General features: G+C 68.5%; 55 protein-coding genes, 2 tRNA genes and 1 pseudogene (2 of these 58 running past the window's edge). 33 read left to right on the top strand and 25 right to left on the bottom strand.

From position 1 onward, the window contains the following. Positions 1-1,171, top strand: partial view of a pyridoxal phosphate-dependent aminotransferase gene (locus ACSHXN_RS17805; protein WP_355140818.1) — the 3' portion only. 56 nt of this gene lie to the left of the window's left edge; 1,171 of the gene's 1,227 nt are visible here — the last part of the coding sequence; the start codon falls outside the window, past its left edge; its stop codon occupies positions 1,169-1,171. Positions 1,172-1,300: 129 nt separating this feature from the next. Beyond that, positions 1,301-2,344 carry an adenosine deaminase gene (locus ACSHXN_RS17810; protein ID WP_355142163.1) on the top strand — a complete coding sequence of 348 codons (1,044 nt, stop codon included), beginning with the start codon at positions 1,301-1,303 and terminating at the stop codon, positions 2,342-2,344. Positions 2,345-2,635: 291 nt separating this feature from the next. Here ACSHXN_RS17810 and ACSHXN_RS17815 read toward each other — a convergent pair whose 3' ends face one another. From ACSHXN_RS17815 to ACSHXN_RS17850, 8 genes are all read right to left on the bottom strand, one after another. Next, positions 2,636-3,691, bottom strand: coding sequence for a UDP-N-acetylmuramate dehydrogenase (locus tag ACSHXN_RS17815; protein ID WP_355142165.1), 1,056 nt, complete (start codon positions 3,689-3,691; stop codon positions 2,636-2,638). Positions 3,692-3,795: 104 nt separating this feature from the next. Continuing rightward, positions 3,796-5,232, bottom strand: coding sequence for a DHA2 family efflux MFS transporter permease subunit (locus ACSHXN_RS17820; RefSeq protein ID WP_355142167.1), 1,437 nt, complete (start codon positions 5,230-5,232; stop codon positions 3,796-3,798). 89 nt (positions 5,233-5,321) lie between these two features. Continuing rightward, the gene (locus ACSHXN_RS17825; RefSeq protein ID WP_355142169.1) at positions 5,322-5,894 is read right to left on the bottom strand and encodes a TetR/AcrR family transcriptional regulator; all 573 of its coding nucleotides are present in this window, start codon (positions 5,892-5,894) and stop codon (positions 5,322-5,324) included. 100 nt (positions 5,895-5,994) lie between these two features. Continuing rightward, positions 5,995-6,423 carry a MaoC family dehydratase gene (locus ACSHXN_RS17830; protein WP_355142171.1) on the bottom strand — a complete coding sequence of 143 codons (429 nt, stop codon included), beginning with the start codon at positions 6,421-6,423 and terminating at the stop codon, positions 5,995-5,997. Positions 6,424-6,428: 5 nt separating this feature from the next. Further along, entirely contained in the window at positions 6,429-6,884 is a 456-nt protein-coding gene (locus ACSHXN_RS17835) for a MaoC family dehydratase N-terminal domain-containing protein (protein WP_355142173.1), read from the bottom strand. A gap of 389 nt (positions 6,885-7,273) precedes the next feature. Further along, positions 7,274-7,438 carry a 50S ribosomal protein L33 gene (gene rpmG, locus ACSHXN_RS17840; protein WP_003948671.1) on the bottom strand — a complete coding sequence of 55 codons (165 nt, stop codon included), beginning with the start codon at positions 7,436-7,438 and terminating at the stop codon, positions 7,274-7,276. An 89-nt stretch (positions 7,439-7,527) separates the two neighbouring features. Then, a tRNA-Met gene (locus tag ACSHXN_RS17845) sits at positions 7,528-7,600 on the bottom strand. A 46-nt stretch (positions 7,601-7,646) separates the two neighbouring features. Continuing rightward, positions 7,647-7,719, bottom strand: a tRNA-Thr gene (locus ACSHXN_RS17850). A gap of 359 nt (positions 7,720-8,078) precedes the next feature. Here ACSHXN_RS17850 and ACSHXN_RS17855 point away from each other — a divergent pair. Continuing rightward, a complete protein-coding gene (locus ACSHXN_RS17855; protein WP_355801706.1) occupies positions 8,079-9,323 on the top strand; it encodes an amidohydrolase family protein in 1,245 nt (414 codons plus the stop codon). 110 nt (positions 9,324-9,433) lie between these two features. Continuing rightward, positions 9,434-10,090: an SDR family oxidoreductase gene (locus ACSHXN_RS17860; protein ID WP_355142177.1), complete on the top strand. Its 657-nt coding sequence runs from the start codon at positions 9,434-9,436 to the stop codon at positions 10,088-10,090. Positions 10,091-10,395: 305 nt separating this feature from the next. On the opposite strand, the gene ACSHXN_RS17865 is transcribed toward ACSHXN_RS17860, so the two are convergent. Both ACSHXN_RS17865 and ACSHXN_RS17870 read right to left on the bottom strand, forming a co-directional pair. After that, positions 10,396-10,608, bottom strand: coding sequence for a hypothetical protein (locus ACSHXN_RS17865; protein ID WP_355142179.1), 213 nt, complete (start codon positions 10,606-10,608; stop codon positions 10,396-10,398). 104 nt (positions 10,609-10,712) lie between these two features. Next, complete coding sequence (locus tag ACSHXN_RS17870) at positions 10,713-11,186, bottom strand: NUDIX domain-containing protein (protein ID WP_355142181.1); 474 nt, start codon at positions 11,184-11,186, stop codon at positions 10,713-10,715. A 620-nt stretch (positions 11,187-11,806) separates the two neighbouring features. Between ACSHXN_RS17870 and ACSHXN_RS17875 the strand changes: the two genes are divergently transcribed. Continuing rightward, a complete protein-coding gene (locus tag ACSHXN_RS17875; protein WP_355142183.1) occupies positions 11,807-12,280 on the top strand; it encodes a carboxymuconolactone decarboxylase family protein in 474 nt (157 codons plus the stop codon). A gap of 82 nt (positions 12,281-12,362) precedes the next feature. Here ACSHXN_RS17875 and ACSHXN_RS17880 read toward each other — a convergent pair whose 3' ends face one another. From ACSHXN_RS17880 to ACSHXN_RS17890, 3 genes are all read right to left on the bottom strand, one after another. After that, positions 12,363-12,740, bottom strand: a complete 378-nt coding sequence (locus tag ACSHXN_RS17880; protein WP_355142185.1) for a hypothetical protein — start codon at positions 12,738-12,740, stop codon at positions 12,363-12,365. After that, positions 12,737-14,476: an aa3-type cytochrome oxidase subunit I gene (ctaD, locus tag ACSHXN_RS17885; protein WP_355142187.1), complete on the bottom strand. Its 1,740-nt coding sequence runs from the start codon at positions 14,474-14,476 to the stop codon at positions 12,737-12,739. Before ctaD ends, ACSHXN_RS17880 begins: the two co-directional genes overlap by 4 nt. A 285-nt stretch (positions 14,477-14,761) precedes the next feature. Further along, positions 14,762-15,520: an alpha/beta fold hydrolase gene (locus ACSHXN_RS17890; RefSeq protein ID WP_438303334.1), complete on the bottom strand. Its 759-nt coding sequence runs from the start codon at positions 15,518-15,520 to the stop codon at positions 14,762-14,764. Between the two features lie 512 nt (positions 15,521-16,032). Here ACSHXN_RS17890 and ACSHXN_RS17895 point away from each other — a divergent pair. Further along, positions 16,033-16,497, top strand: coding sequence for a lamin tail domain-containing protein (locus ACSHXN_RS17895; RefSeq protein ID WP_438303335.1), 465 nt, complete (start codon positions 16,033-16,035; stop codon positions 16,495-16,497). Between the two features lie 442 nt (positions 16,498-16,939). Beyond that, complete coding sequence (locus ACSHXN_RS17900; RefSeq protein WP_356114338.1) at positions 16,940-18,082, top strand: acyltransferase family protein; 1,143 nt, start codon at positions 16,940-16,942, stop codon at positions 18,080-18,082. A gap of 196 nt (positions 18,083-18,278) precedes the next feature. Here ACSHXN_RS17900 and ACSHXN_RS17905 read toward each other — a convergent pair whose 3' ends face one another. After that, a complete protein-coding gene (locus tag ACSHXN_RS17905; RefSeq protein ID WP_403844572.1) occupies positions 18,279-19,064 on the bottom strand; it encodes an SDR family NAD(P)-dependent oxidoreductase in 786 nt (261 codons plus the stop codon). A gap of 255 nt (positions 19,065-19,319) precedes the next feature. Here ACSHXN_RS17905 and ACSHXN_RS17910 point away from each other — a divergent pair, with 255 nt between their 5' ends. After that, positions 19,320-20,315, top strand: a complete 996-nt coding sequence (locus tag ACSHXN_RS17910) for a LysR family transcriptional regulator (protein WP_356114337.1) — start codon at positions 19,320-19,322, stop codon at positions 20,313-20,315. A gap of 104 nt (positions 20,316-20,419) precedes the next feature. On the opposite strand, the gene ACSHXN_RS17915 is transcribed toward ACSHXN_RS17910, so the two are convergent. Together ACSHXN_RS17915 and ACSHXN_RS17920 are read right to left on the bottom strand one after the other, a co-directional pair. After that, the gene (locus tag ACSHXN_RS17915; RefSeq protein ID WP_438303336.1) at positions 20,420-22,051 is read right to left on the bottom strand and encodes a phytoene desaturase family protein; all 1,632 of its coding nucleotides are present in this window, start codon (positions 22,049-22,051) and stop codon (positions 20,420-20,422) included. A 496-nt stretch (positions 22,052-22,547) separates the two neighbouring features. Then, positions 22,548-23,516, bottom strand: coding sequence for a GlxA family transcriptional regulator (locus tag ACSHXN_RS17920; protein WP_383358177.1), 969 nt, complete (start codon positions 23,514-23,516; stop codon positions 22,548-22,550). A gap of 166 nt (positions 23,517-23,682) precedes the next feature. Between ACSHXN_RS17920 and ACSHXN_RS17925 the strand changes: the two genes are divergently transcribed. From ACSHXN_RS17925 to ACSHXN_RS17945, 5 genes and pseudogenes are all read left to right on the top strand, one after another. Then, positions 23,683-24,321 carry an HD domain-containing protein gene (locus tag ACSHXN_RS17925; protein WP_355136855.1) on the top strand — a complete coding sequence of 213 codons (639 nt, stop codon included), beginning with the start codon at positions 23,683-23,685 and terminating at the stop codon, positions 24,319-24,321. 147 nt (positions 24,322-24,468) lie between these two features. Then, positions 24,469-25,389 carry an NADP-dependent oxidoreductase gene (locus tag ACSHXN_RS17930; protein WP_356114335.1) on the top strand — a complete coding sequence of 307 codons (921 nt, stop codon included), beginning with the start codon at positions 24,469-24,471 and terminating at the stop codon, positions 25,387-25,389. A gap of 339 nt (positions 25,390-25,728) precedes the next feature. Then, positions 25,729-25,917 (top strand): hypothetical protein, encoded by a 189-nt coding sequence (locus ACSHXN_RS17935; RefSeq protein ID WP_355136859.1) that lies wholly within the window; start codon positions 25,729-25,731, stop codon positions 25,915-25,917. A 535-nt stretch (positions 25,918-26,452) separates the two neighbouring features. Then, positions 26,453-26,833: pseudogene (locus ACSHXN_RS17940) on the top strand (ATP-binding protein); the annotation flags it as partial. Between the two features lie 149 nt (positions 26,834-26,982). Beyond that, complete coding sequence (locus tag ACSHXN_RS17945) at positions 26,983-27,447, top strand: hypothetical protein (protein ID WP_438303337.1); 465 nt, start codon at positions 26,983-26,985, stop codon at positions 27,445-27,447. A gap of 99 nt (positions 27,448-27,546) precedes the next feature. Here ACSHXN_RS17945 and ACSHXN_RS17950 read toward each other — a convergent pair whose 3' ends face one another. Together ACSHXN_RS17950 and ACSHXN_RS17955 are read right to left on the bottom strand one after the other, a co-directional pair. Beyond that, a complete protein-coding gene (locus tag ACSHXN_RS17950; RefSeq protein ID WP_355136863.1) occupies positions 27,547-28,290 on the bottom strand; it encodes a DUF4328 domain-containing protein in 744 nt (247 codons plus the stop codon). Positions 28,291-28,457: 167 nt separating this feature from the next. Further along, a complete protein-coding gene (locus ACSHXN_RS17955) occupies positions 28,458-28,781 on the bottom strand; it encodes a hypothetical protein (RefSeq protein ID WP_356114333.1) in 324 nt (107 codons plus the stop codon). Positions 28,782-30,520: 1,739 nt separating this feature from the next. Between ACSHXN_RS17955 and ACSHXN_RS17960 the strand changes: the two genes are divergently transcribed. Together ACSHXN_RS17960 and ACSHXN_RS17965 are read left to right on the top strand one after the other, a co-directional pair. Next, on the top strand, positions 30,521-30,895 hold the full coding sequence (locus ACSHXN_RS17960; RefSeq protein ID WP_438303338.1) for a VOC family protein: 375 nt from the start codon (positions 30,521-30,523) through the stop codon (positions 30,893-30,895). 243 nt (positions 30,896-31,138) lie between these two features. Continuing rightward, positions 31,139-31,786 (top strand): hypothetical protein, encoded by a 648-nt coding sequence (locus tag ACSHXN_RS17965; RefSeq protein WP_438303339.1) that lies wholly within the window; start codon positions 31,139-31,141, stop codon positions 31,784-31,786. A gap of 293 nt (positions 31,787-32,079) precedes the next feature. On the opposite strand, the gene ACSHXN_RS17970 is transcribed toward ACSHXN_RS17965, so the two are convergent. Both ACSHXN_RS17970 and ACSHXN_RS17975 read right to left on the bottom strand, forming a co-directional pair. After that, on the bottom strand, positions 32,080-33,144 hold the full coding sequence (locus ACSHXN_RS17970; RefSeq protein ID WP_438303340.1) for a hypothetical protein: 1,065 nt from the start codon (positions 33,142-33,144) through the stop codon (positions 32,080-32,082). Positions 33,145-33,312: 168 nt separating this feature from the next. Beyond that, a complete protein-coding gene (locus tag ACSHXN_RS17975; protein ID WP_438303341.1) occupies positions 33,313-33,912 on the bottom strand; it encodes a hypothetical protein in 600 nt (199 codons plus the stop codon). Positions 33,913-34,173: 261 nt separating this feature from the next. Here ACSHXN_RS17975 and ACSHXN_RS17980 point away from each other — a divergent pair, with 261 nt between their 5' ends. Continuing rightward, positions 34,174-34,386 (top strand): hypothetical protein, encoded by a 213-nt coding sequence (locus tag ACSHXN_RS17980; RefSeq protein WP_438303342.1) that lies wholly within the window; start codon positions 34,174-34,176, stop codon positions 34,384-34,386. Position 34,387: 1 nt separating this feature from the next. On the opposite strand, the gene ACSHXN_RS17985 is transcribed toward ACSHXN_RS17980, so the two are convergent. Next, entirely contained in the window at positions 34,388-34,669 is a 282-nt protein-coding gene (locus tag ACSHXN_RS17985; protein WP_438303344.1) for a hypothetical protein, read from the bottom strand. A 655-nt stretch (positions 34,670-35,324) separates the two neighbouring features. Here ACSHXN_RS17985 and ACSHXN_RS17990 point away from each other — a divergent pair. The 4 genes from ACSHXN_RS17990 (at position 35,325) to ACSHXN_RS18005 (ending at position 39,733) form a co-directional block, all read left to right on the top strand. Next, positions 35,325-36,275 carry a DNA-processing protein DprA gene (locus ACSHXN_RS17990; RefSeq protein ID WP_438303346.1) on the top strand — a complete coding sequence of 317 codons (951 nt, stop codon included), beginning with the start codon at positions 35,325-35,327 and terminating at the stop codon, positions 36,273-36,275. A gap of 398 nt (positions 36,276-36,673) precedes the next feature. Beyond that, positions 36,674-37,171 carry a hypothetical protein gene (locus tag ACSHXN_RS17995; RefSeq protein WP_438303347.1) on the top strand — a complete coding sequence of 166 codons (498 nt, stop codon included), beginning with the start codon at positions 36,674-36,676 and terminating at the stop codon, positions 37,169-37,171. Positions 37,172-37,210: 39 nt separating this feature from the next. Further along, positions 37,211-38,878, top strand: coding sequence for a hypothetical protein (locus tag ACSHXN_RS18000; RefSeq protein ID WP_438303349.1), 1,668 nt, complete (start codon positions 37,211-37,213; stop codon positions 38,876-38,878). 210 nt (positions 38,879-39,088) lie between these two features. After that, positions 39,089-39,733, top strand: a complete 645-nt coding sequence (locus tag ACSHXN_RS18005; protein ID WP_438303350.1) for an HAD family hydrolase — start codon at positions 39,089-39,091, stop codon at positions 39,731-39,733. On the opposite strand, the gene ACSHXN_RS18010 is transcribed toward ACSHXN_RS18005, so the two are convergent. The 4 genes from ACSHXN_RS18010 to ACSHXN_RS18025 form a co-directional block, all read right to left on the bottom strand. Continuing rightward, positions 39,730-40,581, bottom strand: coding sequence for a DUF1932 domain-containing protein (locus ACSHXN_RS18010; RefSeq protein ID WP_438303351.1), 852 nt, complete (start codon positions 40,579-40,581; stop codon positions 39,730-39,732). The genes ACSHXN_RS18005 and ACSHXN_RS18010 overlap by 4 nt on opposite strands. Continuing rightward, positions 40,578-41,150: an AAA family ATPase gene (locus tag ACSHXN_RS18015; protein WP_438303352.1), complete on the bottom strand. Its 573-nt coding sequence runs from the start codon at positions 41,148-41,150 to the stop codon at positions 40,578-40,580. Before ACSHXN_RS18015 ends, ACSHXN_RS18010 begins: the two co-directional genes overlap by 4 nt. A gap of 11 nt (positions 41,151-41,161) precedes the next feature. Then, positions 41,162-42,184, bottom strand: coding sequence for an AAA family ATPase (locus ACSHXN_RS18020; protein WP_438303353.1), 1,023 nt, complete (start codon positions 42,182-42,184; stop codon positions 41,162-41,164). A gap of 231 nt (positions 42,185-42,415) precedes the next feature. Continuing rightward, positions 42,416-42,766: a GntR family transcriptional regulator gene (locus ACSHXN_RS18025; protein WP_402183775.1), complete on the bottom strand. Its 351-nt coding sequence runs from the start codon at positions 42,764-42,766 to the stop codon at positions 42,416-42,418. A 576-nt stretch (positions 42,767-43,342) separates the two neighbouring features. Between ACSHXN_RS18025 and ACSHXN_RS18030 the strand changes: the two genes are divergently transcribed. The 13 genes from ACSHXN_RS18030 to ACSHXN_RS18090 form a co-directional block, all read left to right on the top strand. Continuing rightward, a complete protein-coding gene (locus ACSHXN_RS18030) occupies positions 43,343-43,600 on the top strand; it encodes a DUF6284 family protein (protein ID WP_438303354.1) in 258 nt (85 codons plus the stop codon). Then, on the top strand, positions 43,597-44,706 hold the full coding sequence (locus ACSHXN_RS18035; RefSeq protein WP_438303355.1) for a hypothetical protein: 1,110 nt from the start codon (positions 43,597-43,599) through the stop codon (positions 44,704-44,706). The genes ACSHXN_RS18030 and ACSHXN_RS18035 overlap by 4 nt, the downstream gene beginning before the upstream one ends. Continuing rightward, positions 44,703-45,038 carry an RRQRL motif-containing zinc-binding protein gene (locus tag ACSHXN_RS18040; RefSeq protein WP_438303356.1) on the top strand — a complete coding sequence of 112 codons (336 nt, stop codon included), beginning with the start codon at positions 44,703-44,705 and terminating at the stop codon, positions 45,036-45,038. Before ACSHXN_RS18035 ends, ACSHXN_RS18040 begins: the two co-directional genes overlap by 4 nt. A 108-nt stretch (positions 45,039-45,146) precedes the next feature. Continuing rightward, positions 45,147-46,745, top strand: coding sequence for a hypothetical protein (locus ACSHXN_RS18045; protein ID WP_438303357.1), 1,599 nt, complete (start codon positions 45,147-45,149; stop codon positions 46,743-46,745). Position 46,746: 1 nt separating this feature from the next. Beyond that, entirely contained in the window at positions 46,747-48,861 is a 2,115-nt protein-coding gene (locus ACSHXN_RS18050; protein WP_438303358.1) for an FtsK/SpoIIIE domain-containing protein, read from the top strand. A 201-nt stretch (positions 48,862-49,062) separates the two neighbouring features. Continuing rightward, the gene (locus ACSHXN_RS18055) at positions 49,063-49,254 is read left to right on the top strand and encodes a hypothetical protein (RefSeq protein WP_359401934.1); all 192 of its coding nucleotides are present in this window, start codon (positions 49,063-49,065) and stop codon (positions 49,252-49,254) included. A 23-nt stretch (positions 49,255-49,277) separates the two neighbouring features. Beyond that, complete coding sequence (locus ACSHXN_RS18060) at positions 49,278-49,781, top strand: hypothetical protein (RefSeq protein WP_438303359.1); 504 nt, start codon at positions 49,278-49,280, stop codon at positions 49,779-49,781. Between the two features lie 12 nt (positions 49,782-49,793). After that, positions 49,794-50,303, top strand: coding sequence for a hypothetical protein (locus ACSHXN_RS18065; RefSeq protein ID WP_438303360.1), 510 nt, complete (start codon positions 49,794-49,796; stop codon positions 50,301-50,303). Between the two features lie 90 nt (positions 50,304-50,393). Further along, positions 50,394-51,119: a DNA methylase gene (locus ACSHXN_RS18070; RefSeq protein ID WP_438303361.1), complete on the top strand. Its 726-nt coding sequence runs from the start codon at positions 50,394-50,396 to the stop codon at positions 51,117-51,119. Next, on the top strand, positions 51,116-51,955 hold the full coding sequence (locus ACSHXN_RS18075) for a bifunctional DNA primase/polymerase (RefSeq protein ID WP_438303362.1): 840 nt from the start codon (positions 51,116-51,118) through the stop codon (positions 51,953-51,955). The genes ACSHXN_RS18070 and ACSHXN_RS18075 overlap by 4 nt, the downstream gene beginning before the upstream one ends. Before the next feature lie 2 nt (positions 51,956-51,957). Next, entirely contained in the window at positions 51,958-53,433 is a 1,476-nt protein-coding gene (locus ACSHXN_RS18080; RefSeq protein WP_438303363.1) for an ATP-binding protein, read from the top strand. A gap of 442 nt (positions 53,434-53,875) precedes the next feature. Next, on the top strand, positions 53,876-54,064 hold the full coding sequence (locus ACSHXN_RS18085) for a helix-turn-helix transcriptional regulator (RefSeq protein ID WP_438303364.1): 189 nt from the start codon (positions 53,876-53,878) through the stop codon (positions 54,062-54,064). Positions 54,065-54,133: 69 nt separating this feature from the next. Further along, positions 54,134-55,057, top strand: the 5' portion of a protein-coding gene (locus ACSHXN_RS18090) for a tyrosine-type recombinase/integrase (RefSeq protein WP_438303365.1). 444 nt of this gene lie beyond the right edge of the window; the window shows 924 of its 1,368 coding nt (coding positions 1-924); it begins with the start codon at positions 54,134-54,136; its stop codon lies beyond the right edge, outside the window.

Genomic DNA, 55,057 nt, shown 5'->3' on the forward strand with positions numbered 1-55,057 from the left:
CTCCGAGTCCGCCACCCTCGCCGTGGACGCCAAGGCCAAGGCCCTCAAGGCTGCCGGGCGGCCGGTGATCGGCTTCGGCGCCGGTGAGCCCGACTTCCCGACGCCGGACTACATCGTCGAGGCGGCCGTCGAGGCCTGCAAGAACCCGAAGTTCCACCGCTACACGCCGGCGGGCGGTCTGCCCGAGCTGAAGAACGCGATCGCCGCCAAGACGCTGCGCGACTCCGGCTACGAGGTGGACGCCTCCCAGATCCTGGTCACCAACGGCGGCAAGCAGGCCATCTACGAGGCCTTCGCCGCCATCCTCGACCCGGGTGACGAGGTGATCGTCCCGGCTCCGTACTGGACCACGTACCCGGAGTCGATCCGGCTGGCCGGCGGTGTGCCGGTGGAGGTCGTCGCGGACGAGACCACCGGCTACCGCGTGTCCGTCGAGCAGCTCGAGGCCGCCCGCACGAAGAAGACGAAGGTCGTCCTCTTCGTGTCCCCGTCCAACCCGACGGGCGCGGTGTACTCCGAGTCGGAGACCGAGGCCATCGGCCGGTGGGCCGTGGAGCACGGGCTGTGGGTGCTGACGGACGAGATCTACGAGCACCTGGTCTACGGTGACGCCGCCTCCGTGTCGCTGCCGGCGCTGCTGCCCGAGCTGCGCGACAAGTGCATCGTGGTCAACGGCGTGGCGAAGACGTACGCGATGACGGGGTGGCGTGTCGGCTGGGTCATCGGCCCGAAGGACGTGGTGAAGGCCGCGACGAACCTCCAGTCGCACGCCACCTCGAACGTGTCGAATGTCGCTCAGGTGGCCGCCCTGGCCGCCGTCTCCGGCGACCTGGAGGCGGTCGCGACGATGCGCGAGGCCTTCGACCGGCGCCGCAAGACCATCGTGCGGATGCTGAACGAGATCGACGGCGTGGTCTGCCCCGAGCCCGAGGGCGCGTTCTACGCGTACCCGTCGGTGAAGGCGCTGATCGGCAAGGAGATCCGCGGCAGGCGCCCCGAGGACACGGTCGAGCTGGCCGCGCTGATCCTCGAGGAGGCCGAGGTCGCGGTCGTCCCGGGCGAGGCCTTCGGCACCCCGGGGTACCTGCGGCTGTCGTACGCCCTCGGTGACGAGGACCTGGTCGAGGGCGTGAGCCGGATCCAGAAGCTGCTGGCGGAGGCGCGGGACTGACGTCCCGCTCCGCGCTTCCGGGCGATCACCCGCCGGCCGGCGGGTGATCGCCCCGTTCTTTTGTGCGAGCAAGACCACTAAAGAGGAAAGCGCTACCGCAGCAGCGGGGACGTGCGGCAGGATCCTGGAATGGAGCATGTACGTGATGTCTCTGCGCTGCCGAAGGCCCATCTGCATCTGCACTTCACCGGATCCATGCGGCCCGCCACCCTCCTGGAGCTGGCCGACAAATACGGCGTCCGGCTGCCGGAGACTTTGACCGAGGCCCTGACCAGCGGGGAGCCGCCGAAACTGCGGGCGACGGACGAGCGGGGCTGGTTCCGGTTCCAGCGGATGTACGACGCGGCGCGCTCGTGTCTCAGAGAGCCGGAGGACATCCGGCGGCTGGTGCGGGAGGCCGCGGAGGAGGACGTCAAGGACGGCTCGGGCTGGCTGGAGATCCAGGTCGACCCGACGTCGTACGCGCCGCGCCTGGGCGGTCTGATCCCGGCGCTGGAGATCATCCTGGACGCGGTCGACGGCGCGATGCGGGAGACGGGTCTGGGGATGCGCGTCCTGGTCGCCGCGAACCGGATGAAGCACCCCTTGGACGCCCGCACCCTGGCCCGGCTGGCCGTGCGCTACCAGGACCGCGGCGTGGTGGGCTTCGGCCTCTCGAACGACGAGCGCCGCGGCATGGCCCGGGACTTCGACCGCGCCTTCGCCATCGCCCGTGACGGAGGCCTTCTCTCGGCCCCGCACGGCGGCGAACTGACCGGGCCCTCGTCGGTGCGCGACTGCCTGGACGACCTGCACGCGCACCGGGTGGGCCACGGGGTGCGGGCGGCGGAGGACCCGCGTCTGCTGAAGCGGCTGGCGGAGCGCGGGGTGACGTGCGAGGTGTGCCCCACGTCGAATGTCGCCCTGGGCGTCTACGCGAAGCCCGAGGACGTGCCCCTGCGCACCCTGTACGACGCGGGTGTCCCCATGGCGCTGGGCGCCGACGACCCGCTGCTGTTCGGCTCCCGCCTGGCGGCGCAGTACGAGCTCGCCCGCCACCACCACGGCTTCACCGACGAGGAACTGGCGGAACTGGCCCGGCAGTCGGTGCGCGGTTCGGCGGCACCGGCGACGACCAAGGCGGAGCTCCTCGCGGGGGTGGACGCCTGGCTGGGCGGCCCGGTGGCCCGATGAAGGGGTGACGGGCGGGCGCACGCACGGCGGGGGCCGCCCGCACCGTCGGTGGACCGGAGCGGGGCGTACCCGCTCCCTGCCGCACGGTCAGGAGGCGTCCTCGGCGGCCGGGACGCCGCCGAGCAGGGTGCGCGCCAGGCGGCGCGCGAAGTCCTCCACGGGGGGCGACTGCCCGTCTCCGTCGCGTCGTGGGCGAACGCGATGCCGGCGATGACCCACCACCCCGCGACGGTGAAGCAGGGGGTGGGGGTCGCCCACTGGGTCCGGCTGCGGCTCCCGTCGGGGCGTGGCCTAGAGGCTGACGCCCACCGTGACCGGCTCGTTGACCAGTGTGACCCCGAAGGCCTCGTGGACCCCGGCCACGACCTCGCGGGCCAGCGCGAGCAGGTCCTCGGTGGTCGCGCCGCCGCGGTTGGTCAGGGCCAGGGTGTGCTTGGTGGAGATGCGGGCGGGTCCGGTGCCGTACCCCTTGGTGAAGCCGGCCCTGTCGATGAGCCAGGCCGCGGACGTCTTGGTGTGGCCCTCGCCCGCCGCGTACGCGGGGGGTTCGGCCCCCTCGCCCAGCCGCTCGCTCACCCGCGCCCGGAACGCGGCGAACTCCTCGTCCGCGAGGATCGGATTGGTGAAGAACGAGCCCGCCGACCAGGTGTCGTGATCCTCCGGGTCCAGCACCATGCCCTTGCCCGCGCGCAGCTTCAGCACGGTCTCGCGGGCGGCGGCCAGCGGCACCCGGTCGCCGGGCTCGACACCGAGGGCGCGAGCCGTCTCGGCGTACTTGACCGGGCCCGAGAGCCCCTGCGCGTCCTCCAGCCGGAAGCGCACGCGCAGCACCACATAGCGTTCGGGATCGGCCTTGAAGCGGCTGTGCCGGTACGAGAACCCGCACTCGGCGTTCGAAAGAGTGACCGTTTCCTGCGTCCGGCGGTCGTAGGCGATCACTTCGCTGATCGTCGACGAGACTTCCTGGCCGTACGCCCCCACGTTCTGGATCGGGGTCGCGCCCGCGGAGCCGGGGATGCCCGCGAGGCACTCGACACCGGCGAGACCGGCCTCGGCGGTGCGGGCGACGGCATCGGTCCACACCTCTCCGGCGGCCAGCTCCAGCTCCGTACCGTCCAGGCGGAAGCCGTCGGTCGCGATCCGCAGGGCGGTGCCCTCGAAGCCCTTGTCGCCGATGACCAGGTTGGATCCGCCGCCGATCAGCAGCAGCGGCGTACCGGCTCCGTCGGCCTCGCGGACGGCGGCGATCACCTCCGCGTCGGTGGTGGCGGTGATCAGACGGGTCGCGGGGCCGCCCAGCCGGAAGGTGGTCAGCGGGGCGAGCGGGGCGTCGTGGAGTTCCTGCACGCGCCAAGACTACGAGACGGCCCCGGCGGCCCGGCATCGCACGGGTACGGCCCCGCCGGGGACCGGCGGGGCCGTCGAGGGGTGCCGCGTCCGCGGGATCCTGCTCAGGAAGCGGCCGTCTCCAGGGCCGGGGACGGCTGTGCGGTGGCCGCGGTCCGCGCCGTGCGCCGCCGGGTGGGGATCAGCAGGGCCGCGACGCCCGCCAGGGTCACCGCCGCGGAGCCCACCACGAGCGCCGGCCGCAGCCCGTCCACGAAGAGCTGTGCGCTGCCGTAGCCGCCCCGGGCCGTGAAGATCGAGGACATCACGGCGATACCGAGCGCGCCGCCGACCTCGCGCAGGGCGTTGTTGGCGCCGGAGGCGATGCCCTGTTCCCGGGGCAGCACGCTGGACATGACGAGGTTGGAGGCGGGTGCGAAGAACAGGGCCATGCCGATGCCGCTGATGATCAGGCCGGGCAGCTGAACGGAGTACGCGACGTCCGTCGTGACCACCCGGGCCAGGTAGCCGAGACCCGCGGCCTGCAGGAAGAGACCGGCGGCGACGACCGGGCGGCCGCCGATGCGGTCGGAGAGGATTCCGGCGATCGGCGCGACGAGCATGGGCATGCCCGTCCAGGGCAGCATCCGCAGACCGGCCTGGGTCGGGGAGTACCCGAGCACCCCCTGCATGTACTGGCTGAGCAGGAAGATCGAGCCGAACATCCCGAGGAACATCAGCAGGCTCGCGGCATTGATCCCGGAGAACGCCCGGGAGCGGAAGAGCCGCATGGGGAGCATGGGGTTGCGGCCCCGGACGCCGTGGAGGACGAAGCCGGCGAGCAGCGCGGCACCCCCGAACAGGCCGGTCAGCACGACGGGGTCGGCCCAGCCGTCGGCCGGACCGCGCACCAGCCCGTACACGATCCCGAAGAGACCGCCGCTGACGAGCAGGGTGCCCGGGACGTCGAGCGCAGCGCCGGTGCCGAAGGACTCGGCGAGGCGGAAGCGGGCCAGGGGCAGGAGAAGAAGGCCCAGCGGGACGTTCAGCCAGAAGATCCAGTGCCAGGACACGTGTTCGGTCAGACTGCCGCCGATGAGGGGTCCTGACGCCACGGCGAGTCCGTTGACGGCCCCCCAGATGCCGTACGCCATTCCGCGCCGTGCGGCGGGGACCGCGGCGGTCAGCAGGGTCAGGGTGAGCGGCATCATGATGGCCGCCCCGACACCCTGGACGGCACGGGCCGCGATCAGGGAGTCGATGCCGGGCGCGAGGGCCGCGGCGGCGGACGCGCCGGTGAAGACGGTCAGCCCGGCGAGGAAGAGCCGCCTGCGGCCGAACCGGTCGCCGAGCGCCGCGCCGAACATGAGCAGGACCGCGAAGGTGAGCGTGTACGCGCTCACGGTCCATTCCAGGTCGTCCAGCGCTCCCCCGAGGTCCTTGCGGATGGAGGGCAGGGCGGTGGTGACGACGAGGTTGTCGAGGGCCGCCATGAATCCGGCGACACTGGTGATGACGAGGGCCCAGACCGCTCCCCCGCGAGGTGCCTTCTCTTGTGACATCGCTCCCCCAGAGCATGATCGCTATGGTGATTAGTTATTGATTACTAACTTTTGCGGCCATGAAAAGGCGGACCCGCCCTCCCTGTCCGTTACCTCTTCTTCGGCCGGCCCTCACGGTCCTCGGCCGGGTAGAGCCCTTCCCAGATCCGGTGCCCGGGCGGAAAGCCCATGGACACCAGGCAGTTGATGAGCATCCCCTGCGCCATGAAGGTGGTGGTCTCGTCGACGTCGGCCCCGAGCGCCAGATGCACGACGTCCCACAGCCGCATCCAGCCGGCCCGCACCGCCTCCCCGAACTCGCGGTCACCCGCCTGCTCGGCCGCGGCCACCGCGATGTACATCTGCAGCTGCATCATCAGCCGTTCCGGCTGCTCTGCGATGACCTCGGTGTACGCCTTCCCCATGGAGTGCAGGGCGTCCTCCCCGTGGAGCCCTTCGGCAGCCTCCTCGAAGGTGCGGATGGTGTCCTCCACACACCGCTCGGCCGCCGCCAGGAAGATGGCCTTCTTGCCGGGGAAGAGCCGGAAGAGATACGGCTGCGACACACCGACACGCTTGGCGATCGCCTCGGTGGACGTGCCGTGGTAGCCGCCGCGGGCGAACTCGCTCGTCGCCGCACGGATGACGCTCTCGCGCCTCTCTTCTGCGCTCATCCTGACCATGCGGCTAAGTTAGTGGTTAATAACTAACTTAGTCAAGGGGCTTCCCGCGACGCGGTCGAGGGGCGCCGCACACGGCGCACGCCCCTCACCGGCCCCCTGGTCAGGCCAGCCTCACGACCGCCCGTGACATGCCCAGCACCTTCTGGCCGGCGCTGGTCGCCGTGAGGTCGACGCGGACCGTGCCGTCGTCGAGCTTGGCCGCCACCTTGCCGCTGACCTCGATGAGGGCGCCCTCTTCGTCGTTCGGGACGACGACCGGCTTGGTGAAACGGACGCCGTACTCGACGACCGCGCCCGGGTCGCCCACCCAGTCGGTCACCACGCGGACCGCCTCGGCCATGGTGAACATGCCGTGCGCGATGACGTCCGGCAGGCCCACCTCCTTGGCGAACCTCTCGTTCCAGTGGATGGGGTTGAAGTCCCCGGACGCGCCCGCGTACCGCACGAGCGTGGCGCGGGTGACGGGGAAGGACTGCGCCGGCAGTGCGGTGCCGACCTCGACGGCGTCGTACGCGATCTTCGCGGTCATCCTCGTCAGGCCTCCTCTTCCGGTGCCCGTGCCACGAGCTTCGTCCAGGCGGTCACCACGGGCTCGCCGGCCTCGTCGTGGACCTCACCCCGGATGTCCAGAATGTCGTTGCCGGCCAGCGACTTGATCGACTCGATGGTCGAGGTGACGCTCAGCCGGTCACCGGCACGGACCGGGCGGTTGTAGACGAACCGCTGGTCGCCATGGACCACCCGGCTGTAGTCCAGGCCGAGCTTGGGGTCCTCGACGACCTGGCTCGCGGCCTTGAAGGTGATCGCGAAGACGAAGGTCGGCGGGGCGATCACATCGGGGTGACCGAGCGCCGCGGCGGCCTTGCGGTCCGTGTAGGCCGGGTTGGTGTCCCCGATCGCCACCGCGAACTCGCGGATCTTCTCCCGGCCGACCTCGTACGGGTCGGTGGGCGGGTAGGACCGCCCCACGAAGGACTGATCGAGCGCCATGGGCTCGGCACCTCCTGATAGTTCATCGGGCCCGGCCTCACCGGAGGCCGCCGACCCCTTTGTGCGGCCGGCTCGGCGTTCGGCCCGTGTGACCGATTCTGGGACCGTCGACGCGGCCGGTTCTGCGGACGCTCCGGCCGATGTCCGAATCTGCGTGGCGGTGCGGTCGATCTGACCGATTCCGCCTTGCGTCCGGTCGGCTTCCGCGTGTCGTACCGGTCGGGGTGGCCGGATCCGGTCGGCCGGATCGGGCCATCCTGCTCCGGTCGCGGGAAACGACACCTGCGCCCCGCCGACGGCGGCGGTCGATGGACCGGTGCGGTCCACTTCCGTCAACGCCGCGAGGCCGCCCCCCTGCTACTGGGGACGGCCTCGCGTACGAGCCTTGGTTATCGCGTCTCGCGGTGCGCGGTGTGCGCGTTGCAACGCGGGCAGTGCTTCTTCATCTCAAGACGATCCGGGTTGTTGCGCCGGTTCTTCTTGGTGATGTAGTTCCGCTCCTTGCACTCCACGCAGGCCAGCGTGATCTTCGGGCGGACGTCGGTGGCAGCCACGTGAGTGCTCCTTGACGAACAGATGGATAAAAACAACGCAAGAAAGAGTAGCCGACCGAAGGACCGACCCCACAATCGGCTACTACGAGTAGCGGTGACCGGACTTGAACCGGTGACACAGCGATTATGAGCCGCTTGCTCTACCGACTGAGCTACACCGCTGCGATGCGATCGGACCCCGCCTGGCAGCGGGAACCTCTCACACCAGAGCCCCAAAACGGAATCGAACCGTTGACCTTCTCCTTACCATGGAGACGCTCTGCCGACTGAGCTATTGGGGCGAGCGATGAAGACATTACACGCTCGCCCGCCGTTCGCCCAAATCCGTTTCGCGGCTCCCGTCCGGCCTGTTCCCCGGCCTTCCCCGTGCGTTTCCCGCGGCTTCCGGCACACCGACTCGACCCCTGCCCCACCGGTCGCTCCCGCCGCAACGACGGCGGGCCCCCGCCCGACGGACCCGCCATCACGGTGACGGCCGTGGTGTCCACCCCGCACCGGAAGTCCGCCCACGCCCGGGGAACCACACCGGTACGACTATTGCGCTCCTCCCCGCCGCGGCCGGGTCACCGCCCTAGGCTCGAACTCACTCTGCGTGATCTTGCCCCGGGGTGCGCAGCCTCCCCCGAACCACAGGAGCGCGATGCCCGACAGCCGAGCGCAGTCGTCCCTCGTCCCGTCCTCACCGTCGGCGACGACCGACGCGAGCGCCCTGCTGCTGAGCGGGGCTCGGCTGACGGACGGCCGGACGGTGGACGTACGGCTGGGCGGCGGGCGCATCGAGGCGGTCGGCACCGCCGGCAGTCTGGCCACGGGAGCCGTCACCGCCCGTGTCGACCTGCGCGGCTATCTGCTCCTGCCGGCCCCCGCCGAGCCGCATGCGCACGGTGACACGGCCCTGACCGCGGACTGCGACGGGCCGGTGTCGAACGAGCCGGAGGAGGTCCAGCGCCGCACCACCGAGGCCGCGCTGCTGCAACTCGGCCACGGCGCGACGGCGCTGCGCTCGCATGTGCACATCGGTGACGCACAGGGCCTGGACGCGCTCACGGCCGTGCTGAGTGCGGGACGTTCGCTGTGCGGACTCGCCGAGCTGACGACGGTGGCGATGCCACGGGTGCTGACCGGCATCGCCGGGGCCGACGGGCTCGCCCTGCTGCGCGACGCGATGAAGATGGGCGCCACGGTGGTGGGCGGCTGCCCGGACGCGGATCCGGATCCGACCGGCTATGTGGAGGCCGTCCTCGAACTGGCCGCCGAGTTCGGCTGCCCGGTGGATCTGCACACCGACGCCGGCGATCCGGCGCGCCTCGCCCGGCTCGCGGCGATGGCCGGCGGCCTGCGCCCCGGGGTGACGCTCGGGCCGTGCGGCGGTCTGGGACGTCTGCCGGCGGGGGCCGCTGCCCGCTCGGCGGAACGGCTCGCCGCCGCCGGGGTGACCGTGGTCTGCCTGCCGCAGGGCCGCTGCGGCGCGGCCGAGCAGCGCGACACCGCCCCGGTGCGGCTGCTGCGGTCGGCCGGGGTGCGGGTCACGGCGGGGAGCGGAGCGCTCAGGGACGTGTCGAACCCGGTGGGGCGCGGGGACCCGCTGGAGTCGGCGTATCTGCTGGCGTCCCGTTACGGGCTGTCCCCCGAGGACGCGTACGACATGGTGAGCGCATCGGCGCGGGCCGCACTGGGGCTGCCCGCGGTGCGCGTGGAGGCGGGCTTTCCCGCGGAGCTCCTCGCCGTGCGGGGCGACCGGCTGTCGGGCGCGCTGTCGCTCGCGTACAGCCGGATCGTCGTGCACCGGGGGCGTGTGGTGGCACGCACGAGCGCGGTGCGCGAATACTGCAACTCGGCCGCGGGGGCGCTGGACCTGCCCCGGCAGGGGCGGGCGCAGCCGTGACGGTCCCCCGCCGGGTCTGCGGACGTGTGATGGCGTGGATCCGCCGGTGCACACGGACCTCGTGAAAAGTCGTGCGGCGGATGCGTCCGTCCGGGCGTACGGTCGGAGACATGCGCATTGTCATCGCTGGTGGTCATGGTCAGATCGCGCTGCGGCTCGAGCGGTTGCTCGCCGCGCGCGGCGAGGAGGCCGCGGGGATCATCCGCCGTGCGGAACAGGCCGACGATCTGCGCGCGGCGGGCGCCGAACCGATCGTCTGCGACCTGGAGTCGGCGTCGGCCGAGGAGGTGGCCTCGCATCTGGCGGGGGCCGGCGCGGCCGTCTTCGCGGCGGGCGCGGGCCCGGGCAGCGGGGCGGCCCGCAAGTACACCGTGGATCGGGACGCCGCCATCAAGTTCGCCGACGCGGCGGAGCGTGCGGGCGTACGCCGTTTCGTCGTCGTCTCCTCGATGGGTGCGGACCCGGAGCACCGGGGCGACGACGTCTTCGACGTGTATCAGCGCGCGAAGGGCGAGGCCGACGCGTATGTGCGGGCCCACAAGTCCCTGGACTGGACGATCCTGCGCCCCGGCCGGCTGACCGACGACGCGGGCACCGGCCTGGTGCGCCTCGAGGCGCACACCGGCCGTGGCGCGGTCACCCGCGAGGACGTGGCGGCGGTGCTCGCGGAGCTCGTCGACACGCCCGCGACGGCCGGTCTGACGCTGGAGCTCATCGGCGGTTCGACCCCGGTGTCCGTGGCCGTGAAGTCGGTGGCGGGGAACTGAGCGGGACGGGCTGCGCCGGCTGGGGTTCGCCCGGCTGACGCGCCGCCGCGGCTGTAGGGGGCACCGGACGCGTTGGTCCCGTACGTCCCGTCCCAGAGTCGTCGGCGGCAGGCGGCGCCCCGGCCCAGCCCCACCACGGACGCTCCGGTGAACCGCTCGGGCGTGCGGCGCTCCTGACGGTGCGTCGAAGATTCGGGCCTCGAAACGGCCCGGCCCGGCAGGGCTGTCGGCCGGCGCGGGACGACCAGCTCGTCCGCGGATCGCAGTCAACGACGAAGCGGCCGGTCATACACCGGCCGACGGGATCAGAAGAGCGGCATCTGACCGGGGAACTCCGGTACGGCGTACCCGTCGAGAGCGGGCTGCGCGGCGTCGGACTGCGCGAGACGGCGGGATCCCGGACAGGAGACGAGCGCCCCGCTGTTCCGCGCCCCCGGCGGGTCGTGCCGTGCGAACCGCCCGGCGACGACGGCGATGTCCCGTCGGCACTCGGGGCAGCTTCTGCGGCGGGACGACATGTCCTCAGCGTACGAGAACGGGCCGGGCGACGGCGGGAATCCCGCGTCCGCGCACAGACGCGGACGGGAACAGCGGGCCGGTGCGAGGACTTCGAGGTGGGGAATCAGCCGATGTAGGGCGTGGCGCGCCCCTCGTCCATGGCGTGATCGATCCGCAGCCGCATGGTGGGGTGCACGTCCAGACCTCCCAGGTCCGCCGGGTCGACCCAGCGGACCTGGGTCGTCTCGGAGCTGGTGCGGAGCACCCCGCCGATCGGGCGCGCCCGAAAGCACAGGCTGAACTGCTGGCGGACCTCCCCGTCGTCGTACCGCATGACGTGTCCGGGGTCGGTGTAGATCCCGGACAGATCGGCGACCCGCACCTCGATGCCGGTCTCCTCCCGCACCTCACGGACGACGGTGTCGGCGATGGACTCGCCGAGATCGTGGCCGCCGCCCGGAAGGGCCCACCGTCCGTTGTCCGAGCGCTGCACCATCAGCACGCGCCCGGCACCGTCCCGGACGAAGGCCACGACGGAGGGGACGACGGAGTTGGCGGGCGGGGCGTCGGGATCGTGCAGGTAGTCGATACGGCCCATGGAACGGACTCCCGGGGTGCTACGGCGCTCGAACGGTGGGCGGCAGCGGTCCCGCCGGCACAAGTCTGCTCCTGTGCGGCCCTCGGTGGGCGACGCGATCCGTTCGGGAGGTCGAAGGCCCGCTGGATCAAGCGGGGTGAGCCGGGTCGATCGACGCATGGCCCGCGGGATGTGCGCATCCGCCCGATGCACCGCAAGCTCTTTCTGTATCGATCACTTCAGAATTATGCCGTCATGGAGCTGCATCTCAGGGGTGAGACCGTCACCGACGCCGACGGCGACATCGGGCTCGCCGTCGCCCAGGCCTTCGCCCGTGAAGGCGCCCATGTGGTGGCCGGGGCCAGGCCATCCCGGCGACCCTCGAGGAGCCCGCGGCCGACCGGTTCACCGGGGACGAGCGCCGGGCCACCGGCGCGGGCGCACCCCGGGTTTCCCGGTGCCGGCCCGATCCGGGCGCGGACACGCCGCGAAGGCCCGCACCGTTGTACGCGGGGGGCACCGGAGTGGTCCCGGCCCCAGGGCCACTAGGGCGACGCAGGTCACCTTCGCGCATGTCACGGATCGGGGGAACCGATCCGTCGAAGGGGTGTCATCCTCCGACGACACCACAGGAGCGCACCATGGAAGCTCGGCTGGATCTCTTCGCCCGCCCGGTCGCGGTCCGGTTCGGAAAGCACCTAGTCGCCGCGGGCAAGGTGCTCGAGGAATCGACCCTGCCTGCCGCGACACAGGAACTGGTGAAGCTCCGCGCCAGCCAGGTCAACGGCTGCGGCTTCTGCACGGACATGCACACCAAGGACGCCCTGCACGCAGGGGAGTCCGCGACGCGCCTCCACCTGGTCGCGGCCTGGCGGGAGGCCACGGTGTTCACCGAGGCCGAACGCGCCGCCCTGGAGCTGACGGAGCAGGGCACCCGCATCGCGGATGCGGCGGGCGGCGTCACCGACGAGGCCTGGGAGGACGCCGCCAAGCACTACGACGAGGAACAGCTCGCCGCCCTGGTGTGCGCCATCGCCCTCATCAACGCCTACAACCGCGGGAACGTCATCGTCCGGCAGCCCGCCGGCGACTACCGGCCCGGCAGGTTCGCGTAAGCGGGAGCGCTGCACTCCACGGACGAACCCGCCCGGTCCCCGCAGTGGGGGTCCTCGTCCACCGGCCCCGGGCCCGACCGGGTCAGCGCACGAACAGGGAGGCCCCGGCGGTCGCCGTGGTGCAGCAGGCGATCAGGAGGCACGCGCCGACGGCGTGCCTCCTGAGCAAGGCGTGCCGCAAGGTGGCGTAGCGGGCCTCGTACTCCCCGCGCAGACGCTTGGCCCGGTCCGCGGTGGCCTGCAGGGCCTGCCGGGTCAGACCGAGGCGCTGCTCGGTGTAATGGCGGGCCAGGTCTTCGGCCTGCCCGCTCGTGAGCCAGGGCAGGCGCGCGCAGAGTGCCTCGGCCTCGCGCTGCGCCTGCTCCCGCTCCGCCTGCAGGAGGAGGTAGCCCTCGACCTCGTTGGCGAGTGCGCCGCCGTGCGGGTCCAGCGGGGTCCCGTGACAGCCCGGCGACGTCAAGGCCGGCCTCTTTCGCGTCCCGGTGCATCCACCGCGGCGCGCCGGCCGGGGCCACCCTCGTAGTCGAGTTGGGCCATCTCGGGGTGGTGCAGGTCGAACGCCGGGGATTCGGTGCGGATCCGGGGCAGGGTGTGGAAGTTGTGCCGCGGCGGCGGGCAGGAGGTCGCCCACTCGAGCGAACGACCGTAGCCCCAGGGGTCGTCGACGCCGACCGGCTTGCCGTACTTGGCGGTCCTCCACACGTTGTAGAGGAACGGCAGCATCGACAGACCGAGCAGGAACGACCCGATCGTGGAGATGGTGTTCAGCCAGGTGAAGCCGTCGGTCGCGAGGTAGTCGGCGTAACGCCGGGGCATGCCCTCGGTACCCAGCCAGTGCTGGACCAGGAAGGTGGTGTGGAAGCCGATGAACAGCGCCCAGAAGGTGATCTTGCCGAGGCGTTCGTCGAGCATCTTGCCCGTCATCTTCGGCCACCAGAAGTGGAAGCCGGCGAACATCGCGAAGACGACCGTGCCGAACACCACGTAGTGGAAGTGGGCCACGACGAAGTACGAGTCGGAGACGTGGAAGTCCATCGGCGGCGAGGCCAGGATGACGCCGGAGAGGCCGCCGAAGAGGAATGTCACCAGAAAGCCGGTGGCCCACAGCATCGGTGTCTCGAAGGACAGCGAGCCGCGCCACATGGTGCCGATCCAGTTGAAGAACTTCACCCCGGTCGGCACCGCGATCAGGAAGCTCATGAAGGAGAAGAACGGCAGCAGCACACCGCCGGTGACGAACATGTGGTGCGCCCACACCGTGATCGACAGTCCCGTGATCGAGATGGTGGCTCCCACCAGGCCCATGTAGCCGAAGATCGGCTTGCGGGCGAACACCGGGATGACCTCGGTGACGATGCCGAAGAACGGCAGGGCGATGATGTACACCTCCGGATGCCCGAAGAACCAGAACAGGTGTTGCCACAGCAGGGCACCGCCGTTGGCCGCTTCGTAGACATGGGCGCCGAACTTGCGGTCCGCCTCCAGGGCGAACAGCGCGGCTGCGAGGACCGGGAAGGCGAACAGGACCAGGACGCTGGTCAGCAGCACGTTCCAGGTGAAGATCGGCATGCGGAACATGGTCATGCCCGGTGCGCGCATGCATACGGCCGTGGTGATGAAGTTGACCGCACCCAGGATCGTGCCGAAGCCGGAGAAGGCCAGGCCCATGATCCACATATCGGCGCCGATACCGGGCGACCGGATCGCGTCCGAGAGCGGGCTGTAGGCGAACCAGCCGAAGTCGGCCGCGCCCTGGGGGGTGAGGAAGCCGCCGACCGCGATGGTCGAGCCGAGCAGGTAGAACCAGTAGGCGAGCATGTTCAGCCGCGGGAACGCCACGTCGGGCGCGCCGATCTGCAGCGGCATGATCCAGTTCGTGAAGCCGGCGAACAGGGGCGTCGCGAACATCAGCAGCATGATCGTGCCGTGCATCGTGAAGGCCTGGTTGAACTGCTCGTTCGACACGATCTGCAGACCCGGGCGGGCCAGCTCGGCGCGCATGAGCAGGGCCATGACGCCACCGATGAGGAAGAACGCGAAGGACGTCGTCAGATACAGCGTGCCGATGGTCTTGTGGTCGGTGGTCGTCAGCCACTTCACCACGACATTGCCGGGCCGCCGGTGCCGGAGGGGCAACTCGTCCGAGTACGACTCCTCAGCTGCCGCGGCATCGTGGGGTTCGTTGAGGATGCTCACAGGTGGATCTCTCCGATGCTCGCGGTTCGCGTCGTCAGTCAGCCGCCATCCTGGCCGCGCCGGGGGTGGGGCCGCCGTCCTGATGGACCCGAATACGGCCACTGGTATGACGGTCGGACTCCAATGGAGCAGCCGGGGCGTGTCCTCGTCGTCGGGCCGCCGTCCCGGGGCGTGTCCGCGCATTGCGGCGGTCCCGTGGCCCGTCCAGGACGCCGCCGACCGGGGCCGCCGACCGGGCGGCGCGGCCCCGGTGCCGGCTCTCACCGGGCGCCGGGACCCGGCCCGTCAGCCCGGGGGGACCGTCTCCGCCAGGAACCGGATCATCAGTTCGGTGACCACCGCGGGGCGTTCCAGGCCGGGGAAGTGGCCCGCCCAGGGCAGTTCGAGGTGACGGGCGGCGGAGAGCCGCCGCGGCAGAGAGGCGGCGATCTCCCGGAAGTCCCCGAGGTCGTGCGCGCCCGACACGGCCAGGCAGGGAGCCGTGATCCGCGCCAGGTCCACCGCCTCGCCCGCCGAGGAGTACGCCGCTCCCGCCTGTACCTCGAACGCATGCCGCTGCATCCGGCGGACCTGTGCCCGGACCTCCTCGCCGGCCTCGGGACCCAGCCATGTCACGACGTTCAACTCGACCGCTCCGGTGATGTCGCCCGCCGCCAGCAGTGCGTTCTTGCGCGCGGTGAACGACCGCAGCTCGGGACCCGGCACATGGCCGGGCATCGCCGAGCACAGCAGCATCAGGGCCGTGACGGCCTCGGGCCTGGTCGCCGCCACCTCCAGGGCGACCTCCCCGCCGTGGGAGGACCCGACCAGGGCGACGCGTTCGAGACCCGGACGGTCGAGCAGGGCGGCGACGTCCGCGGCATCGCCGTACGGACGGTCCGCCACCGGGGTGTCCCCGAATCCCCGGAAGTCGCATCGGACGACCCGGTACCCCGCGTCGCACATGACCGGCCACTGTGGGTCCCACATGTGCCGGTCGCACACCGCGGAGTGCAGCAGCACCAGGGCGGGACCGTCCCCGCAGACGTCATGACGGAGAGTCACCTGCCGGACGGTAGCCGAACCGGACCCGGGCGAACGCCGACACACCGGCACGGCCGGCTCGTCGCCGCCGGCCGTTCATCGGTGTCGGCCGGCGCCGCTCCTGGAGCGGCGACCGGCGCGGCCGCCCGGGCCGACGGCTCCCGGCTCCCGGCGTGCGGCGCGGAGGTGCGCCGACCTGGCCCGGTGCGGCGTCATGGGGCTGTTACTCACTTTCGGGTGACACCCGGGACTCGGGTGGGGTGGCGGACCCTGGCGTACACATGCCACAAGCCGGTGATTGCAAGGGCGAACAACCCGACACGACGTCAACCCACCGCATTCCGCCGATAAATGGACCATACAGACGAGAGTCATGGAGACATAGGCATCCCGTAACACGATTCACGTTTCACACACATCACCCCCACCCGGACGGCACCGTATGAGGGCGCGGCCGACCCGGCCCCGCACCCGCACACCGCACCACCCCGCACCACACACGGGACGGTGCCCGCACCAAGCAGGGGGAACCTGTGTCCACTTCCACCACCGCACGCCGCCTGGCCGCCGCCACCCTCACCGCCGCCGCCCTGGCCGGCGCCGCCACCGTCCCGGCCACCGCCGCCGACCACCGCCCCCACCGGCCGGACGTCCAGATCACCCGCGTGCAATACGACTCCCCGGGCCGCGAAGACCGCTCCAACCGCTCCCTGAACGCCGAATGGGTGCAGATCACCAACACCACCCGCCGCCCCGTCAACCTCAGCGGATGGACCCTCACCGGCCGCGACCACCGCACCTACACCTTCCACCACTACCGCCTCGCCGGCCGCGCCACCGTCCGCGTCCACACCGGCATCGGCCACGACACCCGCACCGACCTCTACCAGGACCGCCGCAACTACGCCTGGGACAACCACACCGACACCGCCACCCTGCGCAACGACCGCGGCCGCATCATCGACACCACCTCCTGGGGCTACCGCCACCACCGCTGACCCCACCCACCGGTGACCGACCCCACCACGGGCCGGTCACCGGCACCCACCACCCCGCGCCGGGCCCCCACAGGCACGGCGCACCACTCATGTGTGCCCCTCGGCCCGATCGTCCGAAGCACCACGTTCGTCCGTTGAACCGCCGGACCGGACGCCACGTATGAGTCACCGTGGGTGGCGCCGCGTCACCCGCTGTACCGCCAGGCAGTGCAGGGGTCGGCGGGCGCGGGCGCCTCTGGGACCGCACCGCGTGGCGACCACAGGGGTGGCGGCCGCGTGGTGCGCATGCGGCACCGCCGGGAGAGAGGGCCGAACGATCTCAAGCGATGCGAGCCGTGCCGCCGGCAGCGTTCTCGACCTACCCGCCACCGTGGAGCGGGGGGACGCGGCGCGCGGGGCGGACGTTCGGCAGCAGGTACCGGGCCTGGACGGACTTCGCGGCTTGGCGGCGCTGTACGTGCTCCTGTTCCACTGCTGGCTGTACACCTTCCCCGGGTATCCCGACAGTTCGGCTCCCCGGTGGCTGGACGGGCTGATGTTCGGCCGTATCGCCGTGGTCTTCTTCCTGGTGCTGTCCGGCTTCTCCCTGGCCGTCTCTCCGGCGCGCAACGGCTGGCGCCCGGGCGGCGTTTCGCGTTTTCTGCGCCGGCGGGCCTGGCGCATCCTGCCCCCCTACTGGGCGGCGCTCGCGTTCAGCCTGGTGATCTCCTGGCTCGTGGTGCCTGCTTCGCACACCGGGCCACCGACCGGCCGATCGGTTCTGGTGTACGGCCTGGTCGCCCAGGACATGTTCACCGCGCCGACACCGAACGGCGCGTTCTGGTCGATCGGCGTGGAGGCGGAGCTCTATCTCCTCTTTCCGCTCCTCCTGTTCGTCCGGCGGCGGCTGGGTGCCGTGGTGCTGATGACCGCCGTGACCCTCCTCGTGGCCGCCGGCGGCCTGACGGCGGCCGGGGCGACGCCGGTGGAGGGCGACAACTGGCTCACTCCGCATCTCGCCCCCGTCTTCGTGGCGGGTCTGATCGGCGCGGGAATCGTCGTCGCGTCGGACAGGATCCGTCGTCTGCCCTGGCCTCGGCTCGCCGCCGTGGCCGCCACACCGGTCCTGGCTCTTGTCGCCGTCAAGGGATCGGTGTGGACGGTGAACCACTACTTCTGGGTGGATCTGGCGGTCGCCCCCGCCATGACGATGCTCCTGGCGGCGGTCGCCACGGGAAGGCCCGCCCGTCTCGTACGGCTTCTGACCACGCGCCCCGTCCGAGGTCTCGGCGACTGCTCGTACAGCCTCTACCTGATCCATCTGCCGATCGTCATGACCGTCGTCAGGAGGATCGCCCCGGAGTTCGTCTCCCCCGGCCTGCCCACGTTCTGGTTCACCCTCGCCGTGGCACTGCCCGCTTCGCTGTCGGGGGCGTGGCTGTTCGCCAGGATCTTCGAGATGCCCTTCAAGCGGAACCGGTCCTGGAAGTCCCTGCTCGCGCCGGTGCGTTCACAGCCGAGCGGGGGCGAGGAGCGGCTCGGATCACGTTCCGGCCGGCCGTCCCCCGAGCCGTCGGGCAGCGCGGCCGGGCGCACGGACCCGTAATCCGGCGGACCGGGCCACGAGCGGCCGTGCCACCGGGCCCCGTCGATGTCCGGGGGCCATAAGGCGTGCTCCCAGGAACGGGGACCGCAGGCGGCCGGCGGGGACCGCAGACCGCGGTCCGCCGGGAGGTCCCGGTGCGGGTGCCCCCGGTGCGGGACCTCCCGGCCGAGCCGTCCTCAGGGGCGTCCGTCCGGGGTCAGAGCAGCGATGCGGTGACCTCGGCAAGCCTCCGCCGGTACTCCGGGTCGTACGCCTCGGCCGCCGCCCGGCCCTCCTTCTCGCCGTCGAAGTACCGCCCCGTGACGCCCGCCAGTTCGGGCGCGTCCACCAGGCGCCGGGTGGCCGCGACTCCCTGTTCGAGGGTGTCGACGATGTCCATGCCGGAACGCCGGGACATCGTTGTGGGCATGAAGGACGCGGGGTGGAGGCTGTTGACGGTGATGCCGCTGTCGGACAGTTCCCCGGCAAGGTCGAACCCGTGGCAGATGAGCGCCAGCTTGGAGCGGCAGTAGGCGGCCGCTTCGGTGTACTCGCGGGTGTGTCCGGGATCGTCGAAGTCGAAGGGCTGCTGGCCGACGGACGCCACGTTCACGATGCGGGAGGGAGCGGCGCGGCGCAGCAGCGGGAGCAGTTCCCGGGTGAGCACGACGGGCGCCAGGTAGTTGACGGCCAGACGCAGTTCGTGCCCGTCGGCGGACGTCTGCCGGCGGGTGCCCTCCGCGTGGAAGCCGACGCCGGCGTTGTTGACGAGTACGTCCAGTCGTTCGTGCCGGGCGGCGACGTCCGCGGCGAGGCGCCGGACCCCGGCGAGCGAGGCGAGGTCGGCCCGGTAGGGCTCACCGCCGGTGGCCGCGGCCACTTCCCGGAGGCGGTCCGGATCACGGCCGTGCAGGAGCAGGGTGTGCCTGCCGTCGGCGGCCAGATCCTCCGCGAGAGCGCGGCCGAGTCCGTCGGAGGCGCCGGTGATGAGGATCGTTGCCATGTCGTACACCTTTCTGGTCCGGGGGCACCACGGGTGCCGTCCGGCGGAGGACGGGAGCAGTGCGGCGGGCCGAGGAGCGGACCGGTACGCCACGCACCCGGTGCGAGCCGGTGCGTCCCCTGCCATGTCCGGGTGCTTCCTGTCCCCTGTCCGCGCCGTTGCCCCGGGCGGGTGAGGGCCGCCGCGGTTGACCGGCGGCGGAACACTCCCGACCATAGGCAGCACAGCCATCAGCAAACCAATAGGATTCTCGACATGTCTCATCAGAATGCCGATGCGAGCGGTGCCTGGCGGGACGACGGCGGGTCGGTCGCACCGCAGGTCCGCCCCCCGTCCGCCGCCGCGGCTCCCGACGGACCCTTGGACCTCGGCCTGCTGCGCACCTTCCTCGCCGTGCACCGGGCCCGGTCCCTCACCACGGCGGCCCGGGTGCTGGGCATCTCCCAGCCCACCGTGACCGCGCAGGTGCGCACCCTGGAGCAGCAGCTCGACCGGCAGCTCTTCGAACGGCTTCCGCGCGGTGTGGCGCCGACCGGCGTGGCCGACGAACTGGCCGGGCGGATCGCCGGACCGCTGGACGCGCTGGCTGAGGTCGCCGACCGCGGCCGCAGGGGCCTGGAGGCGCCGACCGAACCGGTGCATCTGGCGGGCCCGGCCGAGATGCTGTCCGTCCGGGCGCTGCCCGTGCTGGCACCGCTGGCGGCCCGTGGCATCCCGCTGCGCATCACCACCGGACTCGCGGAGGAACTTCTCGAGGGCCTGCACGGCGGTCGCTTCGACCTCGTGCTGTCGGCGGTGCGGCCGCGCGGTCGCACCCTGGCAGCGGTCCCGCTCATGGACGAGGAGTTCGTGCTCGTGACGACACCGCGGCATGCCGCCGGGATCGGGCCGCTCAGCTGCGAGGACCCCGGCCCGCTGAGCGACGTCCCGCTGGTGGCGTACGCCGAGGACCTGCCGATCCTGCGCCGGTACTGGCGCCATGTCTTCCGCACCCGCCTGACGGCCCGGCCCGCCGTCGTCGTCCCGGATCTGCGCGGTGTGCTCGCCGCCGTCGTCGCGGGCGCGGGAGCGACGGTGCTGCCTCGCTACCTGTGCGAGGCGGAGCTGGCGTCCGGCGCGTTGGTGGAGTTGCTGACGCCGGAGGATCCGCCCATCAACACCGGCTTCCTGGTGGCACGGGCGGGCGCACCCTCCCGCCCGCCGGTCGAGGCGGTGCGCGAGCGACTCCTCGAGGCGGCCCGCTCCTGGTGACCCGCGCACACCCCGACACCCGTGCAGCACAGAGCGGCGGGCCGGATCGCGGCCGTCCGCGGCCCTTTCGGGGACGGTGTCCTTTCCGCACCTGCTTCAGGGCCTCAGGGACGACGCCCTCTCCGGGATGTCCGGGACCTGCCGCCCGGGCGAGAGTCCTTGAGCACCCGGCGGGCCGTGAGCCGGCCGGACGTGGCGTTGGTGCCCGCGCCGGGCCATGTCGCGGCGCCGGTCAGATACAGGCCCGGGATCGCCGTGCGGTAGCCGCTGTGGCCGGGCATCGGCCTGAAGAGGAAGTTCTGGGAGGCGTGGTGGCTGCCGGCGGTACTGTCACCGCCGACAAGGTTCGGATCGGCCGCTTCGAGGTCCTGAGGGGTGTACGCCGTGACGCAGGCGATCCGTGACGTGCTGCCAGGGGCATAGCGCTCCAGCTTGGCCAGCACCCTGTCGGTCATCGGTTCGACCGCGTCGGGCCAGCGCGTCTGCCGGATGGTGCCTGCCGCGTCGCCCGAGATGACCGAGGGCACGGTGCGCACCTGGATCCACACGACATGGCGGCCCGCCGGGGCCCGGCTCGGGTCCACCGCAGAGGTCTGCCCCACGACGAGCAGCGGTTCCGCGGGCAGCAGGCCCGACAGGGACTCGGCATAGGTACGCGCCAGATCGTCGACGTACGGTGCCACGTGCACGTACCCGAAGCCGGCCAGCTCCTCCCCCGCGGCCCAGGGCAACGGCCCGTCCAGTGCGAGGTGCACCATCATCGTGCCGGGGCCGTACCGGTAACGGCCTGCCGCGCGGCGTACCCGCGCGGGCACCTGCCCGGGTTCCAGCAGTCGCCGGTAGAGGGCGGCGGGCCCCACGTCCGCGATCACGGCGCGACGCGCCGCCGACGTGCTGCCGTCGGCGCAGCGCACCCCCACGGCTCGGCCGTTCCGGCACAGCACACGGTCCACCTCGGTACCCGTGCGGACCTCGCCACCGTGCTCGGCCAGCAGGGCACCCAGAGCCTGCGGCAGCCGCTGGGCGCCTCCCTCGACCACGGACATGCCGTTCTCCATGTCGGCGAACAGCTCCAGCAGCGGGAACATCGCGCCGCCGGCCACGTCGGGGCCGAAGTCCAGGTGCATGCCCCAGCAGGCGGCCATGGCACGCGCCTCCCGGGTGATGAACCAGGTCTCGCCCAGCTCCCGGGTACTCATGAGCAGAGTGCGGGTGAGTTCCGCCGCGCCCCGCAGGCCCCGGTGGCGCAGCAGGCTCAGCACCTGCCGGACGGCCGCTCCCGAGGGCACGGCACTTCCGTAGAGGCCGAACAGGTACGGGGCGAACCGCTTGTACTGCCGATAGAGGCCGGCGAAGCCGTCGGCGTCCCCGGCACTGTGCGCCGCCAGATGCCCGAGGGTGCGTTCGTAGTCGGAGTGGACGCGCAGGCTCAGCCCGTCGGGGAAGGCGTTGGCATACGGACGGTCGGTGGTGCGGAACCGCAGCCCGTGGCGGGCCAGACCGGAAGCGAAGTCGGCGTACGCCCGGGATCCGAGGAACAGGTTCTGGTTGGTGGAGTACAGGTCGTGCACGAACCCGGGGAGCGTGGCCTCACCTCCGGCGATGGCGCCGCCCACGGCCGCGTTGCGCTCCAGCACGGCCACCGACCACCCCGCCCGGGCCAGGTACAGGGCCGCCACAAGCCCGTTGTGACCACCGCCGACGACGATCGCGTCGTAGGAGCCTGCCGGGGTCATCGCCCGGGCCCCCTGCCACGGCCTCTCGTGGGGGCCGGGGCGGCAGCGGCACCGAAGGACGACCGGGCGCCGGCCGTGGCCCGTGCGTCCGCGTCGGCCCGGGCCCTGCCCGCACATGTCTCGGCGTCTTCCCTGGTGCTCATGAGCAAGTCCGCGATCGAAAGCGCCGCTGCTCCTCTCCGTCCGCCCTGATTGCAGTGTTCCTCGCGGCCCGGCGGCCCGCGACATCACCGGGGCCCGGCTGAGCCCCCGTCCGGCCGGGGTGGGTCTTCCCGCACGCGTGCCCGGGACCGCTGGACACCGGGCGACTGCGGTCGGTCGAAGCGGGCCGCCACTCGGCCGCGGGTCAAGAGGCCGCAGCGGACCTCACCCGAGCGGTCCGGGAGGCGGTCCTGCACCAGGGAACCCCGCCGACTCCGTCTTGAACCACCCGGGTACCCGCCCGGCGTCCGGCACGACGCGGGCAACAGCGGGACGACGTCGTTCTTCGTCCGTGCTACCGGGCTCGGCGGGCGGTGCTGAAGCGGCGCTGGTACGCAGCGGGGCTGATGGACAACTCCCGTACGAAGACCCGTCGGAGACTCTCGTAACTCGGGAACCCGGCCAGGGACGCCGCCTGTGTCGCGGTGTGCCCCTGGTCGAGCAGAGCCTTCGCGATGTCGAACCGGATGGACTCGACGTAGCGGGCCGGTGTGGTGGCCAGCTCCTCCCGGAACAGCCGCGTGAGATGGCGGGGACTGAGGTGGAGATGCCCGGCGAGCTCAGCCAGGGAGTGGTTCCCCGCAGGATCCGCCATCACCAGGTCGACCACCGTGCGCAGGGCCGGGGACCGGGGTGGCGGGCCCTGCAGAGGCGCGGAGAACTGTGACTGGCCGCCCGCGCGTTGCAGGTACACGACCAGGGCCCGGGCGACGTCCCGGCTCAGGTCGGGGCCGTGGTCCTCCTCGACAAGAGCCAGTGCCAGGTCGATGCCGGCGCTGACGCCCGCCGACGTGTACGTGGTGCCGTCGCGAACGTAGATGGCATCGGGCTCCACGCGGATCTTCGGGTGCCGGTCGGCCAGTTCGCGTGTGATCTTCCAGTGGGTGGTCGCACGCTTGCCGTCCAGGAGGCCGGCGGCGGCGAGGACGAACGCTCCGGAGCAGACGGACGTGACCCGGCCGGATCGGACCGCCAGCTCCCTCGTGGCCTCGATCAGATCCCGGGTGACGGGAGTTCTGGGATGGACGACTCCGCCCGGCATCACGAACGTGTCGGGGTCCGGCTCGGCGGCGGGGCTGCCGTCGACGGCGATCCGGATACCGACGGACGAGGCGACGTCGGCACCGGTCGCCGACAGCAGGGCGATCCGGTAGTCGGCGCCGAGTCGGTTCGCCTCCCCGAACACCTCTGCGGGACCGGCGACGTCGAGCAACGCGACCCCGTCGTAGACGAGGATCGCGACCCGATGCGTTGCGGAGTTCACAGTCCTGTTCCTCAGGTGTCCGGCTTCTCAGGCGTCCGGTTTATCAGGTGTCCGGATTCGGGTGGTTCATGGCCGGACCGAGGCGGCGGCGAAGGCCATGCGGTCGGCATCGTGGAGAACAGAGGCACTACCCGCTGTTCACCGCCACTTCGAAAGCGCCACCATCATGACCGACATCATCGCAGCAGTGGAAATACCCGAGACCGCGGCAGTGGCGGAGGCCACCCGTTTTCTCCGTGAAACGACCAACCCGCTCATCTTCCATCACTCCCGACGTGTTTTCCTCTTCGGTTCTCTTCACGCACGCGAGCTCGGCCTGAAGCCCGATCCGGAGCTGCTCTACATATCCGCGATGTTCCACGACACGGGGCTTTCCGTCCCGTTCTCCGACATGGAGCAGCGCTTCGAGCTGGACAGTGCCGACCACGCGCGCACGTTCCTGCTCGACCGCGGGTTCCCGAAGAGCGCCGCCGACGTCGTCTGGACAGCGATCGCACTGCACACGACACCGGAGATTCCCGGCCGGATGGGCCCGGAGACGGCTGCCACGAACTACGGCGTGCTGACCGACGTGCTCGGCTGGGGGCTGGACGGACTGGATGGCGGCCAGGTGGCCGACATCATGACCGCCCATCCGCGCGAACAGTTCAAGAAGGGATTCCTGCAGGCATTCGTCGACGGGCTCAAGAATCGTCCGGACACCACTTACGGGACCGTCAACGCGGATGTGCTGGAACACTTCGTTCCGGGTTTCCGCAGCAAGACCATGGTCGAGCGCGTCATGGACGCGCCCTGGCCGAATTGATGTCGAAGAAGCCGGAGGCAATACGATGGCGCCGGTGGCTTCCGGCCGCACCCGTCGTCGTCTTGGACGATCCGCCACCTTCACCGTGCTGACGCTCGCCACCGTGGTGACGATGGCGCCTTCGGAAGATCGGACAGAGCAACACTCATGCAAGCCATCACCGCCTCGGACCGCGACGCCGGCGTCAGCGGGCTGACCCTCACCGACCTGCCGTATCCCCATGCCGCCGAGAACGACGTCATCGTGCGGGTGCATGCCGCGGGATTCACCCGTGGTGAACTCGACTGGCCCGGAACGTGGTCCGACCGCGCCGGCCGCGACCGCACTCCGAGCGTGCCCGGGCACGAGGTCTCGGGTGTCGTGGCGGAGCTCGGATACGGAACCACCGGTCTCACCGTCGGACAACGGGTCTTCGGGCTGACCGACTGGGCCCGCGACGGCTCGCTGGCCGAGTATGTCGCCGTGGAAGCCCGCAACCTCGCCCCGCTTCCCGCGGATGTCGACCACACGGTGGCGGCCGCGCTGCCGATCTCCGGACTGACCGCCTGGCAGGGCCTGTTCGACCACGCGCGGATCACGGCCGGTCAGAGCGTCCTGGTCCACGGCGCCGCGGGTGGCGTCGGATCCCTCGCCGTGCAACTCGCGCTGGAGGCGGGGGCCCGGGTCGTGGGCACCGGCCGGTCCGCCGACCGGGACACCGTCCTTGCTCTGGGCGCGCATACGTTCCTGGACCTCGAGGCCGACCGGTTGGCGGACGCCGGCGAGGTCGACGTGGTCTTCGACGTGATCGGCGGCGACATCCTCGACCGCTCGGCCGCACTCGTCCGCGCCGGCGGCACACTCGTCACGATCGCCCGGCCGCCCACCGTCCGGCCCGAGGACGGACGGGCGGTGTTCTTCGTCGTGGAACCCGACCGCGCAGGCCTCGGGGACCTGGTGCAACGACTCCGGGACGGACGGCTCGACGTACGCGTCGGCGCTGTCCGCCCGCTGGCCGAGGCGGCCGCCGCCTTCGCCCCTCAGCGGCGTGTCACCGGTAGGACGATCATCCGGGTCACCGAGGACTGAAGCCACGGAGGTCTTGCGCCGGCCGGCGCAAGACCTCGCACCACGCGGCCCGCGCCCGCCGGGAATCCGGGCCAGCGGTGATCCTGCGGCCGGGGTCGCGGCACCGGAGCGTGTCCGACGGGTCGCGTCATGCAGACCGTCGCCACCCCCAGAGCCGCCATCGCTCCGCCGTCCCTCCGGCCTTCCCAGTCGGCCGTGAAGGCCTTGGGCATGCCGGGGCAGCGGCCCCGCTCCCGACAGCAATGTCACCCGAATGGCGCAGCATGACGTGCCGCCCACATGGGTGAAGATCAAGCTGGCTAGTGCCCCGACCGAGGCAATCCGTGAAAGGGGAACCACATGCGCATTCGACGAATCGTCGCCGCCGTCGTCGCCACGGCAGCCCTCGCCGGACTCGGCCTCACAAGCGCCGCCACCGCCACCGCCGCCAGCCCCACCCCGGGTGAGTGCGAGCAGGGCGGCGGAACGGTCGATTGGGCGACCAACACCTGCAGGGGCGGTTCGTACGACGGGCAGATGGTCGACTGAGCCCCACCGGGCGCCCCGCAGCCACGCGCTGCGGGGCGCTCCCGCGCGAGCGTAGCCGGGAGAGTCGCAGGGACCGTGCCGACCCGTCCGCCACGCTGGGTCCGAGTCGGCCCGGAAGCACGGCGGGTGGGAACTCCTCATCTCGGCTGCCGGCTCGCGGCTCGCGGCTCGCGGCTCGCGGCTCGCGGCTCGCGGCTCGCGGCTCGCGGCTCGTCATGATGAGCGAAGGGACGGCCTGGCGTCGCAGTCCTCATGCAGTCCGGGGTGGTTCGCGACAGGGCGGACGACCTTCGCTTCACAAGTTCACCCCACGGGTCCCCGGACGAGGCTCTCGGAGCCCCGTCCGGGTCTACGAGGTGCACGGCTGTTTCTCGCGACACGGCGATGTGTGCCTCTGTTGCCGTCAACGACTGCCGTCAGATGACGACCTGACGATACGTCGGGTCGGCCTTCGTACCAGCGCACGGTGACCTGCGAAGCGACCGACCGGAGCAGTCAGGTTGCCAGCCGGCCGGCGCCACAGCGTCTCCGCACCGGGCAGGCATCCATCACGGTGCGGACGCACTACATCGGCACCGACGACGCGAGGGAGATCGCCGCACGCGCCCGCGCGCTGCGGGACGGTGTACCGACGCTGCATGTCATCGAGCGGGGCGAGGAGCGTGACCCGCTCGCCGACATCGCCGCCGCCCTCGACGACAGCCAGCGGGTGCCGACCACCGACGTCCTCAAGCGGCTCGCCGCCCTCAACGGCGACGCCTACGGCACGTGGACCAACGGCGACCTCAAGCGCGTCCTGGACGCCCACGGCGCCGAACCCTACAAGTCCGACGGCCGCATGGTCGTCGCCCGCGAACGCGTTCACCGGGCGCTCGCCAACCGCGACAGCGACGGTTCCGTTTCCGCCGCCGCGTAGAGGGAGGCGCACCCCTGCCCCCGACCTGCACAAATGATCACTCAGGGAGCCAGGGAGGCACCTCGGCTCACAGGCCCGAAACCCCCTCCACACGCCACCCCCAAGGAGGTGCCTCAGCCTCCCTGACCAACGGTCGGAAGAGATTCCGCATGTACCCCGAACACCCTGTCCACACGCCCGCGGTACTGGCCGTGGACGTCCACCACCCCGCTCCCATCACACCCACCGTCGCCGTGCCGGCGCCGCTCGTTCCCGTCCAACCGGGGGCGCTGCCGAGCGTGGCGAGCATCGTCCTGCTCGACGGTCGCGTCGTCACCGGCTACGCCATCAACCCCGTCCGACTAGAACCCGTCACCGCCCAACCGGCCGTCTCCCGTGCCGCGGTGAACGTCGCCCTCGCAGGCGTCGGGTTCCTCGCCGTCTGCGACGGACTGCTCCTGTTGACCACGTTCATCGCCGCACTCACGGCGCTGATCACCCAGCTCATCATCCTCGCCGTCGTGATCTTCGGCGGATGGACCGCCGCGCAGATCCTCGGCGCGAGCGGCCACAAGGGCGTGACCACGGTCAACATCCGCAAAGCCGTCTTCAAGCGCAACCACTTCCACGGCTGAGCGGCCTGGCGAAAGTACGGTGCTGATCCTCGTACTTTCGCGGCTGGTGCCTTGGACCCTGGTGGCCCGGAGTGCGGGCATCTGACCTGGCCCGACCCGTCAGGAATACGGTTGGGGCTGCGGCAGGATCTGCGTCTGGCGCGCGGTCGCCTTGCCGAGTTGCATGCGGGTCAGCTTCCGTACGAAGAGGATCGCGAAGACTGCCGCCATCGCGTCGAGGACGTCGGAAAAGATCATCATTCCCGCGGCGTGCTTCAACTCCGTCGCGTTGGCGCCGTCTGCGTATTCCGAGCTTGAGAACCGGCCGATCAACGAGGACGCCACGAACAGCACCCACCAGAGGTTCAGCGAGGTCTGGGACGTGCCGCGCGGCTCGGAGTCCCAGTCGGTGCTGGCGTTCCACACGTCGCCCGCGATCTTGCGTGGCAGCCATAGGTTGCCGATCGGAATGAACCAGGCGCCGATGGCCCAGCCGCTTTTCGTCTCGCAGGCGTCGAGCGCGAAGAAGTCGGCGTTCCTGCGCACCCGGTAGAACCAGATGATGAAGACCACAGCCGTCGCCACTAGGAGCAACGCTTGCAGTGCGCCGCTCAAAGCCTGGAGGCCGTCGGCTCGCGTCAGGTCGGCATCCTCGACGGACCCACCGCCCAGCAGCCCGTCCAAGAGCTGCCATACATAGACGTCGAAGGCAGCGGCGAGCAGGTCCACCCCGACAGTGAGGCTGAAGAGTACGGTGAGCGCCGTCGCGAGCCCCGTCGGCGGCCGGAACAGCGGGACGTACGGCGGAAGGTATCCGGTGGCCGCAGGAGGCGGACCGAACGTGTTCTGCGAAGTGTCGGACATAGCTGAGCAAGCCCCCCCCATGGGCAGAAAACGGCCGCCGACCGGCGGGCCGGACAGGACGATAGCCAGGCTGTTCGCCGCCGTCCAAGCAGTTCACAGGCCCCGCAACGCAGCTGACCCGACCCATCGGCCCCTTGGCAGACCCTGGGATCAGCACGTGACTTCGGTCAACCTGCTTTGGACGTGCCGTCGCTCTGTCGATCACGGCCCGTGTGCTGGCTGACCCCCATCACGATGACGCCGGCCAGCAGAAGCACGCCGCCGGACAGGATCACCCACTGCCGGGTGCCGGGGTCGTTGATCACCAGCCTGAACACCACCTGCCAGCACAGGCCGAGGGCAAGAACCAACTGCCCCCAACCGTAGAGGCGAACGCGCCGAACCCGAGGCCGGGTCAGAGGGAACACCCAGCCACGGGTAAGCGCCGCGACGCCCGAGGCGGCGACAAGCAACGCCAGCAGACCATAAAAACCCGAGAAATAGAGCTCCATGGACCGGTCCCCACACGCCGGCCCCACACCGACGCCGCCGTGACCATGACACACACCGCACGCCGCGTCCACGCGCTTCCGTAGCCCACGACCCTCCCGATCAACCGGACAGTCCCAGCTACGCCGGAGGGCGGCCCCCCACCTCTCGCCGAAGAACGCGGCGCCGCCCTTGCCCAGCCAGTCACCCATCCGGATCGACGCAGCCCTTCGGGAGTGGAACGAGCCGGAGTGATCTACCTCTTCCCCGGGGGACGCCTGGGGGACACGCACTGATCAACAGCGGGATATGGGCGGTACGAGGTGAGGCACGCCCCGTCCACAACGAATGGAACAGCGTGAGACAACAAGAAACCCCCTTTGACCAGGTAAGCAACCTGATCAAAGGGGGTTTCCCTCAGCGTGGCGGCGCCAGGATTCGAACCTGGGAAGGCGAAGCCGGCAGATTTACAGACCGCGCGCACAGTACGCCGTTACCAGCGCTTACGTGTGGACCCGTCACTCGCGCCCCACCTTTGCCCCACAGGGTCATCCGGAGGGCATGACACCTCGATGATCAATCAGACTTGGTCTCGGAGGCATTTAGTTGACCTCCTGGTTATCGGCGTTGACCTTCAGCTCCTCTCGCACCTTTCGGATTGCACGAATGACGCGGACCAAGTCAGAACAAATGTTGATCAACTGACCGCAAACGTGCCGGAGGACTAGACAGACGGTGCTTAAGAAGGCGCAAACCGCCGCGGCCCAGCCCACGTTCTCCATGGAGGCTCACTCTCACCCCCGGTGACTGCCGGCCGATGGCCGACGCTCAAGTCACCCTGAGACTCCGATACGGAGCTCACCCTTTACAGGGATATGACACGCAAAGGGGGGCAGAGCAGGAGAGACTTACCGAAATGGCGGAGCTGATACACAGCGCCCCCTCGTCAACACGTGAGGTTGGAATTCACTCTTGTGAGTGACCATCGGTCAGGTTAGACGTGACGCGTTCTGGTGTCCAATTGACCTTTGCAGTAGATGAGTTGGCGCAGGTCAGACTGCAGGAGGGCACCCTCACCGAAGCACCCAGCAAGGTGATTTTTATGGAACACGGTCAGTACGTAGCGTGACGAACGCGTTTGCCCGCCGATGAGCACGCGCCGCGAGGCGTGGCAGACCGCTGCGCCTCACGATCGCTGTCGAGTTGGCCCCACCCCGGTCGCCTCGGCTGAGACCCCTGGGAGAAGATCCTCTCCCAGATTTCTCCCAACAGTCGCAACGGCTGCCTCCCGTGGCCGACGTCGCCTACTGGTAGGGCCGCGCAGGTACCAGTGGGGGGGCGGACGCGAGGCGTACGGGCGATACGTTGACCACACGCCTCGGCGCCCGCTACCCGACTGATCAAGAAGACGGTAAGAGCCACGCACCACGTGCGCCCCTCCCTACAACTTTCCATCCCGGCAGGTCGTCCAATTCGCCTGGTGCTGATCACTGTGCCGGGGTCTCTTCTGTCCCATCTGGGGGATGTCATGAGTTCTGTCTCCGTCGGGCGTGTGCTGCGTCGCGGCTCCGACACGTCCTCCACCTTCGACCCGAACAGCAAGAACAACTCGGCCAAGGTGGTCGTCAACCCGTCCGCCTGACAGCGGTGAGGGGGGCGAGCCCCCGGCTCGCCCCAGTAAACGGCAGCTCTAGCTAGACCCTTGATCGTGGTGGGTCGAAAACGGATCGTCAACGGGAGCTGAGCCCCCTACTGTTTCGCCATGCAGATCGTCGTGACACTGGACTGTCTTGACATCGAGGCGCAGGCAGAGTTCTGGCTTGCTGCGCTCGCGCCACTGGACTACCGGCGCGGCTTCGATGGACCGCCCTATCTGAGCTTGGTTGGTCCCGCACCGGCACCGACGCTTCTCCTGCAGCAAGTCCCGGAGCCAAAGCAAGGCAAGAACCGGATGCATCTTGACCTCGACTTCGACATCAAAGACCTGGACGCCGAGGTCGATCGCCTCAAACAGCTTGGCGCCCAGAAGATCTCTGAAGAACAGAGCGAACACGGATTTCGGTGGGTCGTGGTTGCCGACCCGGAGGGTAACGAGTTCTGCGCATTCGTTCCGTCACCGATCCTTGGCTCCGCGTAGTGGTGACGTCGGTCTGGCTCGTCGGGTGAGGTAGGCCCTGCTCACGGGCCGCCGACCAGAGGACGTCACCCACTACCCAACCCCAGCTCCCATCCCGTCCGCCGTCGACTGGCCCCATTTCCGCTGGGTCGGCCGGATCGATGACAGCGAGGGGGGGAACAACACGCAGATCGAGAGGCTCAAGGAGCGGGACGCCGACATTCGGTGATCCATCCTCGGAAGCAGGAGCTACAGTCCCGAGTCATGCGAAAAATAGGAAGGCGCATAGCGCCCTTCATACTCTTGGCCATGGTGGCCGGTTGCGGCACAAAGAGCACGACAACGAAAGTCGGCGACGTCACGACCACAGTTGTGCAGGACAGTCAGTGGGTAACGGCGCTGATATCTGCCGGAGCCGTCTTGGTTAGTTCGGCACTGGCCGCATGGACGGCCCACTACTTCACGGCTCGTACGGAGAAGGCGAGGCAAGGCCACGCTGACAGGCAGAAGGATGCCGAGCGCCGCCACGAGTCGCGACTCGCCGAAGAGCAACGAGTTCGGGAGCAGGTTGTCGCCACAGCCACGGCTATCTCGAAGATGCTGCGTGATTTCCGCCAGAAGGCCCGGGAAGCGTCTGAGGCACAGGCTGTCCAAGAGGCAGAGTTGTACGACGAGTGCGCGGCCCTCGTGCGTAAGCACCACGATGAGGCGCTCCCGGTCATCGAGGTCATGCCCGACTTCGACCTTCGAGAGAGGGCCAATAAGGTCTTCAACGTTCATGGGGTCTGGTCCAGCGGGACGGCGGAAGCCATTGTGAACAGCACCGCCCGGCCTGACCCCACGGAGTTGGACGACAGCCGGGAGCGGTTCTATAGACACGCTCGGATCGTGATCAAGAACACTGCGGTTTAATCCACACTCCTCTCACACAGTTCAGCACGGGAGTGGGTGTCGTGATCGGCGAACACGGTGTCTACGCAGCACAACAGCAACTGGAACTAGTGGCGCAGCAATCGCTCATCGACAGGACTGGTCGCGCCACACACTCCGAGCTTGACTTTCATGACGCTGTGGTTGCCGGCCACAGCACGGACTCCCAGGAGTACGTCAACGCTTGGCGAGCCGCCCGCCATACTCGGACAGCGTTAATCGAAGAGATGCGGAAGGCTTTGCGGACCTGAGGTGTCAGGCGGTCGCCAAGAGTTTCACTCCGGGTGAATCTTGATATCTGTCACATGCGACCAGACTTCTTCGAGAATCTCATTCTCCCACAGACCCGTTAGTCGGGAATGTAGGCGAATTGTCGCCATGGTGAGTGCATCTTGGACAAGGCATACGCCAAAGAGCATGTCCACGTCGTCCCCGATAGGAGGGAACTCCTTTTTGTAGTCTTCATGGAAGATGAGTGAGGCTGGCACTCCCCACGCAGTCTTGAAGTACTTCCTCCAGGCGAAGTCAGCAACTGCTGTTTCGAATTTAAGCCGTTGTAAGGGCGGGTCCTCGATGGCGAAGGATCCTACCATGCCTACTGCGGCCATAGCGCCTACGAGAAACTGGCAGTGCACAAGCATCCAGGGCAATGGATCTTCGCAAAGCTGATCGATCCATTCATTTGTTAATTGTTCGTATTCTTCTTTTTGGCATGTGATCCGAGCCGAGAGGCGGCGATAGGTGAGAGTGGCTTCCTCGCTGGGTAGCGCCGTGTCTTCCGGCACAAAATTCACAGGGGCAAGCTCCTGTGCCCTCCGCTCGACCGCTCCAAACTCAGGGAGCATCAGGTCAATGCGCGCAAATATAAGGAACTGCTGAGTGAGATCGTAGCGGCTCCAGACTGCGACTCTAAGGCCTGAGTGGCGCTCCTCGAATTCCTGAGCAATTGCCAGCAACGAGGGGTGCACTCCGGGATAGTTAACTACAAAGGTCCACTGCTTCGCCTGTTTTGGAATCTCCCAACATTCTTCGAAGCGAGCAAAGTCCGACCGCATCTTATTGCGAGCTTCAGTGAGCTTGAAATAAGGACTCGGCGAGTAGACGGCAAAAAGAACACTTCGCGACTTAAGGAATCCGTCACACCCGAGGTCACCTTCGTTTCCGTACGCGGCAGTGGCAGAGTAGTCGTCACCATGGATCGATCGCATGATCCGATCGAATAAGAGTTGAAATGAAGTGCCGTGCGTCCGACGGTACTCAACCTCTAATTTGAGCTTGTAGGCGTTCTTTATCCAGTCTGGTCTATCTTCCAGCCACTCAAAATCGCTTCTCTTTGGCATGGCGGTTCTCCAATGGTCCAATGGTCCGGCCCGGAACACCTTCCATGCTGCCCAATCTGCCGGAAGAACACACGGTCGACGGGGGGTTACAATGCGCGAGTCACTTTAGCGATCTTGCAAACCGTCGTGGCGCGATTCATCCTGGGCTCAAACCCCACCCCCGAGCCCTTAGGGCAGATCGTCAGGCTCCTCAGGCTCCTCGGCTCGGAGCTCCTCGTACTCTCGTCGCATCTCCTCGTAACGGAGGCGCTCCGACTCGCGAGCGGCCTCGACTGATCGGCGAGCTGCGGCGACGTCCTCATGAGGAAGGGGCAGCTTGGCGTCTCGGATATAGGCTGACAGAACGTTGATCATGTCTTGTGACACCTTCTGCACGTGATGCAGGTAGTGGAAATGCCGGGGGCCTGCGTAGCGGTACTGCTTCGCCAGCGCGAGTGTCGGAGCGAGTCTCTCGTGTACTGCGTCACTGGGTATGCGCAACAGGGCGAGATTGATGTCCCGGAAGTGCATGCGTGCTGTCCGCTCCCAGGGCTCTCGATCATCTCGCGAAGCGCCTGAAGATGCCGCTGATGCTTCGACTAGGTCTTGCAGCTCGATCAGCTTCGAGAGTGCCGTATCAGTTGCCAAACGCCCGACCTCGTGAAGGCGAGCCTCCTTCGCAGTACGACGTTGATGGCGAAAGCTCAGCCACGTTGTGATCGATGTTGCGCCCGCACCCAGCACTGCGCCGCCAAGCCCTATGAGCGCTGTTGCTACTTCCTGATTCATGCCGTCATCCTGCTGGAATCTGACTGCCTGTATCCACCACTCTCCCCAGCTCACCACGATGTGGCCGCGGCCGGGAACGGCGCCCCCTCCATCACCTCGCGCTCCTGGCCGGATGCGCGGTCTGCGGCGACACCTGCCTGAGCGTCTGGGTGGTCGACATGGGGAGCGGGCCCCGGTGGGTCGGTCTCTGCCGAGGCCACACGCCCGGCATCCTGTCCGAACTGACCGTGCCGACCGTGCTCGGCAGAACAGGTGCCGATCATGGATGACGCCGGCCGCTACCGCCTCACCCTGGTTCTGGACGACCGCCGGGTGATGGACGGCTGGTGGGGGCGCGAGGCCACGGGCCGCAAGAAGTTCGCCGCGACAGTCGGCGACTGCGGGCACGACGGCGCGCGCATCACCCTCGTGGACACCGAGACAGACGAGGAACTGGCCGCCTGGCCGAAGCCCGCAGCCAGCTCCACGCCGTAGATCAAGCCGAGGCCATCTCCGGATGCCTGGCTGCCTTCTTCACATCCGCCTCAACGTCGTTGCGGGCCTGGCCCTCATCCTTGGCGTACTTCGTGATCGCCGCTTGGACGTCGGCCGCGCGATCACGCCAGGCGTGCCACGCCTCCTCGTACGCCTCGGTCTGCTGCTCGGTCCAAGGCTTCACGCTCGGGGGCCCATACGAGTCCCGGAGCTGCGCGACCTGCGCTTGTGCCTGATCGGCGACGCGTTCCATCTCCACAAGATCGTCAAAGGTGTGTGCCACGCATGGACCCTACGTCCGGGGTATGACAACGCCCCGCCTCGCAGGAGACGGGGCAGGGCAGGTACGCCAGTTGGCCTTACCGCGCATTCGACGGAGGTACGGAGCTCCGATTGGATCCCCAGTCGCAGCCCTGCATCACCGCCGTAGTGACCTTGCCCTCGAAGCCTGCTGCCGGCGTCAGCCGGTCCTTACACCAGCGATAGACGTCGTCCGCCATGCCGGATCCCGAGCCCTCCCCACGCCTGGCGAGAGCCGCCGCAAAGTCGTAGCCGCGCTCGTATTGGGCGTACGCAACCGAGCCGGGCTCGTACGGGTTCCCAGGGTCAGGGCGGGTGACCTGATAAGACGTACGGCGCGGGTGCCGAGCCGGCAGGGCCGGCCGCACGACGGTTTTCGAGACCGAGACACGACCTCGACGACCCGTAGATGCTCTGGCTTCCCCGCATGAACGCCGCCGAGTGGCGGAAGGTCACGTTCGGGTGACACTCCGGGTGTGACCGCTGTGACTTGCCTTCCATCGATGCAGGTCATCCGCTGCACGTCCACAGTCCGCCCATTCTCGAAGTGCGTAACTGTGGCAACGTGATGTACCTGACCTCTAGACTTTCAGTCATCGATCCTTCGAACAGTGATCTTTGAGTAGAAGGAGATAGAGATGATCGATGAAGCACGGATGCGCTTGTTAGCGCTTTGCTCACTCCGCATAGAGGGTAAGAGCGTCGATTGGTCACTGCTCGCCCGGTGTGCGTTGAAGGGGCACCTCGACAGCCTGTGTGAGGGGTTCATCCCCGAAGAATCTACCGCCGCCCGGAAGGCCCTTCCGGTACTCCGTGAAGGCCTAAGGGAGCGTGCTCTGAGCGAGCACTTCAGCCGCGTTGAGGGCGAGTTGGAGCTGGCCAGGGGCGTTGGAGCCAGTCTAGTCACGGTACTAGATCCCGAGTACCCCGAGAATCTGCGAACCGTAACTGATTTGCCTCCATTCTTGTTCTACCGCGGGAAGCTCGATCATGAAGCTGACGCGCACTCAGTCGCAGTCGTTGGTACGCGTGATGCAACAGACCTGGGCCTTTCACGAGCCCGCATGGTGGCGCGTGAACTCAGTGAAGCCGGGTACACGATCTCGTCAGGTCTGGCTCGCGGTGTCGATTCGGCCGCGCACCGCACAGCACTCCATTTCGAGCGTCGGACCATCGCGGTAATCGGCACAGGCATCACAAGGTGCTACCCAAAAGAGAATGTTGATCTCGCGGAGGAAATCGCCGAGCGAGGCCTAATTGCCTCTCAGTTCTGGCCCTCCCGCTCACCTGGTCGAGATACGTTCCCGCGACGAAACCACGTCACGTCTGGGATCAGCCTGGGTAGCGTCGTGATTGAGGCGTCGGGGACATCTGGCGCCAAGATGCAGGCTCGCGTGGCAGCCGAGCAGGGCCGGCACGTGTTGCTGCTCCAGTCCCTCGTGGATCAGCAGCCTTGGGCGCAGAAGATGGTTGAGGCTCAGCGAGCCACCCTCGTGTCGAGTATCGAACAGATGCTCGAAATCTTGGGGCGTCCCGTTCGCATGGAGCAGACGCAAGCTCCGACGCAGCTTCTGTTTGACGCTAGGTGATTGCCTGCTGTCGGACGGTACGATTAGCCTTGGTGTGGGGTGGAGCCACATGCAGGGGGTCGAGGTTGTCCTACCGCCGTTTTCTGCGTCCTAACGATCGTGACTGGAGTACCAGGAACTGGGTGCAGTGGCTGCGTGAGCAACATGCCGCCCCCTCAGTGTTGCCTGAGGATGCTGGCACATGCTCCTTATGCCGAACCCCGACGCGGGTTGGCCCCCAGGGAACGCCTTACGAGCGCTGTTACGACTGCCGACACACGCTGTCATCGGTACTAGACGGATTTGTTCCGATTTGCTATTCCCTCAATGCTGGCTTTGAGGGAATTCTGGCCCGCGCCAAAAATGAGCCTTCTGATGCATGGTTAAGACTGCCATTAGGGTCACTCCTGTGGACGTTCATGGCGCAGCATCTCCAGTGCGTGGAGGGTTTTTACGGCGGGAAATTCAATCTGCGCGTTGCGATGCCATCGCATTATTCTACACGTGGAGGACTTCAGCATTTGGATGCCGTGATCGATTCCGTACGGGACTTCTCCTCCGAATGGACCAGCGGCGTCCTACTTAAGAATGAGACTTCGAAGGCGGAAACGCGGCGAGCGCAGATAGTGCCGGGATTGTTTACTGCAAACCCTGCCGTCAAGGGGCAACGAATATTGTTGTTCGATGACACCTTCACGACCGGTGGCACTATGGCCAGTGCCGCTTATGCACTCAAGCAGGCCGGCGCATCGTCGGTCGTTGGCCTTTCTTTCGGGCGTCAACTTAGGGCCGGTTGGAAGGACTCTAGGGAGTTCGTGGCTTCTCTGACCGACAGAGGGTTAGAAATCGACAAATGCGTCGTGCATGGCGGCCGACAGGAAGATCCCTTCTCCTTCGTCTTCCATCAGCCGGGCTGACGTGCGGTTCCCAGGTCTGAAGTCGGAAGGTTGACTTAGATGAGCTTCGAGCAGATCACATCGTTCGAGCAAGCCCTCGACAGGGAAATGACAGGTCGGGAGATTTTCAAGATGCCCGCACCTTCTGTCCTTATCGATGTGTTCGGGGCTATATCGATGGCCGACTCTCGACCAGAGATGAACGGTTTGGCCAACATGCTCAAGAGGGGCCTTGACGTCGCGCTGCCTTTGCTCGTAAAGAGCACCGCATCAACCAGAGAACTCGACATTGGGACAGTATTCCAAGATCTAGAATTCCTGTCGCACTACTACCTCATCAGGGAGTACCTGTACTACAGCTACAACTCGCCAGAATCCTTCTCGTGGCAATTCGAGGAAGGCCGCGTATCCATTGGATTCTCTGACCCTTCTATACCTCGACAGTTCTCCCAGGGGTGGAATGCCGCAATCCTGGACAGCATTGAGATGCACCGCCAGGGTGTGAATAGCCCTGAGATCGAAGAATTGCTGCGCGGTAAAGAAGAATACGGCAGTGGCAAGCACATCATAGAGGCTTTTGAGTCCACACTAGCCGAGGCTAAGGTGCGCGCGCGCCTGAAGTTTGATCTACTGGACGTCGCCTCCGCCAAAATTTCCCTTAAGGGATACGGCTACGAGAGCTTCCGCCGCGTGTACGAGTATCTCCTCGCCAAGGCGCTCTATCATAGATACTACGCTAGGGCTAATTCTACTTGGGCATCATTCCGGTTCCCGAAGGATCAGATTGTAGAGGAGCTCGCAGTTGGCACCGGATTGGCCGACTCGGAAATCTGCTCCATTCTTGGCGATCTGACGTACTCACCAGACAAGAAGCTCCAGCCAATGTATTACAACATCGTCGACCATCCTGCGCTCCCGGACCTTCTTATGACCGCAGGGAGCATGATTGACGATGACATACCGGCACACCTGCTGAGAGTCCAGGCCAGTCGAGACCCGAACTGGTTCCTTTCTGAAGTTAGCAACACACTTGGGGACCAATTTGTCGATCGCCTTGCATCGATGTTCGAAGGAGCTGGCTTCCTGGTGCAGCGGAATGTTCAACTCACCTCGATCAATCCGAAGGCTCCCGATATCGATCTGTTGGTAGTTTCGCGCGAGGAGACGCTTGGATATTTTGTTTACGCCGTTGAGGCTAAAGCGACCCTTCCAGCCTACTGGGCGAAAGACTACCTTCGGTCCCTGAACAAAGGTGGCCTCTCGAAAGCATTTGACCAGGTGGCTAGTGTGCTCGAAACCTTAGGGTCGGAGGCTGGAATCAACTTGCTGGCCGAGCGCGTCCTTTCCCTGGATCCAACTCCTCTCAGCGACGGCCATATAGTACTTAAGTCCCTGATTGTGACTTCGCAGAACTCGGGGATGTTTTTCGAAAAGGAGAGTTCCGGCTGCACAATAGTTGACTATCGAACCCTCGGGCAGATGCTTAAGGCCAGCGATGGCGACGTTGTTTACATTAACGGAATGCTCAAGGCGATCCGTGAAGCTCCGCTCCCGGAAATAGCTAAGATGAACGTGGATGTGGAGGGCATCTCCGTGACATATGATGTCGTCGCAGGATCAGATCCTGTATTTTTCCCGCCCCATGAGTGGAAATCCACTGGTTTGGATGTCCAGGTTGCAAGAGACTTCTTCGATCATGGCGGCTCACGACAAAACCCCCTGGGATAGGGCGTGCCTCCCGGGTGCGCCACGCGGCGCGTCCAGTCGGGCGAAGTCGGGAGGCTGGTCGCGCCGTAGAAGCAGCGCACGACCGCGCCGTGCGCGAGCCTTCCGGCACCGTGTTGACGACCTGGCTAGCCGAGTCGTAGCAGCCTCTGTGCGTGCTGACGGCATATCCGGCCGGGGCCTCGACAGCGCGTCCTCGCGTAGCGTCGCCTTGTGCTGGCACTCTTCGACCTGGACAACACCCTGATCGATCGCAGCGCGGGCCTTGAGGGCTGGGCTCGCAGCTTCGTGCGCTCGCGCCGGTTGCCGCGGACTGCGGAGTCCGTCATATGCGATCGGCTCAGGGAGCGCGCCTACCCAGCGGACTTCATACGCCTGCGGACGGTGCTGGGGCTCGACGATGATCCGAGCAGCCTCTGGCGTGAGTACGTCGCTGGTGTGGCTCGCACGGTGCGCCCGTTCCCTGGGGTTCAGGAAGGGCTCGAAGGGCTACGCCGCTCGGGGTGGACGCTCGGCATCGCAACGAACGGGGCGGGCGACATTCAGCGAGCCAAGCTCGACACGACTCGGCTCGCACCGCTCTTCGACGGCATCTGCGTCTCGGCGGAGGTAGGGGTACGGAAGCCGGAGCGTCGCCTCTTCGAGGCCGCGGCTAGGGCATGTGGCGTCGAGCTGAGCGCTGGCGGGTGGATAATCGGCGACGACCCGGACACCGACATAGATGGAGGAAGGGCAGCGGGCCTAGGGACGGTCTGGGTGGCCAACGGCCGTAAATGGCCTAATGGCCTCCAGAAGCCGGTCGCTGCGGTGCACCGAGTCACAGAGGCCATCGAGCTGCTGCGAGAGAAAAGGAACTAGCTCGAATCGCCGCGCGGGCGTGTATGCAGCTCCTCCATCACGAGCGCTAGATCCGGCGACGCATCCTTGAGGCCCGACCACCGTTCCATAACGGCCGCTGCGGCGTTAGCCAGGTTCGATGGAAGTCCGGCCTCTTCGAGGGCGTGCGCCGCTTCCCTCATCTCGGGACCCCAACGCCACGACCGAGCGGCGACCTTCGGGAAGTACGTGGTCTCTGCCAGATAGCTGGTTGTACGCCCTGCGGCGATGTCGAGTAGTTCCGCCTCCACCCCGTGGTCACTGGCGAGGGCATAGGCGACGGCGGCCAGAGCGCGGCTCGCCTTCTGGTAGCTGCTGTACGACAGCTTGAGCGCGGACGCCTGACCGACCCCGCCTGACAAGGCACGTGCTTGGACGGCGCTTCCGTCGAAGAGCCGGGCGACTGCCGGCAAAGCTTCGGCCGGACCCGAGAGGTAGAAGCGAGGGCTCTTAGAGTCCGACGGCGGGGACCCGATCACGGAGCCGTCGACCACGGCCGCCCCAGAGCAGAGCAGGATGGCGCTGATATTGGCCATCGTCGCTGGAGAGACAGCGTTCCCATCGACGTAAATTCGGGCGTACGAGCACGCCGCGACGTCTCGCGCCACGTCCTCGGCGGCGGCCGGCGGGCAAAGGCTCAGGATAATGTCGGCGCGCTCAGCCATTTCGCTCAGTGCCCGTACGGGTGTGAGCCCGTATCTCTCCGCCCGTGCCCGGCTGGTCGCGCTGCGTCCGATCGGGCACCACAGAACCTCAGCTCCGGAGCGTCGTGCCTCAGCGGCGATGGCTGCTCCCATGCTGCCGGGGTGCAGGATGCCGAGCGTCGTCATGCGACAAGCTCCCGGATGTCCCGGCTCTCGGCTGAGGCAGAGCCCGCGAGGGCGTCGATGATGGCGACGGCCGATTCGCCAGGGCTGAGCTGGTCGGTCCGGAGGGTGAGGGTCCAGGGGTCGGCCTCGTGAGTCAACAGATCCTCTCGGGTTTCGTGCCACACCTTCGTACGCGCCTTCACGTCCCTGTCTCCGCGGCCGACGGAACGCGACTCCGTGACGTCTAGGGGGCACCACAGCAGCACGCGAATCCAGTTCACGGGAAAGCCAGCCACCGCTCTGACGCCAGCGACTTGCCCCATGTGTAGAACGGGGATGCGGCCACCGTCGACCAGAGCCGCGACGCCCTGCCGGTCGATGGCGTACTCAGCTTCGTAGCGGGCGTTGCGGTACAGGAGTTCTCCCGCGCGCGACAACGCTTCGATGTGGTCACCGGTCGTAAGCCGGTATCCGGTCGTGCGTCCGGGACCAGCCTTAAGCCGCTCGAAGAGCGCGAAGTCCGGCCGAAGTCGACACAGTTCACGGGTGATGGTGTCCTTACCGGAGCCCGGAGGGCCGTACAGGATCACGCCGGACGGCGTCACAGCCCACCGCCACTCAGCACGTCGCGCGCTTCATCGACCAGGGCAACGGCCGCGCCAAGACGGTTGTCAACGACGAAGTGCGGACCCTGGGGACGCAACTCCAGATTGAGCGACGACAGGTATTCGTCCCACGCCTCCATCTTCCATGCGTCGCGGGCGGCGCCACGAAACTCGATGTACTCGCGCATGGACTCTGGATCACATTCGACCCAGATGGTCGCGACAGAGACCCGCTTTGAGCGGCAGCGATTCTGGAATCGCAGCATCCAATCGGATTGCGAAAACTCCGAGACGAACGGGGCGTCAAGGATGGTGGAAATTCCGCAATCCACGTTGTCCCAAGCCGCTTCCATGAGGCAGCGGTATTCGAGAGGACGCACTTTTTCGCGATAGAGGTCGGAACTTCGGTCGTGCGCTTCACCGCCAAGCGCAATCAAGAGCTGGTCGACCAGTGGGCGCGTCAGGGAGTCCTTGTCGAGGATCGGCCACCCTGTCAGACCACCGAGGAACTTGGCGAACTCGGACTTCCCGGAACCGGCGAACCCGCCGACCAGCACAACCGTGGGGCCGTCGGTGGCGGCGCCGCTCGTACGGCGCCGCCACGCGTCAACTACGCGGTTGCGGAATGCCTCACTGTCGACGTCATCCGTACCCTCTCGAATGCTGCTGAGCGCCTGCCGTACGGCTTGCGGCTGTTCGTCGTGTGTCTGTACTCGCGGGGCAGGAAGCTGTACGGCGGCGGACTCCACAGGGGCATCCTCTCCGGGCAAGGCTCGACGGAAGCCAAGTTGCGCTTCATTGCGTCGATAGAGTCGGCAGTAGGCCCGCCGGTAATGCGGCCCGGGGTATACCGACCCTTTCTCGTGGCCCCAGATGGTCTGGAAGTTCGCGGCAATGTTGAAGCCGTGCCGCTCCGCGATTTCGCGGAGCTTCTCCCCCGTATCTTCCAGGGTGAGCCCGATCTGTTCGCGATGCTTGCGAAGGAGTTCGGGGTTCCAATCCGGGTGCTGCCGAGCCATCTGCCCCTCCTAGATAGCTACTCAGAGCCGCGAGTGTAGCGGTTCGAGTAGGCCCATGGAACGTCGTGATAGAGCATGTATAAGCGGATGTGTAAAAGAGCCGAGAATTTCTCAGGTAGTGATACGTGATACAGGTTTTCGCGCCGCAGCTGTGAACTAGTGCACACACCGAACGAGGAGGTGCACATGCCACACACCACGGCCGCTCAGGCACTACCCCGGCTTGCTCACTCAGCTTCCTTCGAGCGTCGCGACGCGCTGGCGCAGCTCCCCGACTTCGGTGCGCAGCTTCTCGACTTCCTCGCGCAGCTCGGTCACGATCGCGACCGGATCGGCGAGTGTTGCGGCCCGACCGGCGTCGGGCGTCAGGAACGCGCCCTTGCCCTGGTGGCTGACCGCGAGGCCATCCGTCGTCAGTTGACGGATGGCTGCGCGGGCAACGGTCACCGTGACTTCGTAGCGCTTCTGGATCTGCGCAAGCGAGGGAAGCTGTCCGGTCTCGGTGAACTCGCCATCCGCGATGCGTCGCCGCAGGTCATCGGCCACCTGCTGATAGGCGAATTTGCCGGTCCACTCGACCATCTGCACCCCAAGCCTCTTCTCGGTCTCTGCCTCATAGTGCCCTTGCCTCAGAGGTAGAGCCAGTGCCCACTGCCCTCATTTCGGGCAGGCACTTGACTCACTCTGTCTCACAGTGCACTCTGAGGCAGAGTTTGATTGACCCCCCCAGAGAGGGTGGAGCGCTCGATCGACTCGCCTGACGTGCACAAACAGCGCCCGGAGGCTAGGCCCGGAGCCAGCGCTGCGAAGAACTCAACAGTGTGCCGGCCCAGCCACATGAACACGTGTGGTCGATGGGTGCGGGTCACCATCCCGACCGCCCATGTCGAGCCGGGTGACCTGCCCGGATCCGCCTTTCACGGCGGTGACTGGCATTGGGTGATTGACATCCGCAGAACCTTCGCGGGGCGTTCGCGCCCTGCCTGAGCACCAGTGCTCACGGTCCCCGGCATCTCTGCCGTATGCGGCGTGAGGTGCCGGGGAGCCGCGGTCGCTCGTGCTTCGCGAGAGGACCTGTCCCCGTACGGCGGGCGGCTCCCGGGGTGCCTCCCGGGAGCCGCTGTTCGGGCCGTACCTACTGCTAGGGAGACACGACCCATGAAGCTCATCGTTGCTGTTCAGGAGCCCGTTACCGATGGTCTGCCCGACGCGGAACCGTCCTGGCGGGACCTCCACGCCATCGAGTTGGAGCGTCCGCTGATCGATGCGGAGATGGACTTGCTGGACGTCCAGATCAGCCTGTTGGACCGGCCGGCGTCGGAGCTGGATCAGCGTCGTCTGCGCCGGGCCGCGAACAAGGTCTTGGTCGCCCGCCGCACGGTCGCCAACCGGCTCGGGACGGGGGAAGCCGCATGACCGGCACTGCCGTCACGGCGTCGCCGCGCAAGCTGACCCGCGGCCAAGCGGTCGTGTTGACTGCGGCGTTCGTGCCGATGGTCGCGACCGGTGGTTTCGGTGCGATCGGCACGTTCTCCAACATCAGTCACATGTACGGCAAGGGCACCGCGACCGGTGCGGTCGCGGCCGGTGAGGGCGCCACCGCGGTGCTCGCGCTGGTCCTGCTCGGTCTGACGATGCTGGGCCAGGCGTCCCCGTGGCCGGTGCGCGCCGGACTGTGGGCCCTGCCCGCGGCAGGGTCGGCGATGTCGGCGATGGCTGCCCCGGATGCGGGCCGCGTGGTCATCTACGCGCTGACCCCGATGGGCATGTCCGTGTCCGCCGAGGGCGCTGCGTTCCTCGCGCGTCGCATCGTCGTGCACCGCGATGGCCGCGATCCGGAGGCCGAGCGCAAAACGGCTGAGCTTGTTCAGGCTCTCGCCTATCACCGGGCCCGTGCCGCCAACCACCCGGACGCCAAGGTTCAGGCGCAGTCGGAGCGGGAGTCGTGGAAGCTCGCGGAGAAGGTCGGCGTCGGTGACGTCACGCTCGGGGCGCGGCTGGTGGATGTGCAGCGCGAGCGCGTCACCGAGGGCGCGGATGCCGCGCTGGCCGCCATGTTCGGCACGCCCGTGACGCCGACCGTCACGCCCCTGGAATCCACCTCCGCGACTGCACCGGCCCTGCCCCCCTCGGGCACCGCCCGGGACGCGGAAGACACGCAGGTCAACGCCCTGCCTCCCGGCCCGCACAGTGAGTGTGACGACGGGCGTGACGCCGCCGTGACGCCGGACATCGATCCGCCCGCCGAGGACACCGAGCCGTCACGGGATGAGGAGATTCGCCTCCCGGCCGTGACGCTCGCGGACGTGGCGATGGTCGCGGGTGTGACGGTCCCCGAGCAGGGGGCCACGCTCTCGGATGCTCAGCTGGTCGTGGTGTTGCGGTTCCTGCGTCACTCGCAGAACCCGCCGCTGTCGTATCGGCAGGCCGCGACGGAGTTCCGCGGGCAGGGCTTCAAGGGCGCTGAGGACCGGGTGCGTGAGGCGTGGACCACGCTCATGGCCGCCGAGAGCACGTCGTGAGCCTGCCCGTCTACCGCTGGCGCCTGGCCCCGGACGGCTACGCGACCTACCGGCAACTGCGCGCCCTGGGTCTGCGGCCCGGCGGGCAGGACGTCGCCGCCCAGCTCGAACGCCCGCGGCGCCGGCGTGGCCCGCTGGTCGCCTACCTGTACCGCATCGACCAGGCCAAGCCGGTGCGTCCGATGACCCCGGGCCGGTGGGCGGCGCTGGCCAAGGCCAACGCCGCGCGCCGCGTCTGCCCCGAGTGCCGGCGCGACGTCGGCTACGTCATCCCGCCCTCGCTGGGCATGTGCGGCTCCTGTGCCGCCCCCGAGGAACAGTGCGCCGCCTGAAATCCCCTGACTGAACAGCGCATCCCCCATACAGGCGCAGGACCCGAACGCACCTTCTCACCAGCTCGTTCGGGTCCTGCTTTTCACTCCGGAAGGAGTGCCTTCAGCATGACCGACATCAGTACGGAAGCGGTAGTGGCCCCCGCCACCACCGACACCCCGCCCGCCCCGGCCCTCGCACAGGCTGTGGACAAGGCGGATGAGCAGAAGAACAGCCAGGTAGAGGACGCTCCGGGTGGTTGGCCGGTCGCGCCGCTGGCCCTGTCCGGGGTCAACGCCACGGTCTCCACGATCGCGGGGGCAGGGCTGGTCGGCGGGCCGGTCGCCGCGGCGGTCGCCGCGACCGGCGTGGTCGTGTTCGGCACCCTCGCTTCCTACCGCAGCCGCAACCCGCGCCCGAAGCAGGCCGCGCGCCGGGCCGCCGCGCGTACCGCGGCCCGCCAACACGCCGCCCGACACCGCTCCGGCGGCCTCAACACCGCCGGTCGCAAGACCGGTTCAGGTGGCGGTCGCACGGCTGGCGGGTCGGGCAAGGTCCCCGGTCAGCAGCGGCGCGGACCGAGTGCCGGTCTGGGACGTCGTGGGGCCAGTCAAGGACGGTCCGGGGCGGCCAAGCACAGTGCTCCGGTCTCCCTGAACAAGCCCGCCGGGCTCAAGAGCGGCAGTCGCGGCGGTGCGGCGGGAGCACTGTCGAAGGTGGGGCAGGTCAAGGCGCTACGGAAGGCACAGAAGCAGGCCGGAGCGTCCCGCGCGCAGAAGCGGGAGCAGACATCCGCGGCCCGGCGCGCGGTGGCCGACGCTCGCCGCAACGCCCCCAAGCCCCACAAGAGGCGGGCACAGTCGGGTGGTCTGGCGGGCCGGATGCTGGGCGGTGCAGGCCGTAAGGCGCGTGCGATGAAGCAGGCGGCCATCGCCAAGCAGCGGGCGCGCCGGGACGCGGCCACCGCGCGGAAGGTGGCCGACGGGCGGTCCAGCGTGCGCAAGGCGCCCGCCCGGCAGGCCGCGAGGAAGGCCCTGCGCCGCTCTGCAGCGCGCTTCCACGGGCGTCGCGCCCTGGCCGCACTGCTCGCGCTCCCGATCGGTCTCCTCGGGTTCCTGGCCAGCCCGTTGGGTCGGAAGTTGGGCCTGCCCTGGCTGGTCCACCCCGGTCGGCGCCTGTACCGACAGCTGACCGGCGCGGCCCGCGAGCAGCGCGCCGAGCGCGATGCGGCGATCCGTGAGGAGCAGGCCGCCGCGGAGGACGCGGCAGAGCAGGAGGCCGCCAAGGACGTCACCGACGGGCTCAGGGAACGGGTGGAGCGCCCGGCCGGGCCCGTCCCGAACAACACCGACCGCACGTCGACCAGTAGCGAAGGAGAGCACGTGTCCGGGTTCCAGTTCGAAGAGCACGCTGCCGAGATGGAGCAGGCCGCCCAGGCCTACGACCCCGAGGACGCCATGGAGATCCTGGCCATGGTCGAAAGCCTCCCCGCCGCGCTCACGTCGGTGGCGAACGTGATGAAGATCCTCGCGGAGCGGGCCGACAGTGAGTTCCCGCTGGAGAAGGAGGTCGCGGACGGCTTCAACGACATCTTCGGCGCCCTGATGAGCGCGGTCGCGGTCGCGGAGGACATGGGGCCGCTGTTCCGGCAGGCCCACGAGCAGGACATCGCCCGCCATGAGGACCCCCGCAACGGCCCGGAGGCCGAGAAGGGTTGGAACGTCTGACATGAGTGCCACCACTGCCGCGAACAAGAAGAAGCAGGCGGACAGTGGCCCGGTGCTGGACTGGAGTGCCGGTCACGGACCCGTGACCGGCGCCCTGTCCGCAACCACCGGAGCCCTGGCCATCGCCACTACCGGTGCCGCGACCGGCATGCCGCCCCTGTGGGCGCTCGCTGTCGGGGGTGCTGGCGCCCTCGGTCACACCGTGGCGGGGCTGAAGGTCCGCAACGCGGGCCGCACCCTCGCGTTCAAGGCCGCGTCCTGGCTGGTCGGCGCCGGGTGGACCACCTGGGCCATGGCCACCGGCGCCCTGTCGTGGGCCGCCCTCGGCTCCCTCGCCACGATCGGCGTTGGGATGGGCGCCGGGGCCCGCTCCGTCGCCCTGTATGAAGAGGCTCGCGAGGAAGAGGCCCTGGCCGCGGAGCGTCGCCAGATCGCGCAGGAGATGAGTGCGGAGCGACGCCAGATCGCCGCGGAATGGGTGGAGCGGATCCGCCGGATCTGCAACATCACCGTGCGCGTGCTGGCCGTGGAGATGTGGGAGACCGGCAACGGCTACTCCCTCGATCTCGAACCGCAGGGCGGCACCACCTACGACCGCATCGCCCAGTACGCCGCGGCCCTGTCGGCGGACGCGAAGCTGCCGCACGGCTGCACCGCCGCGGTCGGCCCCGGCGTCCACCAGGGCCGGGCGATCGTGGACGTCACCACCCGCAACGTTCTTGCCGAAGCCCGCACCTACCCCGAGGACTACACGCCGCTGTCGATCCTGACCGGCATCCCCTGGGGTTTCCGCACCAACGGTGACGACGTGCTCGCCTACCTGCGCGAGCAGTGCGCGCTGGTCGTCGGGCCGACCGGGTCGGGCAAGACGAACATGCTCCACACGATCCTGGCCGGACTCGCCCGCGCAGAAGACGTCCTGACCTGGGTGATCGACCTGAACGCCGGATCCGCCGGCCTGCCCTGGGTGCGCCCCGCCCTGAGCGGCGAACTCAAGCAGGCGGACGGGAATCCGGTGCGGCCCGGCGTCGACTGGCTCGCCGGCACCTACGAGGAAGCCTTGAGGCTGCTGGACGCAGCGATCGCGGTCGGACTGCACCGCAAGCGCGCGTATCAGGAGCTGATGGCCAAGCACGACACCGACCTCCTGCCGGTGAGCGCGAAGATTCCCCAGATCATGCTGGTCATCGACGAAGGCGCGGAGATCCTGGTCAGCACCGACCGGCGGATGAAGGAACTCGCCAAGCGGATCTATGAGTTCATCCGCATGCACCGCTCCATGGGCGGACGCACGATCATCACCGCACTGGGGGCGACCGGCAGCGTGCTGGGCAACCTCCTCATCCGCCGTGAGGCCAAGGTCCGCGTCGCCCTGACCGGTGGCGAGACCGAGGGCATGGATCTCTCCAAGATGTTCCCCGGTCGGCGCGGGCTGCGTGTGGATCAGGCGCCCTTCAAGGGTGCTGGCTTCATGGGCACCCCCGAGTCGCCGGGCGCACTGTTCAAGGCGTGGCGGATCAAGCCCTCCCAGATCCGGGACATCACCGTCGCCACCAGCGACCGGCACCCGCGTCTGGACGCGGTGTCCGCAAATGCCGCGGGCGCCGACTACGCGCGGCGGTGGGATGGGGAGCGCACGGCCTGGATGCGCGACCTCACCCCGGAAGCGGCCGGCACCGAGCAGTCCGCACCCGGCGCCGCGGGCGGGCTGAACCTGTCCGCCCACCGCACCGACCGCGCCGCGGCACCGGGCGGGGACGACGACTTGTTGCGCCGGTTCCGCGAGGAGATCGACGCCCAGTTCGCCACCGCCCCCGGCCCCGACACCCCTCCGCCCGCGACAGGGCTGAACCTGTCCGCACTGCGCAAGGAGCGGGAGCAAAACAGTCCCGCGCATCAGGCCGCGCTCGCCGCGCTCCTCGCCGCGGGCCCGGAAGGAACGGGCGCGTCCGCAATCGCTCGTGCGCTGGCGGACCAGTACGGCACGACGCGGCAGACCGTCGTGGGCTGGCTCAAGACGTGGGCCGATGAGGGCACTGCGGTGCGGGTCGGGGAAGGGACCAAAGCCCGCTACGTCCACCGCGACCACGCCCCCGAGCCGCCCTCGGGCGACTAGTGCTTGTCGCTTGTCACCCGTCCCGCAGGCACACCCCTTCTCGGGGTGTCGTGGGGGTCTCAAACGGCTTGTGACCTGCAAGGCGACAAGCGACAAGACAAGCAAGGCGACAAGACAAGCGACAAGCCGCACGACAAGCCATCGGCGGGCAGCACCCGGATTCGGATGCTGCCCGCCGGCCGTTGCCCAAGGGGGCTCCTCATGATCGTCACCCTGTCCGCCGTCGCCCTCTTCGGGCTCCTCACGTTCGTCCTCATCCGCACCCGCTACGTCGGCCCGGCCGCCGCGCTCGCGGTGTTCCTGTTCGGATTCTTCACCGCCGATACCGGTGCTTCCACCGCCATCCGCGCCGCCATACAGGCCCTCATCAACGCCGCATCCACCATCGCCTGACCCACTGGAAGGAGGCACCTGCCGTGAGCGAGACCAACACCCCGGCCGACTGGTGGCCGCGCATGAGCGACGAGGCGGCCAACGCCGAAGCCCGCCGCATCATCGACGACGTCTACCGGCCCACCCCGCCCCCGACGCCGATCCTGACGTCCTACCGCGACAACACCGAGCCCCCGAGCGTCGGGGACGCGCCGCCGGCCTGGCAGGACGACCGTCGGATCGTGCCCGCCTGGGCCGCCGGAACCGCGGTCGCCTCCATCGGCCTCGGCGCCGGCACCACCGGGATCGGCTGCGGCATCTGGCTCGTGCTGAAGGGATTCGCCTCCATGAGCGTCACCGGCGTCGTCTGCATGGGCGTCCTCTTCTCCGGCATCGCGTTCGCCGCACTCTCGATCGGCGCCGCCTTCTCCCGCGCCAGGCGCTCCGTGTCCAAGCACGTCTACACCGGGCCGGTCACCAAGAACACCCACGTGACCACCCACACCCGGGGCGCGTTCGCCCGCTCCCACACCCACCTGCACAACTGACCAGGAGGCAGCATGACGACCACCACCGTCGAACCCGCCAAGCTCACCCACGAGGCGGCCGAAGCCATCCGCGAGTTCAACCACCGCACCTTTCCCCGCCCCGGGACTCCGGGGCTGACGTACCCGGGAGAGGCCTACGACGCCATCGCGGCGCTGAAGAGCCTGGCCCAGCGGCTCCCGCAGGCCATCGAGCAAATCGGCACCGCGCTCGATGTCCTGACCACCATCGGCCACCTGGGATCCGCCGACGGCCAGGACCCCGCCCAGCACGTCGCCGCCACCCAGAACTTCCTGATCACTGCCATGGAAAACGCCGGCGGCCTCGCCCAATGCCTGGATCTCGCGCACAGCGCCATCAGCCCCCTCACCTACAGCGGTCCCGAAAACGGGCCTGAGGAGGAGCCGTGCGGGGAGGGCATGTGCCAGTGCTACTGCATCGGCGCCGGTCACCCCTGCGGCTGCGACTGCCCCTACGACGACGACTGCGACTGCGACTTCTGCGACGCCCGCAACCAGTACTAGCTACGCCAAGGGCGGCCCCCACCGTCTCGCCAAAGCCGCGGGGCCGCCCTTGTCCACCTGCCCACAACAGAGCTGTGGAGGACCCCCAGCATGACCCAACCCACCGACATTCGGCGAGAGGACCAGCGGCCCTTACTGCTGGATCTGTTCTCGTGCGACGGCGGCGCCGCCGTGGGCTACGCCCGCGCCGGATTCCGTGTCCACGACTGCGACATCGCAGACCGCCCCAACTACCCGTTCACCTGGCACCGGGGCGACGCGCTCGAATACCTCGCCCATCTGATCGTCACAGGGGAGATCGAGCGGTACGCGTTCGTGCACGTCTCCCCGCCCTGCCAGGCGAAGAACGCCCTGACCGTCGGTACCAACCGCTCCCGCGGATGGGGCGGCACCCACGTCGATCTGGTGGCGCCGACCCGGGTACTGCTCGACCGGACCGGTCTGCCGTACGTGATCGAGCAGCCCAACGGGCAGGCCGAGATCCGTAAGGACCTGACCCTGTGCGGCGAGATGTTCGGTCTCGGGGTCATCCGTCACCGCAACTTCGAGGTGAGCGGCTGCACGATCGAGCAGCCCGCCCACGTGCCGCACCGGGGCCGCGTACGCGGCTACCGCCACGGCCGCTTCTACGACGGTCCCTACGTCGCCGCGTACGGCAACGGCGGCGGCAAGCCCACTGTCCCGGAGCTGCAAGCGGCGATGGGCATCACGTGGACGAACGTGCGCGAGGAGCTGACCGAGGCCATCCCGCCCGCCTACAGCGAGCACATCGGCCGCGCGTTCCTCGCCTCTCGTGCTCTGGGGATGGCGGCATGAGCGAGCACCTGCGCACCGCGCTCGAACTCGCGGCCTCACAGATTCCGGTCCTGCCACTGCGGGCGGGCAAGGTCCCGTTCGGCAACTGCCCCCGATGCGCGGACAACGCCTGTGGTGGGCGGCCGAACATGAAGATGCCGGGGCCGTGCGCTTGCCCCGGCCCCTGCCACGCGTGGGCCGCCGCGACCACCGACCCCGACGTCGTCACTTCCGGCCCGTGGCGCCGCGCATGGATGCGCGCGAGCGCGGTCGCCTACCATCCGGGCGGCGCCGGGCTGACGGTCGTGGACCTCGACAACGCCGACGCAATCGCGTGGGCCCGCGAGAATCTGCCCACCACGCAGACCGTGCCCACCACCCGGGGTGAACACTGGCTCTACCTCGGGGCCATGCAGTCCGCGAACGCGGTCAGGCCTGGCGTGGACATCAAGTCGACGATGGCCTACGCCCGCTGGCTCGGGTTCGGCACCGGCACCATGGCCTACCTGCCGGACGCCGTGCGCGCGCTCGCTGCAAGCAAGCCCGCCCCGATCGGGCCCGCGCTCCCGACCGCCACGGTGCCCGCGCCAGCCGGAAGTGGTGAGTGCCGTCACCGCACGCCCGCCTTCCTTGAGCGGGGTATCGCGATGGCGGAGCAGCGCATCACCGGGGCGAGCGAAGGGGTGCACACGACCGTCTACCGCACCTTCCTGGCCGTGCTGTCCACGCACGGCCGTTGCGGCTGCCTCACCGACGCCCACGTTGCGCGGCTGTTCACCGCCGCCCAGGCCAAGGGCGAGACCGCCCGGCACTGCACGGATGCGTGGACCAACGCCCGCACCAGGTTGGGACTGTGACCATGGCAGACGACGAGAAGAACCCCGCCCGCGAGGTCATCACCGACTACGCACGGGCCCACTTCCGGTACTTCCGCACCGCCGACGGCACCGTGTACGCGCAGAGGAAAGGCCACCCCGTGGCCCGCCCGATCCGCTCCCAGGGCACGACAGGCAGCCACCGCCAGGAACTCATGGTCGGCCTGTTCAAGGACGGGCACGGCGTCTTCAACGGAACCGCCCTGAAGGAGGCCTTGGATTTGATCGAAGCGCTGGCCCTCAGTGAGGACGTGCAGGCTGTCCACATCCGCGTTGCCCCAGGCTTTGACGGAGCAACGTGGCTGGACCTGGGCCGCAACGACGGACAGTCCGTCCGCATCCACCCCACCGGCTGGGACATCGCCGTCCCCGACCCGCGGGAGGTGTGCTGGCGGCGCACCCAGCTCACCGGGGAACTGCCCCTGCCGGCCAAGGACACCGACGACAAGGGCATCGACCTGTTGATGAGGCTCTGCAACTTCGCCACCGCGGAAACTGAGTGCCTGGCCATCGCCTGGCTCCTCGGCTGCCTGGAACCCTCCGTGCCCGTCCCCGCCCCCTTCCTCACCGGGCCTCAAGGCGCGGGCAAATCCACCGGCGGGCGGATGCTCGTGCGGATCATCGAGGGCATGAGCGGGGACCTGCGCCGCGCCCCGAAGGATGAGGAGAACCTGATCGCGGCGGTGGCGGCCGGCTGGGTCACCGCCCTGGACAACCTCTCCCACATGACGCCGGACCTGTCCGACGCGATGTGCTGCATCGTCACCGGAGTCGAGAACGTCAAGCGTGCCCTGTTCACCGACGGGGACGTGTTCCGCGTCGGCTACCGCCGCCCTCTGCTCCTGACCGGCATCGACGTCGGCGTCATCCGGCCCGACCTCGCGGAACGGCTCCTGCCGCTGCGGTTGGAACGCCCCCGTGTCCGGCGCACCGAAGCCGAACTCTGGGCGGAGTACGCGGAAGTCCTGCCCGTGGTTCTCGGCTCGCTCCTGGACCTCGCGGTCAAGGTCCGCGCGGTCAAGGCGGAGACCCCCACCGATCTGCGGATGGCGGACTTCGCCCGCCTATGTGCGCAGCTCGATGCGGCCACCGGGCTCGGGGCGCTGACCGCGTACCGGGCCAGTCTGGACGACCTGAACGACGACGTGATCGAGGGCGACCTCCTGGCCCAGACCGTCCTCAGGCACGCGGCAAACATCGACGCGGGCGACGCGCAGCGGATGACGTCCACCGAGTGGCTGCACTGCCTCAGCCGCCTCTACAGCGGCGAGGAACTACGTTCCCTGCCCAAGGGGTGGCCTACCACGGGAAAGGTTCTCTCCGACCGGCTCAAGCGGCTCCAGCCGACGCTTGCCGCGCGCGGTGTCCTCGTCGACACAGGCCGCACCAAAGCAGGCCGCTACCTCGAAATGACCCGCACGGCCGCCCCACCCACACACGAGCAGGAGCAGGCGTTCTGACCCGTGCCACCTGCGCTCGCCCGGACAAGCAAGAAGAGCACCAGGCCGCGCGTGCTCCTCTTGCTGTTCGGCGGACGCCGCCCAAAGGTCGCGCCGCGCAGCGGCTCCTTCTTCACGCTGCAAGGCGCACCGAACTACAAGACACCCCCTCTTTTGTCCTAAGAGGGAAGACGCTGCGTCACCCGCGTCACCCAAGCCGAAAAACGGCATCTGACCTGCGCATACAGCGGTGACGCAGACGACGGACTCTGCGTCACCGTGCGTCACCTGCGTCACCGATGACGGACAGCCTGCGTCACCGATGACGCACCCCCAAGCCCCTGCGTCACCCCAAAACAGCAGGTCAGAAGCACCGGGTGACGCAGATGACGCGGTGACGCAGAAATCCGAACCTCGGACACACACCCCGGCCCAAGGCCAGCCCAAGCGAGGAGTAGCAACGATGGCCCGCCCCCAGATGCTCAAGCTCCCCGAAGTCCTCACCGAAATCGGCATGAGCCGCGCCGCCTTCTACCGCATGCGCGCCCGCGGGCAGGCGCCCCGACTCGTGAAGCTGCCCAACGGTCACCTGCGGGTCCGCCGCAACGACCTGGACGACTGGCTCAACAACTTGGACACCCCCGCCTACTGATCGCACCGACTGACCAACCCACCCACGGGGCCCGGCTCATACCGGGCCCCGTTCGTAGGAAGGCCCCCGATGGGGAAGACGTACGACGTTCGAATCTGGTCCGTCCGGCAGCGGAAGGACCGTGGGCAGACCTCCGCGGAACTGCGCTGGAAGACGGGTGAGACTCCGCACTCTCAGACGTTCCGCACCAAGACGCTGGCCGAGGGCCGACGTGCTGAGTTGCTGCGGGCGGCACACGCCGGTGAGCCGTTCGACGAGTCCACCGGGGTACCGCTCTCCGAGCTGCGGCAGCGCAACGATGTGAGTTGGTACCAGCACGCCCGCGAGTACATCGAGATGAAGTGGCAGCACTCCCCCGGCTCGACTCGCCGGACGCTCGCGGAAGCCATGGCCACCGTGACGCCGGCTCTCGTCAAGGACACCAAAGGCATGGCCGACGCCACGATGGTTCGGACGGCTCTCTATAGCTGGGCATTCAACGTGAGCCGCCGCGACCAGGACCCGCCCAACGAGGTGGCCGCCGTGCTGGCGTGGTTCGAGCGGAAGTCCTTGCCCACGTCCGCGCTGGCTGACCGTATGCAGGTACGCGCCGCCCTGGACGCCCTGACAAGGAAGCTGGACGGCACCACGGCGGCGGCATCGACCATCCGCCGGAAGCGGGCGATCTTCCACAACGCACTCGGCTACGCCGTTGACGCCGGACGCCTGACGGACAACCCCCTGCCACAGGTGCAGTGGAAGGCTCCGGAGCAGGTCGCTGAGGAACTGGACCCCGCTTCAGTGCCAGAGCCCCGGCAGGCTCTCGCCCTGCTCGATGCCGTGCGTACGCAGAGCCCTCGCGGGCGGCGCTTGGTCGCGTTCTTCGGCTGCATGTACTACGCAGCGGCGCGACCGGCGGAAGTCATCGGGCTCCGTCTCCAGGATTGCGACCTGCCCCGCCGGGGATGGGGCACTTTGCGGCTGCGGGAGACCCGTCCGCGCTCGGGGTCGGCC

Origin of the sequence: Streptomyces sp. HUAS TT11 (assembly GCF_051553595.1) — a bacterium.
Lineage (GTDB): Bacteria > Actinomycetota > Actinomycetes > Streptomycetales > Streptomycetaceae > Streptomyces.

What these genes read in the sequence shown, in the direction of transcription:
- ACSHXN_RS17810 (WP_355142163.1), top strand. Translation starts at nt 1,301, where the DNA reads ATGGAGCATGTACGTGATGTCTCTGCGCTGCCGAAGGCCCATCTGCAT.
- ACSHXN_RS17820 (WP_355142167.1), bottom strand. Translation starts at nt 5,232, where the DNA reads ATGTCACAAGAGAAGGCACCTCGCGGGGGAGCGGTCTGGGCCCTCGTC.
- ACSHXN_RS17825 (WP_355142169.1), bottom strand. Translation starts at nt 5,894, where the DNA reads ATGGTCAGGATGAGCGCAGAAGAGAGGCGCGAGAGCGTCATCCGTGCG.
- ACSHXN_RS17830 (WP_355142171.1), bottom strand. Translation starts at nt 6,423, where the DNA reads ATGACCGCGAAGATCGCGTACGACGCCGTCGAGGTCGGCACCGCACTG.
- ACSHXN_RS17835 (WP_355142173.1), bottom strand. Translation starts at nt 6,884, where the DNA reads ATGGCGCTCGATCAGTCCTTCGTGGGGCGGTCCTACCCGCCCACCGAC.
- ACSHXN_RS17855 (WP_355801706.1), top strand. Translation starts at nt 8,079, where the DNA reads ATGCCCGACAGCCGAGCGCAGTCGTCCCTCGTCCCGTCCTCACCGTCG.
- ACSHXN_RS17860 (WP_355142177.1), top strand. Translation starts at nt 9,434, where the DNA reads ATGCGCATTGTCATCGCTGGTGGTCATGGTCAGATCGCGCTGCGGCTC.
- ACSHXN_RS17865 (WP_355142179.1), bottom strand. Translation starts at nt 10,608, where the DNA reads ATGTCGTCCCGCCGCAGAAGCTGCCCCGAGTGCCGACGGGACATCGCC.
- ACSHXN_RS17870 (WP_355142181.1), bottom strand. Translation starts at nt 11,186, where the DNA reads ATGGGCCGTATCGACTACCTGCACGATCCCGACGCCCCGCCCGCCAAC.
- ACSHXN_RS17875 (WP_355142183.1), top strand. Translation starts at nt 11,807, where the DNA reads ATGGAAGCTCGGCTGGATCTCTTCGCCCGCCCGGTCGCGGTCCGGTTC.
- ACSHXN_RS17905 (WP_403844572.1), bottom strand. Translation starts at nt 19,064, where the DNA reads ATGGCAACGATCCTCATCACCGGCGCCTCCGACGGACTCGGCCGCGCT.
- ACSHXN_RS17910 (WP_356114337.1), top strand. Translation starts at nt 19,320, where the DNA reads ATGTCTCATCAGAATGCCGATGCGAGCGGTGCCTGGCGGGACGACGGC.
- ACSHXN_RS17915 (WP_438303336.1), bottom strand. Translation starts at nt 22,051, where the DNA reads ATGACCCCGGCAGGCTCCTACGACGCGATCGTCGTCGGCGGTGGTCAC.
- ACSHXN_RS17925 (WP_355136855.1), top strand. Translation starts at nt 23,683, where the DNA reads ATGACCGACATCATCGCAGCAGTGGAAATACCCGAGACCGCGGCAGTG.
- ACSHXN_RS17930 (WP_356114335.1), top strand. Translation starts at nt 24,469, where the DNA reads ATGCAAGCCATCACCGCCTCGGACCGCGACGCCGGCGTCAGCGGGCTG.
- ACSHXN_RS17935 (WP_355136859.1), top strand. Translation starts at nt 25,729, where the DNA reads ATGCGCATTCGACGAATCGTCGCCGCCGTCGTCGCCACGGCAGCCCTC.
- ACSHXN_RS17945 (WP_438303337.1), top strand. Translation starts at nt 26,983, where the DNA reads ATGTACCCCGAACACCCTGTCCACACGCCCGCGGTACTGGCCGTGGAC.
- ACSHXN_RS17950 (WP_355136863.1), bottom strand. Translation starts at nt 28,290, where the DNA reads ATGTCCGACACTTCGCAGAACACGTTCGGTCCGCCTCCTGCGGCCACC.
- ACSHXN_RS17955 (WP_356114333.1), bottom strand. Translation starts at nt 28,781, where the DNA reads ATGGAGCTCTATTTCTCGGGTTTTTATGGTCTGCTGGCGTTGCTTGTC.
- ACSHXN_RS17960 (WP_438303338.1), top strand. Translation starts at nt 30,521, where the DNA reads ATGCAGATCGTCGTGACACTGGACTGTCTTGACATCGAGGCGCAGGCA.
- ACSHXN_RS17965 (WP_438303339.1), top strand. Translation starts at nt 31,139, where the DNA reads ATGCGAAAAATAGGAAGGCGCATAGCGCCCTTCATACTCTTGGCCATG.
- ACSHXN_RS17970 (WP_438303340.1), bottom strand. Translation starts at nt 33,144, where the DNA reads ATGCCAAAGAGAAGCGATTTTGAGTGGCTGGAAGATAGACCAGACTGG.
- ACSHXN_RS17975 (WP_438303341.1), bottom strand. Translation starts at nt 33,912, where the DNA reads ATGAATCAGGAAGTAGCAACAGCGCTCATAGGGCTTGGCGGCGCAGTG.
- ACSHXN_RS17980 (WP_438303342.1), top strand. Translation starts at nt 34,174, where the DNA reads ATGGATGACGCCGGCCGCTACCGCCTCACCCTGGTTCTGGACGACCGC.
- ACSHXN_RS17990 (WP_438303346.1), top strand. Translation starts at nt 35,325, where the DNA reads ATGATCGATGAAGCACGGATGCGCTTGTTAGCGCTTTGCTCACTCCGC.
- ACSHXN_RS17995 (WP_438303347.1), top strand. Translation starts at nt 36,674, where the DNA reads ATGGCGCAGCATCTCCAGTGCGTGGAGGGTTTTTACGGCGGGAAATTC.
- ACSHXN_RS18000 (WP_438303349.1), top strand. Translation starts at nt 37,211, where the DNA reads ATGAGCTTCGAGCAGATCACATCGTTCGAGCAAGCCCTCGACAGGGAA.
- ACSHXN_RS18010 (WP_438303351.1), bottom strand. Translation starts at nt 40,581, where the DNA reads ATGACGACGCTCGGCATCCTGCACCCCGGCAGCATGGGAGCAGCCATC.
- ACSHXN_RS18020 (WP_438303353.1), bottom strand. Translation starts at nt 42,184, where the DNA reads ATGGCTCGGCAGCACCCGGATTGGAACCCCGAACTCCTTCGCAAGCAT.
- ACSHXN_RS18025 (WP_402183775.1), bottom strand. Translation starts at nt 42,766, where the DNA reads ATGGTCGAGTGGACCGGCAAATTCGCCTATCAGCAGGTGGCCGATGAC.
- ACSHXN_RS18030 (WP_438303354.1), top strand. Translation starts at nt 43,343, where the DNA reads ATGAAGCTCATCGTTGCTGTTCAGGAGCCCGTTACCGATGGTCTGCCC.
- ACSHXN_RS18035 (WP_438303355.1), top strand. Translation starts at nt 43,597, where the DNA reads ATGACCGGCACTGCCGTCACGGCGTCGCCGCGCAAGCTGACCCGCGGC.
- ACSHXN_RS18045 (WP_438303357.1), top strand. Translation starts at nt 45,147, where the DNA reads ATGACCGACATCAGTACGGAAGCGGTAGTGGCCCCCGCCACCACCGAC.
- ACSHXN_RS18050 (WP_438303358.1), top strand. Translation starts at nt 46,747, where the DNA reads ATGAGTGCCACCACTGCCGCGAACAAGAAGAAGCAGGCGGACAGTGGC.
- ACSHXN_RS18055 (WP_359401934.1), top strand. Translation starts at nt 49,063, where the DNA reads ATGATCGTCACCCTGTCCGCCGTCGCCCTCTTCGGGCTCCTCACGTTC.
- ACSHXN_RS18065 (WP_438303360.1), top strand. Translation starts at nt 49,794, where the DNA reads ATGACGACCACCACCGTCGAACCCGCCAAGCTCACCCACGAGGCGGCC.
- ACSHXN_RS18070 (WP_438303361.1), top strand. Translation starts at nt 50,394, where the DNA reads ATGACCCAACCCACCGACATTCGGCGAGAGGACCAGCGGCCCTTACTG.
- ACSHXN_RS18075 (WP_438303362.1), top strand. Translation starts at nt 51,116, where the DNA reads ATGAGCGAGCACCTGCGCACCGCGCTCGAACTCGCGGCCTCACAGATT.
- ACSHXN_RS18080 (WP_438303363.1), top strand. Translation starts at nt 51,958, where the DNA reads ATGGCAGACGACGAGAAGAACCCCGCCCGCGAGGTCATCACCGACTAC.
- ACSHXN_RS18085 (WP_438303364.1), top strand. Translation starts at nt 53,876, where the DNA reads ATGGCCCGCCCCCAGATGCTCAAGCTCCCCGAAGTCCTCACCGAAATC.